This is a genomic window from Nonomuraea sp. NPDC003709 (genome assembly GCF_040610775.1).
GTDB classification, from domain to species: Bacteria; Actinomycetota; Actinomycetes; order Streptosporangiales; family Streptosporangiaceae; genus Nonomuraea; species Nonomuraea angiospora_A.
This window is the reverse complement of record NZ_JBEXMW010000037.1, coordinates 1-57671: the sequence shown is the minus strand read 5'-3', so window position 1 is coordinate 57671 and position 57671 is coordinate 1. Positions and strand designations below refer to the sequence as shown.

The window sequence follows — 57671 nt, the reverse complement described above, 5'->3', positions numbered from 1 at the left end:
GCAGCTCGCAGGGGTACGTACGGGTCCGCTCGCCCCGCCTGGCCGAGGTGGCCGAGCTGGTCAAGGTCGGCGAGCTGCACCCCGACCACCTGCGCGTGACCGCGATGAACACGCTCGAGATCGGCACCCTCACCGCGCGGGCCGGGATCCCGCTGGAGGAGCTGACGTTCGTGCAGCCCTCGCTCGAAGCGGCCTACATGGAGCTCACCAAGGACAGCCTGGAGTTCTCGTCATGATCGACATCCTCAGGTCCGAATGGACCAAGATCCGCTCGGTCCGCTCGACGGTGTGGACGCTGGCCGTCACCGCGCTGCTGATGCTGGGCATGGGCGCGCTCATCAGCATCGCCGCGAAGAACTCGGCCGACGGGCCGATCGACGCACCGCAGGCGATCATGATGGGGCTGGTCGGCACCATGTTCGCCTCGCTGTCCATGGCCACGCTGGGCGTGCTGGTCATCTCCAGCGAATACCGCACGGGTGGCATCCGCACGTCGCTGATGGCCGTGCCCAAGCGCATGAGCCTGCTGACCGGCAAGATCGTGGTGTTCACGGCGGTGTCGCTGGTCGTCAGCACGGTCGCCTCGGCGGCCTCGCTCCTCGTCAGCCTGATGGTCATCCAGCCGCCGTCGCTGGAGACGGGTGACGTGGTCCAGGCCGTGCTCGGGGGCGGTCTCTACCTGACCGCCTGCGGGCTGTTCGGGCTGGGGCTGGGCACGCTCATCCGGCACACGCCGGGCGCGATCGTCTCGGCCATCGCGCTGATGCTGGTCCTGCCGCAGGTGACGACCATGCTGCCCGGGCAGTGGGGCAAGACCGTGTCCGACTACTTCACCACCAACGCGGGCTCGCAGATCGTGATGCCCCGGGGCGGCAGCTCGCTCGGCCCGTGGGACGGGTTCGGCGTCTACGTCGTCTGGGTCGTGATCGCCATGATCGCGGGGGCCGTCCTGATGCAGAAGCGGGACGCCTGAGATCACTCGGCGCGGAGGGCGATGACAGGGTCCAGCCGGCCCGCCCTCCGCGCCGGCGCCACGCCGAAGAACACCCCGACCGCCGCCGACACCCCGAACGCCAGCGCGATCGACCACCACGTGATCGACGCCGGCACCTCGGTGAACGCCGCGATGGCCAGCGAGCCGCCCACCCCGAGCACGATCCCGGCGAGCCCGCCGATCGTGGTCAGCAGCACCGCCTCGATGAGGAACTGGGCCAGGATGTCGCGCTGCCTGGCTCCCAGCGCCTTGCGCAGACCGATCTCCCGGGTGCGCTCGCGGACGCTGACCAGCATGATGTTCGACACACCGACGCCGCCGACCAGCAGCGAGATGCCCGCGATGGCGGCCAGCACGCCGGTGAGCATGCCGAGCACGCTGCCGATCGTGCCGAGCAGCGCGGTCTGCGTGACCGCCGAGAACTGCTCGCCCGGATACCGCGCCCGCAGCGCCGCGGTCACCTTCTCCGACAGCGGATCGATCTCGTCCGGCCCGGACGCGCCGACCGCCAGCCCGTTGATCCGCTCGATCCCGAGCAGCCGCTGCGCCGTCGTCACCGGGATGTGGATCTCCTGGTCGCGGGAGAGCCCGAACGTCTGCCCGATCTCGGCGTACACGCCCACCACCCGGAACCTGGCCCCGGCCACCGTCACCTGCCGCCCGATCGGGTCCAGGTCGCCGAACAGCCGGTCGGCCACCTCCGAGCCGAGCACCGCCACCCTGCGCCGGGTGTCCACGTCGGTCTCGCTCAGCGGGCGGCCCTTGTCCAGGGGGCGCTCGAAGATGTTGACGAGGTTCTGGTCGGTGCCGATCACCGTGACGAAGGCCTCGGCCCTGCCGACGCGTACGGTCTCGCCCGACTGCAGCGAGACCGTCACCTTCGACGGGTCGCCCACCACGCGCCGCAGGTAGGCGACGTCGGCCAGGCCCAGCTTGCTCTGCGTCGGGGCGGCGCCCAGGCTGATGCGGCCGGGGACGACGAGGATGATGTTCGTGCCGAGGCCCGAGATCTGCTTCTCGATCTCGTCCTTCGCGCCGGTGCCGATGGCCACCAGGATCACCACGGCCAGCACGCCGATGATCACACCCAGCATGGTCAGCGCGCTGCGCAGCCGATTCACCCGCAGAGCCTCCAGCGCCATGGCGAACGCTTCGCTGGACCTCACGTTGTGTCCTTCTCGATCAATCCGTCCCGTACGTGGATCTGCCGCCGGGCGTGGGCGGCGACCTCCGGCTCGTGCGTGACGAGCACCACCGCCACCCCGCCCTCGCCGTTGAGGCGGTCGAGGATGCCCATGACCTCGGCCCCGTTGGCGGTGTCGAGGTTGCCCGTGGGCTCGTCGGCCAGCAGCACCTTGGGCTCCCCGACCAGCGCCCTGGCGATGGCGACGCGCTGCTGCTCGCCGCCCGACATCTGGGACGGCCGGTGCTCCAGCCGGTGCCCGAGTCCGACCGCCTCCAGCGCCGTACGGGCCCGCGCGCGCCGCTCGGCCCGGCCGACCCCCCGGTAGACCAGCGGCAGCGCCACGTTGTCCAGCGCCGACGTCCTGGCCAGCAGGTGGAAGGACTGGAAGACGAAGCCGATGGTCTTGTTCCGGAGCTCGGCCAGCTCGGTGTCGGACAATCCGGAGATCTCCACCCCGTTGACCTTGAGCACGCCCGAGCTGGGACGGTCGAGGCAGCCGAGCAGGTGCATGAGCGTGGACTTGCCGGAGCCGGAAGGCCCGACGATGGCGGCGAACTCGCCCTGGTCGATCCGGAGTGACACGCCGCGCAGCGCCTCCACGGCCACGCCGTCGAGCTGGTAGCGCCGGGTGAGGTCCACCGCCTCGATGGCGGCCGTCATGGGATCCGCTGCCCTTGCCGTACGGAGTCCGCGCCCTTGACCACGATCCGGTCGCCCACGGACAGCCCGCTCAGCACTTCGACCACCGCGTCTCCCTGGGCCCCCAGCTTGACCACGCGGCGCTCCGCGGCGCCGTTCCTGATCGCCCAGACCACGCTCTCGCGCCCGCTGGAGACGATGGCCGAGGCCGGGGCCGAGACGGCGGAGGGCGACTCGCGCACGGTCAGCCGCGCGACGGCGCTCATGCCCGGCTTGGGGGTGGGCGCCTTGGAGCCGTCGTCGAAGGCGCCGGGCCCGAGTGTGAGCCGCACCGGGTAGCTGACGCCGCCCGTGGTGCCCTCCATGGGGGTGACGCCGATGCCGGTCACCACGGCCGTGTACGTGGCGCCGGGCACCGCGTCCAGCTCGACGCCGGCCCGCACACCCTTCTTGACCAGCAGCACGTCGGTCTCGTCGACGTCGGCGTCCAGGGTGAGCTCGGAGACGTCGGTGACGGTGACGATGGAGTCGCCCGCCGAGACGGGGACGCCCGCCACGACCGGGCTGCCGGAGGTGGAGCCGCCCGTCGACGGCAGGGACGGGAGCTGCTGCCCGCCGCCGGGCAACCGGCTGAGCAGCCCTTCGACGCCGCTCCCGGCCCCGCCGCCGCCCGAGGCGCGGCCGAGCGTGACGACGCCGCCGAACGGCGCCTTGATCGTGAGCGACCTGACCGTGCTCTCCGCCGCCTTGACCGCGGCCTTGGCCTGCGACTTCGAGGCCGCCTGCAGCGAGGCCATGGAGCGGGACAGCCCGCCGGTCACGCCGGCCATCAGGCCGCTGATCGAGCGGTTGAGCTGGGCGGTGATCGAGGCCAGGGCCCTGGTCTGCGCCTTGTGCTGGGCCTGGGCGAGGTCGATGGCGTTCAGGAGCTGCCAGCGCGTCTTCGGGTCCTCGACCTTCTTCGCCTCCTTGCGGGCCCTGGCGAAGTGGGCGGCCACCTTGCGGTCGAACGCCCGGGTGTCGAACGACGGCAGCCGGACCTCCGGCGTGCCGAAGCTCGCGGGGGTGGCCGCCTTGGAGGCCTGGCGGGCCTGCCGGAGCTGGCTCTGGGCCTGGGGCGAGCTGATCCTGACCAGGATCTGGCCCTTGCGCACGCGGTCGCCCTCGCGGACGTACAGCTTGGCGACCGTGCCCTGGGCGGGCGAGCGCAGTGTCGCGGAGGCACGCGCGCCGATCGTGGCGGGGGCCTCCACGACCTCCGTGACCGGGCCCCGGCCGACCTCGCCGACCTGGACCGCGGGCGGCGACTCGGAGGAGCAGCCGGTCAGTACGAAAAGGACGAGCAGCGGCGCGATGCCGCGACGTAACGTCACCCGACCCATCGTAGGAGTGAGGCCGGCCGGTCTCTCAGCCGGAGGCGAGCTGGCGCCCCCGGTCGCGGGCGGCCTCGATCGCGGCCAGGAACGCGGCCCGCACGCTGTGCCGCTCCAGCTCCGCGATGGCGGCGATGGTCGTGCCGCCCGGCGAGGTGACGGCCTCGCGCAGGATCACCGGGTGCTCGCCCGAGTCGCGCAGCATCACGGCGGCCCCGACGATCGACTGGGTGACCATGTCGAGCGCGGCGGCCCGCGGCATGCCGAGCAGGATGCCCGCGTCGACCATGGCCTCGACCAGGTAGAAGAAGTAGGCCGGGCCGCTGCCGGACAGGGCCGTGGCGGCGTCCTGCTGGGACTCGGGGATGCGCAGCACCTTGCCGACCGGGCTGAGCAGGCCCTCGGTGCGCTTGAGGTGCTCCTCGCCCGCGTGGGCGCCCGCCGAGATCACGCTCATCGCCTCGTCGAACCTGATCGGCGTGTTGGACATCACCCGGACCACGGGCACGTCCACCCCGAGCCGCTGCTCCACGAACGCCGTCGTGATGCCGGCCGCGGCGGTGATCACGAGCCGGTCGGCGGGCACGTACGGGGCGATCTCGGCCAGCAGCGTGGCCATGTCCTGCGGCTTGACGGCCAGGATGAGGGTGTCGGCGACCTTGGCGGCCTCGGAGTTGGAGACGGTGCGCACGCCGTACGTCTCGCGCAGCGCCTGCGCCCGCTCGGTCCGGCGGCTGGTCGCCATGATGTCGCCGGGCTTGAACCCGGCGCGCAGCAGACCGGACAGCAGGGCCTCGCCCATCTTGCCCGTGCCCAGAATCGCAATCACGCTGGCAGCCTACTAACTGCGGGTGGGTGCCGGGTGCTGTCCCTCGGGGAGAGGGGTCGGGGCTCAGGGGGCAGGTCAGCGGCGCGAGAGCAGCGACCTGAGGAAGAAGGCCAGGTTGCGGGGGCGCTCGGCCAGGCGGCGCATGAGGTAGGCGTACCAGTCGGAGCCGTAGGGGACGTAGACGCGCATCCTGGTGCCCTGCCCAGCGAGGCGGAGCTGCTCGTCGGGGCGCACGCCGTACAGCATCTGGTGCTCGTAGCCGGTGGCGTCGCGGCCCTCCAGGACGGCGAGCGTGGAGGCGATCCGCACGAGCCTGGGGTCGTGGGTGGCGACCATGGGGTAGCCGGTGCCGGCCATCAGGACCCGCAGGCACCGTACGAAGGAGCGGTCGATGTCGGCGGGCCTGGTGTAGGCCCCCGGGGCGGTGTACGCGCCCTTGCACAGGCGCACCCGGGCCCCGCCGAGCTTCTCGCAGCGATCCAGCGAGTCCGGCAGGTACGCCTGCACCACCACGCCCACGTCGGGATGGTCCTTGCGCAGCGCGGCGTGCACGGAGTGCAGGCCGGGGATCGTATCGTGCTCCTCGGCGTCGAGCGTCACCGTGACGTTACGGGCCGCGGCGGCCCGGCAGATCGCGGCGGCGTGGTCGAACGCGAGCCCCTCCGACAGCCGCAGCCCGAGCGCCGTCAGCTTGACCGACACGTCGGCGCCGGCGGGCAGCAGGGCCAGCAGCCGCAGGTATTCGGCGACCCCCTCCTCGGCCTGCGCCTGCTCGGTCACCTCCTCGCCGAGGTAGTCGACGGTGACGAGCAGCCCCTTGCGGGTCAGCTCGCCGATCACCCCGCGCACGTCACCGGCGACGAAGCGCCCGACCACGCCCGCGGTCAGCGGCGACGTCGAGATGAGGCGCTCGGCGCGTTCGCTCTTGGATATGGCAATAAGGGCCTGACGGAGCACGTGAACCACACTAAACCGGGGCATGATGAACCGCGGAACACTCCTGTCCGTCGAATGGGTATGCGTGCAATGACTGCGACTCTCCTGGCCGGTTGTCTGGTGCTCGCGACGAGTTGCGGCGCGGCGGCGCCCGCCGAGCGGGCCTCCACGGCGGTCCCGGCCAAACCGCCCGCCGTGGCCGAGCCGGTCACCACCACCCCGACGACGAGCCCCGAGAAGGGCCCACAGCCGGTCAAGCCGACCGGCAACGCCATCAACGTCCACAAGGTCCGCTGGACCAAGGCCAGGGCGGTGTCCAAGCGGAAGGTCCAGCTCACCTGGTGGTCGGGCGTCGCCCCGTGCACGGTGCTGGACCGCGTCAAGGTCAAGGAGTCGCCCAAGTTCGTCACGGTCACCCTGTACGAGGGCACCGCGCCCAAGGCCAGGAACGTGTCGTGCATCATGATCGCGATCGAGAAGACCACGACGATCACGCTCAAGAAGCCGATCGGCAAGCGCAAGATCGTCGACGGCTCCAAGTAGGGCGCCATGCGGCCCGACGCCCCGGCCCCGTGCCGGGGCGTCTTCATGCTCAGGAACCTTCCGCGGATCCGCCGCCGTTAGAGGGAATGCCGGCGCGCTCACGAGGGTTGAGTCGGGTAGGCTCAAGTCGTTTGACAAAGACGACCGGCATTCGTACCTTGAGTCCACAAGACTCAACTTTGACTACAAGGACGTACTCATGGCACGTGCGGTAGGTATCGACCTTGGGACGACCAACTCCGTCGTCTCGATCCTCGAGGGCGGTGAGCCCACCGTCATCGCCAACGCGCAGGGCTCGCGGACCACGCCGTCCGTGGTCGCCTTCGCGAAGAACGGCGAGGTCCTCGTCGGTGAGGTCGCCAAGCGGCAGGCCGTCACCAATGTGGACCGGACGATCCGATCGGTCAAGCGGGAGATGGGCACCAACTGGTCCCAGGAGATCGACGGCAAGAAGTTCTCGCCCCAGCAGATCAGCGCCTTCGTCCTGCAGAAGCTGAAGCAGGACGCGGAGGCCTACCTCGGCGAGAAGATCACCGACGCGGTGGTCACCGTTCCCGCCTACTTCAACGACGCCCAGCGCCAGGCCACCAAGGAGGCCGGCACGGTGGCGGGCCTCAACGTGCTCCGCATCATCAACGAGCCGACCGCGGCGGCCCTCGCCTACGGGCTCGACAAGGAGCAGGACCAGACCATCCTGGTCTTCGACCTCGGTGGCGGCACCTTCGACGTGTCGCTGCTCGACGTCGGCCAGGAGGACGGCCACGGCTTCGTCGAGGTCAAGGCCACCTCCGGTGACAACCACCTCGGTGGTGACGACTGGGACCAGCGCGTCGTCGACGAGCTCGTCAAGCGCTTCCAGAACGCGCACGGCGTCGACCTGTCCAAGGACAAGATGGCGCTCCAGCGCCTGCGCGAGGCGGCCGAGAAGGCCAAGATCGAGCTGTCCAGCCAGTCCGAGACCAACATCAACCTGCCCTACATCACGGCCTCGTCCGAGGGCCCGCTGCACCTCGACGAGAAGCTGACGCGCTCCGAGTTCCAGCGGCTGACGGCCGACCTGCTCGAGCGGACCAAGGGCCCGTTCCACCAGGTCATCAAGGACGCCGGCATCAAGGTCTCCGACATCGCCCACGTGGTGCTCGTCGGCGGCTCGACCCGTATGCCCGCCGTGACCGAGCTGGTCAGGGAGCTGACCGGCGGCAAGGAGCCCAACAAGGGCGTCAACCCGGACGAGGTCGTCGCCATCGGCGCCGCCCTGCAGGCCGGCGTGCTCAAGGGTGAGGTCAAGGACGTCCTGCTGCTCGACGTGACCCCGCTGTCGCTGGGCATCGAGACCAAGGGCGGCATCTTCACCAAGATCATCGAGCGCAACACGACGATCCCGACCAAGCGCTCCGAGGTCTTCACCACGGCCGAGGACAACCAGCCGTCGGTGCAGATCCAGGTCTTCCAGGGTGAGCGCGAGATCGCCTCGTACAACAAGAAGCTGGCGACCTTCGAGCTGACCGGCATCGCGCCGGCGCCGCGTGGCATCCCGCAGATCGAGGTCACCTTCGACATCGACGCCAACGGCATCGTCAACGTCTCCGCCAAGGACCTGGGCACGGGCAAGGAGCAGTCGATGACGATCACCGGCGGCTCCGCGCTGCCGAAGGACGACATCGAGCGGATGATGCGCGAGGCCGAGTCGTACGCCGAGGAGGACAAGAAGCGCCGCGAGGAGGCCGAGGTCCGCAACAACGCGGACGGGCTCGCCTACCAGACGGAGAAGTTCCTCCGCGAGAACGACGACAAGGTCCCCGGCGACATCAAGACCGAGGTCAATGACGCCCTGTCCGAGCTGAAGAAGGCTCTGGAGGGCACCGACACCGACGTCATCCGCACCTCCGCCGAGAAGCTCGCCACGGTCAGCCAGAAGATGGGTTCGGCGATCTACGCCGCGAGCCAGGGCCAGCAGGCCGGTGGCGAGGGCGCCCCGCAGGACGCCGCCGCCGGTGACGGCCAGAAGGCCGACGAGGACGTGGTCGAGGCCGAGATCGTCGACGACGAGCCGAAGAAGGACAAGTGATGCCGCCGCGCGACAACGGGCATGACGAGCCGGTGATCCGCGACAACCGCAAGATCGACCCGGACACGGGGCAGGTCAGGGACACCACCGTCGCCGACCAGGCGGCCCAGCCGCCGGCGGCGGAGGCCTTCGCCAACGGCGAGCTGGAGGCCCAGCTCGCCGAGCGGACCGCGGACCTGCAGCGACTCCAGGCCGAATACGTGAACTACCGCAGGCGGGTCGAGCGCGACCGGGCCGCGGTCAGGGAACAGGCTGTCGCGGGCGCGCTGGTGGAGCTCCTGCCCGTGCTCGACGACATCGGCCGGGCCCGCGACCACGGCGAGCTCACCGGGGGCTTCGCGAAGGTGGCCGAGTCGCTGGAGGCGGCCGTCACCAAGCTGGGCCTCAGCGCCTTCGGGCAGAAGGGCGAGCCGTTCGACCCGACCGTCCACGAAGCGCTGATGCACAGCTACTCATCCGAGGTCACCGAGCCGACCGCGATCGAGGTGCTGCAGCCTGGATACCGCATGGGTGACAGGGTGCTGCGCCCGGCGCGGGTGGCCGTCGCGGAGCCCGGGGACGCCACTCCCGCGTCCAATGACGACGACGAAAACTGACAACGAGGACGAAGGGCCGTAGATGAGCACCAAGGACTTCCTGGAGAAGGACTACTACGCCGTCCTTGGTGTGCCCAAGACCGCCACCGCCGAAGAGATCAAGAAGGCCTACCGGAAGCTGGCCAGGCAGTACCACCCGGACACCAACCAGGGCGACGTGACCAAGGAGACCAAGTTCAAGGAGGTCTCCGAGGCTTACGACGTCCTGTCCGACACCAAGCGCCGCAAGGAATATGACGAGGCGCGCACGCTGTTCGGGTCCGGGGTGGGCGGCCAGCGGCCCGGTGGTGGCGGTTTCCCGTTCGACTTCGGTGACCTGTTCGGCGGCACCGGACAGAACACCGGCAGCGGTGCGGGCGAGCGGCTCGGCGACCTGTTCGGCGGGCTGTTCAACCGTGGCGGCGGCACCACCCGCACGACCACCACGTCCAGGCCGAGGCGTGGCCAGGACATCGAGTCCGAGGTCACGCTGACGTTCACCGAGGCGGTCGAGGGCACCACGGTGTCGCTCAGGCTGACCAGCTCGGCCGCCTGCGCCGCGTGCACCGGCACCGGCGCCAAGGCGGGCACGACCCCCAGGGTCTGTCCCACCTGCGAGGGCACGGGCGCGGCCAGCCGAAACCTGGGCAACTTCGCCTTCTCCGAGCCCTGCCGCGACTGCAAGGGCCGCGGGCTGATCGTGGACGACCCCTGCCCCGTGTGCGAGGGCAGCGGCCGGGCCAAGAGCACCCGCACCATCCAGGCCCGCATCCCCGCCGGCGTGGCCGACGGCCAGCGGGTCAAGCTCAAGGCCAAGGGGGCGCCGGGCGAGAACGGCGGGCCCGCCGGCGACCTCTACATCCTCACGCATGTCAAGCCGCACGCCGTCTTCGGCCGGTCGGGTGAAAACCTGACGATCACCGTGCCGGTCACGTTCACGGAGGCGGCGCTCGGCGCGGAGATCAAGGTGCCGATCCTCAAGGGCATGCCGGTCACGCTGCGCATTCCCACGGGCACGCCCAACGGGCGCACGTTCCGTGTGCGCGGCAGGGGCGTGACCCGCAAAGACGGCACCAAGGGAGACCTGCTCGCCATGGTCGAGGTGGTGGTGCCGAAGACGCTCGACGACAAGTCACGTGAGCTCCTCAACGAGTTCAACACCGCGACCGCGGGTGAAGACCCGCGCGCTGAGCTGATTCAGCGAGCCAGAAGCGAGTAGCCGATGGACGCCAACTATTTCGACCTGTCAGATGACACACCTGTATACGTGATCTCGGTGGCCGCGCAGCTGTCGGGGCTCCACCCGCAGACGCTGCGCCAGTACGACCGGCTGGGCCTGGTCAGTCCTGGCCGCACGGCGGGGCGCGGCCGCCTCTATTCGACCCGCGACATCATCCAGCTGCGCGAGGTGCAGCGGCTCTCCCAGGAGGAGGGCATCAACCTCGCGGGCATCAAGCGGATCCTCGAACTCGAGAACGAAGCTCTGCGGCTGCGTGAGGAGGTTCACCGCCTGCGTGCCGAGATGCGCATGGTCAGAGCGTTGATCCGATATGAGCTGCCACCGGGGGCATAGAAAGAATGGACTACAAGCTCACCCAGAAGAGCCAGGAAGCGCTCTCGGGTGCCATGCGGCGTGCCGCCGCGGAGGGCAACCCTGAGATCTCCCCGGCCCACCTGCTGACCACCCTGCTCTCCCAGACGGGCGGCACCGCCGCACCCCTGCTCGAAGCCGTCGGCGCCGACTGGCGCACGCTGCGGGCGCGGGCCGAGGAGCAGCTCGCGGCGCTGCCCAAGGCGCAGGGCGCGACGGTGGGGGCGCCGTCGAGCTCCCGCCAGCTCCTCACAGTGCTCAACACCGCCGCCCAGCACGCCAACCGGCTCGAAGACCTCTACGTCTCCACCGAGCACCTCCTGGTCGGCCTGGCCGCCGACGGCGGCCAGATGGCCGAGCTGCTCAAGTCGCAGGGCGCGACGCCGCAGGCGCTGCTCGACGCGTTCGAGAAGGTACGCGGGCACGCCCGCGTCACCAGCGAGACCCCTGAGGACACCTACCAGGCGCTGGAGAAGTACGGCGTCGACCTGACCGAGCGCGCCCGCGCCGGCAAGCTCGACCCCGTCATCGGCCGCGACTCCGAGATCCGCCGCGTCGTCCAGGTGCTCAGCCGGCGCACCAAGAACAACCCGGTGCTCATCGGCGAGCCCGGCGTCGGCAAGACCGCGGTCGTCGAGGGCCTGGCCCAGCGCATCGTGGCCGGCGACGTGCCCGAGTCCCTGCGCAACAAGCGGCTGATCTCGCTCGACCTGGGCGCGATGGTCGCCGGCGCGAAATACCGCGGCGAGTTCGAGGAGCGGCTCAAGGCCGTGCTCTCCGAGATCAAGGAGAGCGACGGGCAGATCGTGACGTTCATCGACGAGCTGCACACCGTCGTGGGCGCCGGGGCCGCCGAGGGCGCGATGGACGCGGGCAACATGCTCAAGCCGATGCTGGCCCGCGGCGAGCTGCGCATGATCGGCGCGACCACGCTCGACGAATACCGCGAGCGCATCGAGAAGGACCCGGCGCTGGAGCGCCGCTTCCAGCAGGTCTACGTGGGCGAGCCCTCGGTCGAGGACACGATCGCGATCCTGCGCGGGCTGAAGAGCCGCTACGAGGCCCATCACCAGGTGCAGATCGCCGACAGCGCGCTGGTGGCCGCCGCCGCGCTGTCCGACCGCTACATCACCAACCGCTTCCTCCCCGACAAGGCCATCGACCTGGTCGACGAGGCCGCCTCGCGGCTGCGCATGGAGATCGACTCCCGTCCCGTGGAGATCGACCAGCTCCAGCGCAACGTCGACCGGATGAAGATGGAGGAGCTGGCCCTGTCCAAGGAGACCGACGAGGCCTCCGTCCAGCGGCTCGAACGCCTCCGCAAGGAGCTGGCCGACCGCCAGGAGGAGCTCAACGCCCTCGTCGGCCGCTGGGAGCACGAGAAGGCCGGGCTCAACAAGGTCGGCGAGCTGAAGAAGCAGCTCGACGAGGCGCGCGGCGCCGCCGAGCGGGCGCAGCGCGACGGCGACTTCGAGGCCGCCTCCAGGCTCATGTACGCCGAGGTGCCCCGGCTGGAGCAGGCGCTGAAGGCCGCCTCCGACGCGGCGCCGCCGGACAACGCCATGGTCAAGGAGGAGGTCGGGGCCGACGACATCGCCGAGGTGATCTCGTCGTGGACCGGCATCCCCGCGGGGCGGCTCCTGGAGGCCGAGACGGCCAAGCTGCTGCGCATGGAAGATGAGCTGGGCAGGCGGCTGATCGGCCAGCAGAAGGCCGTACAGGCCGTCTCCGACGCCGTCCGCCGCAGCCGGGCGGGCATCGCCGACATCGACCGGCCGACGGGCTCGTTCCTGTTCCTCGGGCCCACGGGGGTGGGCAAGACCGAGCTGGCCAAGGCGCTGGCGGAGTTCCTGTTCGACGACGAGCGGGCGATGACCCGGATCGACATGAGCGAATACTCCGAGAAGCACAGCGTGGCCAGGCTCGTCGGCGCGCCTCCCGGCTACATCGGTTACGAGGAGGGCGGCCAGCTCACCGAGGCCGTCCGGCGGCGCCCGTACACGGTCGTGCTGCTGGACGAGGTCGAGAAGGCCCATCCCGAGGTCTTCGACATCCTCCTCCAGGTGCTCGACGACGGGCGGCTGACCGACGGGCAGGGCCGCACGGTCGACTTCCGCAACACGATCCTGATCCTCACCTCCAACATCGGGTCGCAGTTCCTCATCGACCCCAAGCTGGAGAACGGAGCCAAGCGCGAGGCCGTCATGGGCGCGGTGCGCAACGCGTTCAAGCCGGAGTTCCTCAACCGGCTCGACGACGTGATCCTCTTCGACGCGCTGGGCACGGAGGAGCTGGCGCAGATCGTCGACCTGCAGGTCGAGCGGCTGGCGCGGCGCCTGGCCGACCGCCGGCTGGCGCTGGAGGTCACGCCCGCCGCCCGCGAGTGGCTGGCGCTGACGGGCTACGACCCGCTGTACGGCGCCCGTCCGCTGCGCCGCCTGGTCCAGTCCGCCATCGGCGACAAGCTGGCCAAGGCCGTGCTGTCGGGCGAGGTCGTGGACGGCGACAAGGTCAAGGTCGACCTCGGGGACGACGAACTCCTGATCCAGCGCGCCTGACGGCGTTCTCCCGGAGCCCGGGGACCCTGGCGGGGGTCTCCGGGCTCCGGCGTGTCGTCCTTCTCCGCGCGTGGTTTCGGCACGTGGTGGCCCTGGTCGGCGTGTCATGTCCGGGTCATCCGGCCACGTCTTTGGTAAGGTCCGGTCCACTCTTCGGACAAGCCGCACGCCCGCGGCCGAAGGTGTGACTACGTTCAGCGTTCGTCGGATCACCGAAAACGATCAGGGACGTGACGTGTCATCTCAGAAGATCCGGAGCATCATCGCGGTGGCCACTCTGACCGCGGGCATCACCTGGCTGGCCGCGACCCCCTCGACGGCCGACATGTGCAAGGGCGGGGAGCCCGCCCTGCTGTCGCCCAAGTCGATCGCCACGTACTGTGCGGAGCGCACCCAGGTGCGCCTGGAGGAAGCCGGCGCCCGCGGCGGCAAGCTGGTCACCACCGAGAGCAACAAGCTCGCCATGGCGGCCGGGGAGATGGCCAGGCAGCTCGGCCTGACGGGGCTGGCCACCGGGCGCGAGGCGCTCGGCATCGCCGACCTGGGCGGGCTGGCCGCGAACTGGGGCATGCCCTCGCTGTTCTCGGCCTCGCCCGCGCTGCTCCCCGTGGTGCCGGGTTCGACCCCGATGAAGGATCTGGCGACCGTGGCCGAGGTGCCCGCGCTGCCCGCCCTCCCCGTGCTGCCGCAGACGCCGCTGGTGGCCAAGCTGCCCGCCGAGACGCCGCTCGGGAACGCCGCTCCGTACCAGAACCGCATCGCGGGCTCCGCCGTCGAGTCGCCGCTGGACCTGAAGGAGCCGGTCGCGGAGGTCGGGTCCCAGGTGGTCGACATCCTGCTGCCCAAGGCGGTGCAGAGCGTCGAGGACACCTCGATGCTGCCGGGCGGCCAGCCCGCGGTGGACGGGTTCACGGGGCTGGCGCGGGAGCTGGGGCTGCGCTGAACCACCCACAGCTGAACCACCCCACAGCTGATCCACCCGCAGGCGTCACAGCAGGGCCGCCCCGAAGCGGCCCACACCACCGACCCGCCCGAAGGCGCCCCAGAGCGCTCTGAGCCGCCCTGGGAGCCGAGGCGGGCCGGGTGGTGGGGTGGTCAGCGGGCGAGGGCGTCCAGCTCGTCCTCAGGGAGCCCGAGGTCGACCCGGATGCGGTAGCGGGTGCGCAGGAGCGCTCCCTGCTCCGGATCGTTCTCGTCGCATCCCAGGACCGCCTGGGTGGCCCATTCGAGCCCTCCCTGGAGGTCCCCGTAGGCGACCAGCGTCTCGGCGATCGTATGAGCGGTCGCCGTGGAGACGCCGCCCTCCGCGCGTATGGTCTCGATGACCTCCCTAGCCTCATCGGGCCGGTCGAGCTCGAAGAGCGTGTCGGCGATGCCGGCGCGCGGGTCGAAGCCCGCCTCGCCGCCGTCCTCGACCGCGCGCTGGAAACACTCCATAGCGCGCGCCGGCTGGCCTGCCGCCCGCCATTCTTCGGCAGCGAGGACCAGGATGGACGCCCTGGAGACGTCGCCCGACGAATAGCCGAGCGCAACGTCGTACAGCCGACTGGCCAGGGAACTGTGGTCGTCGGCCAATAGGGCCTGCTCAAGCAGACGATCAAGGTGCTCACGGGTCACATACGCCACACCGCGAGACTACCGAGCCAGTCGGCGCTTTGCCCGGTCAATGCGCATCGCCGGTCAGTCACAAATTCGGTAACGCCGCGTCCAATAGTGCTGACCCTGAGCGTGTCCGCCCAGGTGACAGGGCATATACGGGTCGCTTTGCTGCTACGCGAGCAAGGGGGCTGTGATGGGCGTGTCCAAGCAGATGACCTTCACACTGGCCTGTGTCGTCGTGTTGGCGGCCCTCGTCCCCGGTGTGGCGGGTTATTTGTCGGCCCGATTGGAGGCCATCGAATCCGCGGAGCGCAACTTGCATGCCCTGGAGGCAAGGCTGCATGTCCGCGAGGCAAGGGAAGCCCGTCCCGCCTCGATGTCGCCACCATGCCTGCGGACGCCGGCCACCCCGCGGTTCCAGCAGGTGCCCGCGATCGCCCTCGGCGAGCACGGGAGGCGGGTGCCTGCCTGGCTGGCAGGCCTGATCAAGGAAGTGGCGGACTTCAGGCCGGACTAGCGGACCGGCCAGGACCGCAACTGGCGCGACAGGAAGCCCCGGATCAGCTGTTTGGCCGCGTCGATGATCTCCGGTGAGCCCTTGGGGTCACGGCGGAAGGCCAGCTTGAGCACGGCGTCGCCGGCCTCGACCGCCACCAGCACGGCCAGGTCGAGCTCCGGGCTGTCGGCCAGCCCGAACTCCTTGAGCAGCAACCCCCGCAACCGCCCCGCGATCACGGTGTTGTTGTCGGAGTCGGAGTCGAGCAGGTTGAGGTCGACGGCGTCGCCGAAGTGGAGGCTCTTGAAGCCGGGGACCGTCCGGTGCATGTCGACGTACTCGTCGATGATCGCGTCGATGGCCTCCCACCAGCCGCGATATTCCTCCGTGAGGAACCTGCGGTCGACCCTGCGCACGAACTCCTCGACGTTGCGCCGGGTGAGCTCCTGCGTGACGGCCCGTTTGTCGGGGAAGAACTGGTAGATCGACCCGATCGCGACCCCTGCCCGCTCGGCGATGCGAGTGGTGGACAGGGCCTCGTATCCGGTCTCGTCGAGTAGCTCCGCGCACGCGTCGAGCATCCGCTCCACGCGGCGTGCGCTGCGGCGCTGGGCCGGCTGGCGCCTGAGTGCTCTGGGCTGGGCGCAATCATCATCGAGTTGCGGCGAGGACACGCAGTCATCTTCTCCCGGATGGGCGATCGTTACCTGCCAATTCCTGGATTTCTTATGGTTCCGCTCCGACGCGCGAGCGCGCGCATCGTTCCAGGCGAAATCCGGGAAAGGGCATACCCGATTTTCCCCTCCAGGTTGACCGGCACAACGGCCTGATTCCGGTGTACGGCGCGCAGAATGTGGGCGGCCACCCGCTCGGCGGGATAACCGCGCCGCGCCAGGCCCCGTACGGCATCTTCGCGCAGGTCGGCGCCCACGTACGTGGCGTTGCGCGCGATCGGCGTCGAGACGAACCCCGGGCAGACGGCGCTCACCCCGATCCCGTGCCCGGCCAGCTCGGCCCTGAGACAGTCGCTGAGCATCTTCACGGCCGCCTTGGAGGTCGAGTACGCGGGCAGCAGCCGGGACGGCGCGAACGCGGCCAGAGAGGCGACATTGACGATGTGGCCGCCTTCGCCGCGTTCGACCATGGCGGCGCCGAAGAGCCGGCATCCGTGGATGACGCCCCACAGATTGACGTCGACGGTCCTGCGCCAGTCGTCCACCGTATGATCAAGAAAAGACCCGGCGACGGCGATCCCGGCATTGTTCACCACAATGTCCGGCACCCCATATTGAGCGATGATATTTCGCGAAAAATCTTCCATTTGGTCGATATTCGATACATCGACCTGCACAGCGTGCCCCGTACCCCCGAGGTCCTCGGCGATGGCGTCGGCGGCCCGCGCCGCCGCGTCGGCGTCGATGTCCGCGCAAACCACCTCGGCGCCGTGGGCCGCGAACGCCCGCGCCGTCGCCAGCCCGATCCCGGACCCCGCCCCGGTGACCACCACCAGCCGCCCGTCGAAGGCCCGCCGCGACCCCCGCACGGCGTGGGCGCCGTCGGCGAACTCGGCGATCAGCCGGGCCACCGCCTCGGGACGGCTCCGGTGCGCCCAGTGCCCGGCCGCCACCTTCCGGTGCCGGAGCCTGGGCACCCACTGCCCGATCGAGGCCAGCAGCGCCGGGGTCACGAAGGCGTCCCGCGTGGCCTCGATGATCTGCACGGGCACGTCGCCGACGCCCGGATCGCCGCCCGCGCCCAGGTTCCGCCGGTACATCCAGAGCCCGTTGCGCCCGTCCTCGGCCAGCGTCGGCGCCGGATGTCCGGGCCGCGGCGCGATGCCCTCGCGCCGCAGCGTACGGGAGATGACCCCCGGCATGACCGAGCCCCACGCCAGCTCCGGCACCACCGGGACCTGAAATGCCCCGATATACCAGGACTTGATGCGCTGCGCCGCGACGTCCCGCCGCTTCCCGTGCCGCAGGAAATGAGCGGCCTGCCGCAGCCCGGGCCCGCCCAGGCTCGTGAAGGACGCGATCCGTTCCCGGAGCGTGGCCCGCCCGAGGGCCTCCCAGCCCTGGAGCGACCCCCAGTCATGCCCCACGAGATGCACCTTGGACGCGCCCCCAGCGTCGATCACGGCGTCGATCACGGCGTCGAGGTCGGCGATCAGGTGGTCGAAGTCATAGTCCCGGCTGTCCCGTGGCGCCGTGGACTCCCCCGCCCCGCGCACGTCGTACCGGACGACGTGGTAGCGGTCGCGCAGGAGCGCGGCCACCTCGTCCCAGACGTGGTGCGTGTCGGGGTAGCCGTGGAGCAGCAGCACCGTCGGGTTCGCCGGGTCGCCTTCCTCGAAGACCGCCAGCCGCACGTCACCGGACTCGACCCATCGCATCGCGACCTCCTATTGGACGAATCGTCCAGTAGCATAGATCGTTCATGGACGCGCGGCCAGCCCGGCGCAGGAGCGCAACGCCTTCCAGTCCGCGACCGCCTGGGTCCGGGCGGGCCCCGTCATCGGGACGGGCACACCCCCTTGGATGGTGGCCGGGGTCCAGCTGTCCTTGAGCACCTTCCGCCCGTTGATGGTCAGCGTCAGGACGCCGGTCCGGCCCGTGGTGCCGGGGGTGGAGTTGTAGAAGACGAAGTTGCCCATGCCGTAGTTGACGTACGCGTTGTCCAGGTACCCGGATCCGAGCAGGATGTGCGCGTGCCCGCCGACCACCACGTCGGCGCCCGCCTCGACCAGTTTGGGGGCCAGCGAGAGCTGCGCCGGGTTCGGGCACTTCTGCATCTCGGTGCCCCAGTGCAGGTGGACGATCACGGTGTCGGAGTTCTTCCGCGCCTGCCGCACCGCCCGCAACAGGCCGGCCTCGTCCTTGGCCGAGGCCAGCCCGCCCTTGTCGGCGGTGGCCGTCCACGACTGGATGAACTCCGCGTCCAGCACCTGCGTGGCCCCGATGATGGCCACCCGGTTGCCGTTCACGGTCTTGCGGAACGGCCTGTACGCCTGCGCCGCGTCCTTCCCGATCCCCACCACGGGGAACTTGCTGGTCCTGATCGCCGCCAGCGTGTCCGCCAGGCCGGTCTCCATGTAGTCCATGCCGTGGTTGTTGGCCATGGACACGACGTCGACCCCGGCGGCCTTCAACGCGGTGAAGGCGGTCGGCGGCGCCCGGAAGGTGAACTGCTTGCCCGGCGCCGGCGTCCCGCCCGTGGTGATCGCCGTCTCCAGGTTCACCATGGATAAGTCGGACTTGCGCAGCACGCTCGCGATCGGCCCGAGCGCCGTGCCGGGGCCGGCCAGCCGTCCCCGCAGCATCCCCTCGAAGTGCACGTCCCCGCCGAAGGAGATCGTGTACGGCCGCCGCTTCGGCTTGGGCTTCGCCGTCGGCGACTCGGCCACCTGCTGGTCCACCTGCTTGCTCTGCGGCTCTTTCTCGGGGGCCGATGAGCAGGCCACCAAGGACGCGGCGACGGCGAACAACGGGAGGGCACGGGGGAATCTCATCTGCCGCCACTTCCGCTCGAATCCGGTCGTTTAGGGATTGAGCATGCCATGCAGGGCGGATTACCGCGCAGGCTCCCCCTTCTCCAGCAACCTGCGCATCGCCTCCCGGGTCGCGTCGTCCATCGGCGTGTAGACGACCAGCCGGATCTCGGCCACGGCCGTGAGGCTGGTCGTGCTGAAGCGCAGCTCCCCCAGCTCCACGTGCTTGAACCGCTTCACCCTCGGCCCCGGCTCGGCCACGTCCTGCCTGGCCCACAACCGCGCGAACTCGGCGCTCTCCGAGCTGAGCCGGCGGACGAAGTCCTGCCAGCACGGGTCGTCCACGTGGCGGCTGTAGGCGCCCCTGAACACCGCCACGGCCCGCGCGAGCTCCTGGTCGCGGTTGAGCAGCAGGGTCGTGGGGGCGGGGGTGAGGCAGGTGTACCAGAGCGAGTTCCGCTCACCCTCCGGCGCGCTGACCAGCTCGGGGAACACGGCGGCGTAGGCGGCGTTCCAGGCCAGGGCGTCGCACCGGCTGTTGGTCACGGCGGCGGGCATGTCGCCGAGCCGGTCGAGGATCTGCCGCATCTCGGGCGTCACCTGGCCCGAGTCGGTGTCGGCCGGGCTCAGCGCCTGGCCCGCCAGCCGGTAGAGGTGCTGGCGCTCGGCGGCGTCGAGCCTGAGCGTACGGGCGATCGCGTCCAGCACCTGGGCGCTGGCGTTGATCGGGCGGCCCTGCTCCAGCCACGTGTACCAGGTCACGCCGACGCCCGCGAGCTGGGCGACCTCCTCGCGCCGCAGGCCGGGCGTCCGCCTGCGCGGTCCCGGCGCGAGGTCGACCATCTCGGGGGTGATCCGCTCGCGACGCGTACGCAGGAACGCCGACAGGTCGATGCGCTTTGCCTCTGCCACGCTCATGTCTCCACTATGGGGCGAACCACCAAATCCTATCCAGTTACCGCCAGTACCAGTATAAGTGGGCTCTCGTTACTGGTACTGGATCCCCGGCAGACTGCTACACATGACGCAAACTGCCGCTATTTCCCCCTCTGTGGACACCAAACCACAGGAGAGGAACCGGGCCAGCGGCCTGCTCCTTGCGATCATCCTCGTGGGGCAGTTCCTGGCCATCCTGAACGTCAACATCGTCAACGTGGCCACCCCGACCATCGAGTCCGACCTGCACTCCTCAGGCGCCGGGCTGCAGATGATCGTCGCCGGATACACCATTGTCTATGCCGTCCTGTTGATCACCGGAGCCAGGGTCGGCGACCTGTTCGGCTACCGCAACGCGTTCCTGGGCGGGCTGGCGCTGTTCACGGTGACCACGCTCGGCGCGGGCCTGGCGCCCTCGACGGGCTGGCTGGTGGCCGCCCGCCTGCTGCAGGGCGCCGGGGCGGCGATGATGATGCCGCAGGTCCTGACGTTGATCCAGCGCAACTACCACGGCGCGGCCAGAGGCCGGGCGATGGGCCTGTGGTCGCTGGTGATCAGCGGTGGCATCGTGATCGGCCAGGCTTTCGGCGGGATCCTGCTGGGCCTGGGCGCGGGCTGGCGAGTGGTGTTCCTGGTGCTGGTGCCGATCGGCGCGCTGCTGATGGTGGCCGGGATGAAGGTGCTGCCCGCCGACGAGGGCGGAGGCCGGACGGGCCTCGACCCGTGGGGCCTGGTGTCCCTGTCCGCGGCCGTGCTCCTGCTCGTCGTGCCGCTGGTCCTCGGCCGCGAGCTCGGGTGGCCGGCGTGGGGCTGGATCTCGATGGCGCTGAGCGTGGTGACGTTCTTCGCGTTCGTCCGCATCGAGCGCTGGGTGACGGCCCGCGGCGGGCGTCCCCTGGTGGACGCGCGGGTGCTGCGCGCGCCCGGCATGCGGCCGGGGCTGGCGATCCTGCTGTTCGGCCCGGCGACCTGGGGCGCGTTCCTGTTCACCTCGGCCCTGCACCTGCAGGGCGAGCTGCACCTGACGCCGCTGTCCTCCGGCATGATGCTGGTGCCGTGCGCGCTGGCCTTCGGCCTCGTCGGGCTCCTCTGGCCGCGCCTGCCGCTCCGCCTGCAGCGCCCGCTGGTGCCCTTCGGCTACGTGGTGGCCGCCCCCGCCTACCTCGGGCTGGGGCTCGCCGCCGGCGGCGGCCTCCCGTACGCGCTCATGAGCGCCCTCGTCGGCGCCGGGCTCGGCGTGCAGGTCGCGGTGACGAACATGGCGACCGAGCAGGTGGACGACGCCTACGCAGCGGACGCGAGCGGCGCGCTGCTCACCGTGATGCAGCTCGGGCAGGTCATCGGCGTCTCCACGGTCGGAACGCTGTTCATCACGCTGAGCCAGGGCCACGGCACGGTGTCCGCCTCGCTGGTCTCCTCCATCGCCATGGCGGGCCTCGCCGTGGTCGCGGGGCTGAGCTCGCTCTTCCTCGTACGGCGCCGCGTACCGGCCGCATAATCCGGGCCCGGGAATTTCCCCCGCAAAGCAAGACGGCCCGCGCCCCCCTTTACCGGGGGCGCGGGCCGTCTTATGCACTCCGGGAAAAGACTTCCCGGAAAGAAACCTCAATCTGCGAAATATCCCTGAGCCGTCCTGCCGCGCGAGAAAAAATGCTGCGGCGGTTACGGTTTTTCAGGCACCTGGTACGAGCGTGGCCAAGTCGAACTCGCCCTCACGCACTCCCGCGGTGAAGGCGGCCCACTCCTCAGGAGTGAAGACGAGAACGGGCCCGTCCTGCTCCTTGCTGTCCCTGAGCGCAACGTTGCCGTCAGCCAGGGGGGCGACCTCGACGCAGGCCGATGCGCCGTTGCAGAATCTGCTCTTCCGCCAGGCGGCCGCCGTAGTGTGGATGTACATTCTCTCCCCAAATGCGTAAAGGGGCTCCGTTGCCCCTTCCTGAGGTCTCGCCGTTAACGTCTCCACAGCATGGCCTTCCGCTGGATAAGAACGCGTGATTCGTCCTCATCCAGGGCCTCCGACTTGATATGGTCGAAAGCCGCTTCGTACCCGGCCACCCGTTCGAGATCATCGACGAAGTGAGCAGTATACAGCTGCTCTAGGTACACAACATCATCAAATGCCGCAAACTTAAGATGAATAAACGCACCGGTGTTAACCGGATGAAGTGAGTCCAGGGTCAGGACGTGAATGCTGACGTGCGGCAGCAGGGAGACCTCCAGGAGATGCTCCATCTGCTCGCGCATGACCGAGGGCTCGCCAAAGCGACGCGTCAGCGCCGACTCGTCGAGAACCACCGTCAGCTCGCAGGGATCCGCCCGGTGCAACACCCGCTTCTGCCTGTCGAGGCGGGCTTCGACCCGGCTCCTGACACCGCTGTGCGTGATGCGCGCGATGCCACGGGTCGCCAGGATGACCTCCCTGGCATAGTCCTCGGTCTGCAAGGTGCCAGGCACGATCTGGGGTTCCCAGTTGCGCTGGAATTTCGCCTCAGCCTCTAACCCGAGGAATCTTGTGTACTCCTCGGGTAGAGCGTCCTCGTAATCTTCCCACCAGCCGCGCTGCTCCGCATCCCGCAACAGGCCGAAGAGCTCGTCAAGTTTCTCCTCGTCCACGCGGTAAAGCTGCGCCATGACCTTGATGTCGTCGGCGCTGGGCATGGTCTTGGCGGCCTCGATGCGGCTGACCTTGCTCGCGGACCAGCCGAGCTCGCTGGCCGCCCTGGCCCCGGTGAGCTTCTTCCGCTCCCGGAGGAGGCGCAGCTCCTGACCGAGCCGGAGCCTGCGTACAGTCGGACTGCCCTGCTGCGATGGCACCGCCACTCTCCTTGTTCGGGAATGAAGGTGTAGCCGGTAGGGATCGTTTGGGGCCCGGCTTTTGGGGCCGTTCGCCCAATCTTACACTGCAAGTTGCATGTGGAGTGCCGCTCGTCCTTGTCAGAAGGCTTTCATGGGGAGAGCGTAGGGGCAAGACGAACTACGGCCAGGGGTGGGCCTGGGGTGGAACATCTCCCGTTGCACGCCGTGCATGACACTTCTGGTGCAAGTTGCACGGCAAGAGGTGAAGAAATGTAAATCTTCCCTTGCTTAAAGTATTGCAGCATCGCTCACCTCGGGGGACGATCGGTTCCAGGAGGGTTCTCGAGTGGTGAGGAGGCCGGACATGACGACACGGCCGTACACATCGGGCTCTCCGACTTCGATCGCGCGGCCCCGCCCGGGCCGCCTCGCCGGCAACGTCGCCGCCCCGGATACGAAACTCCGCCCCAGGGAGGCCGCTTGCCGGAAGGACGTCGGAATCGCCTGAAGAACTCAGCGAGAGTCCGCTCATTCGAGCCTGGAAAAAACCGGGCCGCGACTGACCACCAGCGCGCCGCATTCGGGCTGCCACCCTGCGGCGAGACCGGTCATCAGCCGTCGGTCCGGCGAAGAAGCCACCTCTGAAAATGCCGCGAAAGGGGTCTTCTCATGTACTCACAAGGTACCAAGGGACTCGCCCGAATCAAGTGCCGGATCCGAGAGCTTATGGCTTGGGCCGATCGCGAGATCTGCATGGAGCCCGACGAGTTCGCCTACCACGTCGGATGGACCGTGAGCAGGACCGGGTTCGGCTCCCGTCGCTACCGCGACCCACGGTTCGACCAGCTCAGCGTGCCACAGCGTGTGACGGAGGAGGTGTCCTGACGTGCCGAGGAACCCGCGCAACCAGATCTACCCCGCCAACGAGGACCTTCCCGCCGCCGGGCGCGGCGGGCCGCTGGTCAGGCTGTGGCGGGTCCGTACCGAGCTGATGCTGCTCGCCGCGCTGGCGCTGCTGACGCTCACCCTGCTGGGGGCCACCCAGGAGGGCCGGTGGTGGCCGTTCGTCCTGCTGACGAGCGCCGTCTCGGTGCCGGCCGCCACCAGGAGCGGGCGCAACTGGGTGAGCGCGCACTTCTGGTGCGTGGTCTCCAGGCACCGCCTGCACCGGGTCTGCCTGGAGACCACGATGCACACCAGGGCCGGGCGGATCCCGCTGGTGCTCTGGATCACGCCGACGACCACGGGTGAGAAGGCCCTGATCATGACCAGGGCCGGCATCTCCGCCGAGGAGTTCGAGGCGTACAGCGAGGAGATCGCCGCCGCCTGCTGGGCCAGGAGCGCGAACGTCTACCGGCACCGGCGCCGGGCGCAGTTCGTGATCGTGGAGATCGTCAGGCGCGACGAGGTCCCGGGAGCGACCTCTCCCGGACTCGACCGGCTGTACGGCAGACGGGCCTGGATCTCGCTGAGACCCGACCTCGAGGAGCCGCCTGATCTGCGCGCACCGGCCGCGCTGGCCAAGGCGGGCTGAGGACCTGGGGGAATCCGGGACATTTCCCCGGGTGGGAAGCCCCGGAGACCGCGGGGGCTCCGGGGCTTCCCCATGTGCGCGGTACGGGCCAAGATGAGTTCAGCTGGCGAACTCAGGAGTCGTGATGACGTCGACCGTCCACCGGACCTGTCCCCTCTGCGAGGCCGTCTGCGGCCTGACGCTCACCCTCGACGAGGGCGGGCACGTGACCAGCGTCCGCGGCGACAAGGACGATCCGTTCAGCAAGGGGTTCATCTGCCCGAAGGGGGCCAGCCTCGGCCGGCTCGACGAGGACCCCGACCGGCTGCGCAGGCCGCTGATCAGGGAGGGCGACCTGTGGCGCGAGGTCGGCTGGGAGGAGGCGTTCGCCGCCGTCAAGGCGGGGCTCGACCGGGTCGCCGACCGCCGGTCCGCCGCGATCTACCTCGGCAACCCAAACGCCCACAGCATGGCGGGCGCCCTGTACGGCGCGCCCCTGATCAAGGCGCTCGGCACCCGCAACGTCTACTCCGCCAGCACCGCCGACCAGATGCCCAAGCACGTCGCGAGCGGGCTCATGTTCGGGCACCCGCTGGCCATCCCGGTCCCCGACCTGGACAGGACCGACTACCTGCTGATGCTGGGAGCCAACCCGCTGGAGTCCAACGGCTCGCTGTGCACCGCGCCCGACTTCCCCGGGCGGCTGAAGGCCCTGCGCGGCCGCGGCGGCCGGCTCGTGGTGGTCGACCCGCGCCGTACGCGCACCGCCGCGCTGGCCGACGAGCACGTCTTCGTCCGCCCCGGGACGGACGCCTACCTGCTGTTCGGCATCGTCCACACGCTGTTCGCCGAGGATCTCGTCAAGCCGTCACACCAGGTCAACGGGCTGGGCGAGGTGCGCGAGGCGGCCAAGCACTTCCCGCCGGAGGCGGTCTCCGGGCGCACCGGGGTGCCCGCCGAGGTGATCGTGCGGCTGGCCAGGGAGCTGGCGGGAGCCCGTACGGCCGCCGTCTACGCCAGGATCGGCACCTGCACGGCCGAGTTCGGCACGCTGGCCCAGTGGCTCGTGGACGTCCTCAACGTGCTCACCGGCAACCTCGACCGGCCGGGCGGCGCCATGTTCCCCAAGCCCGCGACCGAGTTCGGCGCGCGACGCAGGCCGTACACGGTGGGCCGGTGGAAGAGCCGCGTCAGGGGGCTGCCGGAGAGCAACGGCGAGCTGCCGGTGGCCACGCTCGCCGACGAGATCGAGACGCCCGGCGAGGGGCAGGTCACGTTCCTGATCACGGTGGCGGGCAACCCCGTGCTGTCGGCGCCCCACGGGGCCAGGCTCGACGCGGCCTTCGGGCGGCTCGACTTCATGGTGAGCGTGGACCCCTACCTCAACGAGACCACCAGGCACGCGAACGTCATCCTCCCGCCACCGCGGATGCTGCAGTCGGGCCACTACGACTTCGCGCTGCTCGGGTTCGCGGTCCGCAACTACGCCCGCTACTCGCCGCCGCTGCTGCCGCTGGACGGGCAGCCCTCCGAGGCCCAGATCCTGGCCAGGCTGGCCATGATCGCCTCGGGCCTGGAGGGGGATCTGGACGAGTTCGTGATCGGCGAGATGCTGCGCAAGGCCACCGAGACGCCCGGCTCCGGGGTCGAGGGACGGGACGTGGCCGGGCTGCGCGCCGAGCTGGAGGGCGAGACCGGTGGCGAGCGCCGGCTGGACCTCATGCTCAAGCTCGGCCCCTACGGCGAGTGGGCCGGCAAGGGCGACCTGTCGCTGCGCAAGCTGCTCGACAACCCGCACGGCCTGGACCTCGGCCCGCTGGAGCCCCGGCTCGGCGAGGTGCTGAAGACCGCCTCGGGCCTGATCGAGCTGGCGCCGCCGCAGATCGTCGAGGACGTGGAACGGCTGCGCGGCAAGCTGGACGAGGACCCGCCGGAAATTGTGCTGATCGGGCGGCGCCACCTGCGCTCCAACAACAGCTGGCTGCACAACGTGGGCCCGCTGGTCGGCGGCAGCAACACCTGCACGCTGCAGATCAACCCGGCCGACGTGACCAGGCTCGGGCTCGACGGCGAGGCGGTGGTCCGCTCCGCGAAGGGGCAGCTCACGGTGCCGCTCGAACCCACCGACACGATCATGCCGGGGGTGGTCAGCCTGCCGCACGGCTGGGGCCACGCGGGCAGCTCACAGAGCGTGGCGGCCGAGCACGCGGGGGTCAGCGTCAACACGCTCACCGACGAATCCACCGTCGATGTACTGAGTGGTAACGCAGTGTTCAACGGAGTTCCGGTCACGATTTCACCAACCGGGGTGATCATCGCACAATAGGGTGTCGCGCGTGACTATCGCGCCAGAAGAGGACCGCCTGAACGCCCAGATCGCCTTCGCCATCGAGATCGACAAGTTGAAGCGGATCATCCGCCGCAACCATTTGATGGACGGCTCGCGGCGGGAGAACACCGCCGAGCACTCCTGGTACGTGGGCACGTTGGCGATGATCCTCGGCGAGCATGCCCCACCCGGGACCGACCTCCAACGGGTGGTGGCCATGTTGCTCGTACACGACCTGGTTGAGATCGACGCCGGCGACACGTTCATCTATGACCCCGTGGAGGTGGCCGCGCAGGCCGGCGCCGAGCGCGCCGCCGCCGACCGCATCTTCGGACTGCTGCCCGCCGACCAGGGGCAGTGGATGCGGGAGCTGTGGGACGAGTTCGAGGCCAGGAAGACGCCGGAGGCCAGGTTCGCCAAGGCGCTCGACCGTTTCTCCCCGATCCTGGCCAACCACCTCACCGAGGGCGGCACGTGGCCGTTGTTCAAGGTCAAGGCCGCGCAGGTCAGGGAGAAGGTAAGGATCATCGAGGAAGGTTCGCCGTCCCTCGGCGCGTACGCGCTGGAGCTGGTCGAACTCTCCGTGGCCAGGGGACACCTGTCCGAGTGATCCCCACATGGGCGGGGTAGGGGACTTGTCGTGAAAGAGGAAGTGCGAGCGAAACGTCGGCCGTTGCGGGGTTTGGCCGGGCCGGTTGCTCTCGCCGACCGGCTGGAGAAGTCCAAGACCCTGGACACGCCGATCAGAGTGCTGGCCAAGACCGTACGCCAGCGCATCCGTCCCGGCCGGCTACGTGACCTGCTGCACGGCGTCCCCACGGGCAAACCGCTGCACCCGCCGCTGGCCACGGTCAGCCTGGGCTGCTGGCTGTCCGCGGCGGTGCTGGACCTGACCGACGGCGATCCGCGGGCCTCGCGTGTGCTGCTGGCCACGGGCATCGCCAACGCGCTGCCCACGGCGGCGGCCGGGCTGACCGACTGGTCCTCTCTCCACCGCGAGCAGCAGCGCGTGGGCTTCGTCCACATGCTGTCGAACGTGGCCGCGCTGGGCCTGTTCTCCGGCTCCCTGCTGGCCCGGGTACGCGGGCGCGAGCAGCTGGGCCGCACCCTGACCCTGGCCGGGCTCGGCCTGGCCGGGCTCGGCGGCTATCTCGGCGGCCACATGGCCTACCGGCAGGCGGCCGGGGCCAACCACGCCCCGCAGGTCTCCCACCTGGTGCCGCTGGGCTGGCACGACCTGTGCCTGCTCAAGGACCTGCCGGAGGGCCGGCCCGTCGCGCGGCGGCTCGGCTACATCCAGCTCTTCGTGCTGCGCCAGGGCGAGGCCGTCACCGTGCTCGCCGACCGCTGCCCGCACCTGGCCGGCCCGCTGCACCAGGGCAGGCTGGTCATGGAGAACGGGGAGGCGTGCGTGGTCTGTCCGTGGCACGGCAGCACGTTCAGGCTGGCCGACGGCTCGGTGCGGCACGGTCCGGCGACCGCCCCCGCGCCCATGTTCGAGACGCGGATCCGGCGTGACGGCACGCTCCAGGTGCGGCCGGGGTTGACCTGAAGTTCGCTTGAGGTTTTACCGTCGGCCCCATGAGCACGATTCTGGTGACCGGCGCGACCGGCAATGTCGGCAGGCATGTGGTGTCCCAGCTCGCGGGAGCGGGGCTGGAGGTGCGGGCCCTCGTCAGGGACCCCGCGCGGGCGAGGCTGCCCGAGCACGTGGAGGTGGTGCGCGGCGACCTGTCCGCGCCCGGGACGCTGGAGCCCGCGCTGAAAGGCGTGGAGAGCGTGTTCCTGCTGTGGCCCCATTTCACCGCGGACGGCGCCGCCGAGGTGGTCACGGCCATCGCCGGGCAGGCGCGGCGCGTGGTCTACCTGTCGGCCAACGTGGCGGACGAGCCGGTGACGCACTACCACGAGGTCGAGCGGCTGATCCGGCACTCGGGGCTCGGGTGGACGTTCCTGCGGCCCGGCGGCTTCGCGGCCAACACGCTGGGCTGGGCCGGGCAGATCAGGCAGGGTGTGGTGCGCTGGCCGTACGGGCAGGCTTCGAGGCCCCTGATCCACGAGCGGGACATCGCGGCCGTGGCCACGCACGTGCTCACCTCGGCGGGCCACAACGGCGCCACGTACGTGCTGACCGGCCCCGAGCGGCTCACCCAGGCCGAGCAGGCGCGCGTGATCGGCGCGGCGACCGGGCGCGAGGTGCGCTGGGAGGAGCAGCCGCCGGAGGAGGCCCGTGAGCAGCTCATGGCCGCCTGGGGGAACGCGGCCTTCGTCGAGAGCGCGCTGAAGGCGTGGGGCAGCTTCGTGACGGCTCCCGAGCAGGCCACCGACACCGTGGAGCGGCTGCTCGGGAGGCCCGCTCTGACGTTCGGTCAGTGGGCGGAGGACCACGTGGCGGACTTCAGCTGACCTCGTCCACGGGGTGCTCCACGAGGGCCAGGATGCGGCTGGACATGAACCTGGCGGTGCGCACCGGCGTGCCGGTGCGGGTGACCTCGCTCACCTCGACGAGGCCCCGCCTCGTGGTCACGTCGACCCGCCGCCCGGCGCGAGTGGCCCTGATCTCGTACGTACGGGGTGTGCCTCCGGCATCGATGACGATCTCTACCCAGTCGCCCTTCATGTACGGATTCATACCCGCAAACGCGGCAGTCTATCCGTACACCAGTACGAAAATCGCCGCAATACCGACGCAGACGATGATCCCCCGGAGCACGGGCGCCGGGATGCGCCGCCCCACCCTGGCGCCCAGGAAGCCGCCCGCCACCGCGCCCATGGCCACCCCCGCCACGGCGAGCCAGTTCACGTGCGCGACCACGATGAACAGCGCGGCGGCCACGGCGTTGACGATCAGCGCGAGGACGTTCTTGGCCGCGTTCACCCGCTGGAGGTCGTCGTCGAGGAAGCTGCCGAGCAGCCCGATCAGCAGCACACCCTGGGCGGCGCCGAAGTACCCGCCGTAGATCCCGGCGGCCAGCACGCCGAACCACAGCTCCAGCCCTCCGTGCGGGTGCGCGTGCCGGCGCCGGTCGGCCAGCCACCGGTTGAGCCTGGGCTGCACCAGGACCAGCACGCAGGCCAGCGCGATCAGCGCGATGACGACGACCTGGAACACCGACGGATCCAGGAACAGCAGCAGGATCCCGCCGGCCAGCGCTCCGAGGGCCGAGGCCAGGCCCAGGCGCAGGAGGCGTTCGCGCTGGCCCCGGAGCTCGGGGCGGTAGCCGTACGCGGCCGTGAACGAGCCCGGCACGAGCCCGATGGTGTTGGAGACGTTGGCGGTGACGGGATCGACGCCGATCGCCAGCAGAGTGGGGAACGTGATCAGGGAGCCGGACCCGACGACCGCGTTGATCGCACCGGCCACCATCCCGGCCACGCAGACCGCGGCCAGTTCCCACCCCGTCACAAGCCCTCCTTACGTGTCCGGGCTCTTAGGGGGTGTGAAGAGGCCGCCCAGATTCTCCAGAACTTTGCCCATTTCTGATGGGACGATCCAGATCTTATTGGCGTCGCCCTTGGCGATCTCAGGCAGGGTCTGCAGGTACTGGTAGGCGAGCAGGTGCTGGTCGGGCTGCCCCTCGTGGATGGCCTTGAACACCATGCCGATCGCGTCCGCCTGGCCCTTGGCCCGCATGGCCTGGGCCTCGGCCTCCGCCTGCGCGCGCAGCACGGCCGCCTCCGCCTCGCCGCGCGCCCGCAGCACGGCCGCCTGCTTCTCGCCCTCCGCCTGGAGGATCGCCGCCTGGCGCTGGCCCTCGGCGGTCAGCACGGCGGCGCGCTTGTCGCGGTCGGCGCGCATCTGCTTCTCCATCGAGTCCTGGATGGAGGAGGGCGGGTCGATGGCCTTGAGCTCGACCCTGTTGACCCGGATGCCCCACTTGCCCGTCGCCTCGTCGAGCACGCCGCGCAGCGCGGTGTTGATGTCCTCGCGCGAGGTCAGCGTGCGTTCCAGGTCCATGCCGCCGACCACGTTGCGCAGCGTCGTGACCGTGAGCTGCTCGACGCCGATCAGGAAGTTCGCGATCTCGTACGTGGCCGCCTTCGGATTGGTGACCTGGAAGTAGATGACGGTGTCGATGGACACGACCAGGTTGTCGGAGGTGATCACCGGCTGCGGCGGGAAGGAGACCACCTGCTCCCGCAGGTCGATCATGTCCTTGATGCGGTCGATGAACGGCACCACGAGGTTGAGCCCCGGGGTCAGCGTCCGGTGGTAGCGCCCGAGGCGTTCGATGATGGCGGCCGTGGCCTGGGGGATGATGCGGACCGTTCGGGCCACCCCGAAGCCCACCGCGGCGACCACGACAAGGGCGACGATGAGCTGCTCGACGGACATGGCGACGCTCCGAAGTCGAGGGGACCGACTCCGTTGATCCTATTTCCTTTCAGCTTTCGGCGGCTTTTATGTGGATAAATAGGGGGATCAGTGGGCGCGCGCGTACCAGCGGCCCTCGGCGCTGCGCTCCAGTGAGAGCGGCACCCCGAACGTCTGCGACAGGTTTTCGGGCGTCATCACGTGCTCCAGCGGCCCCTGCGCCACCACCGAGCCGTGCCTCAGCAGCAGCCCGTGCGTGAACCCGATCGGCACCTCTTCCACGTGGTGCGTCACCAGCATGAGCGTCGGCGAACGGTAGTCGCCCGCCAGCACCGACAGCCGGCGCACCAGGTCCTCGCGCCCGCCCAGGTCGAGCCCGGCCGCGGGCTCGTCGAGCAGCAGCATCTCGGGGTCGGGCATGAGGGCGCGCGCGATCTGCACCCGCTTGCGCTCCCCCTCCGACAGCGTGCCGAACCGCCGCCTGATCAGATGGGCCGCGCCCATCATGTCGATCAGCTCGACCGCCCTGGTCACGTCGTTGGAGTCGTACTCCTCCGTCCAGCGGCCCATGATCCCGTACGAGGCGGTCAGCACGAGGTCGATGACCTTCTCCTCCGGCGGGATGCGCTCGGCCAGCGCGGAGCTCGCCAGCCCGATCCGCGGGCGCAGATCGAAGACGTCCGCCTGTCCCAGCCGCTCCCCGAGCACCTCGACCAGGCCCTCGCTCGGGTAGAGCAACGTGGCCGCGACCTGCAGCAACGTGGTCTTGCCCGCGCCGTTGGGGCCGACGACGACCCAACGCTCGTCGGCGTTGACCGTCCAGTCGATGCCGCGCAGCAGGGCCGCTCCGTCCCGCCTGACGGCGACGTCCTGGAGCCGCAGCACCTGACCACCCATCCCCGATACCTCCTTAGGAGTCACGCTCGGGACAAACCTATTGCAGGGCGAGCGCATATCGTGGATCGGTGCGCCCTGAATCGCCTGTCTGTCCCTCCCTGGTCGCCTGGGCCAACGCGTGGCTCGCCGGTCACGTCGGTCTCGACGAGGCGGCTGACCACGTGGAAGCCGCCGGCGGTCCCACCGTGGCCGACGACGTCCCGTTGCGTAAATACCTCGCAAACCTGCGCTCCGACGGCCTGCGCGAGTTCCGCCTCGCGCTGCCCGCGCCCGGCGATCCGCTGGGGCTGTCGGGACCCGCGCCGTTCAACTCGGCCGCGGTGGACGCCGGCGAGGCCGCCATCGCGGTGCTCGACGGCCGCAACCTCGGCCTGGTACCGGTACCCGACCTGCGCGGGTCGTCGTATGTCGGGGTACGCCTGGAGATCCACGACTCCGGGCCCGTACGCCATGATCTGCCGTCGCTGTCGGAGGCCGAACGCGAGCTGTCGGAGGCCATGCGCTCGGCCACCGACACCCTGTCCGCCGTCGAAGGCCCCCTGCAGTCCCGCCCCTCGGCCGTCGGGCACCGGGGCGGCGAGCTGGCGCCCGGCTACCCCGCACGGGCCCACCGCGTCTCCACCCTCGCCACGCGGCTGGCCGCCGTGGTGCGGCTGGCCGACGAGCGCGGGCTCACGTCGGGGCAGGTCGCCGCCCGCGCCACTGCCCTGCGCGACCTGGACCGGGCGGTCCGCCGTGCGCTCGTGGCCGCCCATCACGCGATCTTCGAACCGATCAGGAGCACGTAGCCGGCCCACTAGGAGCCGCTCGCGAGCTTCCACAGCCTGACCACCTTGTCCTTGCCCGCGGACATGATGACCGCGTCCCCGTCGAGTGGGACGATGCCCACGGCGTACACGCCCTTCTTGTGGGCCTTGACCGGTTTGCCGAGCGTCTTGCGGGTCTCGGGGTCCCAGAGCCTGATCGTGCCGTCGGTGCCGCCGGACAGCAGCACCGTGCGGCCGTCGAGGGTGCCGAAAGAGAGCGAGTAAACGATCTTCTTGTGGCCGGAGAGGGTGGCGACGGTCTTGCGGCTCTTCGGATCCCAGAGCCTGATTTTTCCGTCTTTACCGCCAGATGCTACGACCACCTTCCCGCTCACCTTGCCGACCGCGACCGAGTACACGCCCCTGGAATGGCCCTTGTACGCCTTCCCGTACGCCTTGCGCCGGGCCATGTCCCACATGCGCACCGTCTCGTCCTCGCTGGCCGAGATGGCGACGGCCCGGTCGCCTATGTGGGTGGCGCTGAGCCAGTTGACCGGCTTGCGGTGGGCTCTGATGATCTTGCCGGTGGACTTGCGCTTCTTCAGGTCCCAGAACCTCAGATAGCCGTCGGCGTCGCCGGTGACCGCGACGTACTTGCCCTTCACCTTGGTGACGGCGACCGCGTAGACGGCGTCGCCGTGCCAGCCGAGCACCTTGCCCTTGTGGGTCTTGAGGTTCCACAGGCGCACGCTGCCGTCGTACCCGCCGGAGACGGCCATGGGGGTCTTGCCGACCATCACGCAGGCTACGGCGTACACCTCCTCGCTGTGGCCCTTCATCGTGGCCAGCGACTTGTGCCCGGCCAGGTCCCACAGCCGCACCCGGCCGTCCTGCCCGCCGGTGACCAGCCACGCCTTGCCGCCCGCGGAGATCGCGGAGATCGTCTGGACGCCCTTGGTGTGGCCCTTGAACGACTTCCCGTCCTGCTTGCCGAGAACGGGGACGACCTTCTGCGTGGGGGTGACCGTCGGGGTTGGGGTGACCTGGGTCGGTGTCGGCGTCGGGGTCTCGGTCTGCGTCTGGGCCTGCGTCCGAGCCGGGCCCGCGCTCACGGAGGTGGTCGCCTGGGCCGCGTTCCCGCCGGTCGGCGCGCCGGTGCCGAACATCTTCGGCCCGAAGTACAGCACGCTCCCGGCCAGGGCCAGCGCCACGACGAGCGCGCCGGAGACCATGGCGGCCCGCCTGCGCCTGGCGTTGGTCTCGTCGGGCCGCTCCTCTGCCGGCGCATGCTTGAAGAACGCGTCGTTGTCCCCCCGCCCGCCGCCCTCCCCCGCCAACGGCTGCCGGGACAGGGGCCCCTGCCTCTGCCCTTGCCTCTGCCCTTGCTCCTGGCGCCCTTGGCCCTGACCCTGGCCCGGCACCGACGGCGCACGCCCGGGCGGCCCCTCACCACCCGCAACCGCCTCCGACCCCGGCGCCACCGGGCCGGGCGCCGGTGGACGGGGCGCGGCCGGGTGGGGCGTGGCGTTCATCGGATAGGGCGGCGGCACCTGTGACGGACCCGACGGAGGCTGCTGCCGAGGCACATAGGGCACACCCTGCGGCCCGCCACCGTGCTGCGGTGCGCCACCGCGCTGCGGCCCACCTCCGTAGCCGGACGTCGCACCCTGCCCCGGCACGCCACCCTGCCCGGGTACGCCACCTTGCCCAGGCGCGCCACCCCGCCTCGGCCCGCCGCCCTGTTGCGGCGGCACGTACGGCGCCGCAGGTGGCCCGGCCGCTGGGCCCTGGGACGGCGGATATGCCTCCCCCGACGGGTTCGCCCACCCGTACCCGCCAGAAGGGGCGGACGACGGAGGGCCACTGGGATTCGCCCACCCGCTGCCGCCCGGCGGAGCCTCGGGCGCGGGCCCGTGGGGGCTCGCCCAGCCGGCGGCGGGCGGGGGCGGATCCGGCGGAGTCTGCTCGGCCGCTAGTTGCGAGCCCGTGTTGAGCGCGTCCTCGGGCCGCGGCGACTCACCCTCGTTCGCCAGCAGCGCGAACAGCACGTCGGCCGCCACGGGCCGCTCGTCGGCCCGTTTGCGCAGGCACGACCGCACGACCGGCCGCAGGGTCTCGGGCAGCGCCGAGAGGTCGGGCTCCTCGTGCATCACCCGGTAGACGACCGCGGGCAGGCTGTCCTGGCCGAACGCGGGCCGTCCCGTGGCCGCGAACACCATGGTCAGGGCCCAGCTGAACATGTCGCTGGCCGACCCCACCCGCTCGGCCGAGATCTGCTCCGGCGACATGTACGCGGGCGTCCCCACGACCCCGCTGCTGATCGTCATGGCCGAGTCCAGCGCCCGCGCGATGCCGAAGTCGATCACCCGCGGCCCGTCGTGGCCGAGCAGCACGTTGCTGGGCTTGAAGTCGCGGTGCACGATCCCGGCGCGGTGGATGGCGGCCAGCGCGGTGACCGTTCCGACGGCCAGGCGGTAGAGCGCGCCGCCCGTACGAGGCCCGTCCCGCTGCACCACCGTCTGCAGGGAGACTCCGTCCACCAGCTCGCTGACGATGTACGGGTGCTCGCCGTCCATGTGGGCCCCCAGCACCTGCGCGGTGCAGAACTGGGCCACCCGCCGCGCGGCCGCCACCTCGCGCAGGAAGCGTTCGGAGTCCAGTCCGGGCTTGTCCAGCCGGGTGCTCAACAGCTTGATCGCCACGCGCCGCCCGTCGGGCGACTCACCCTCGAAAACGATCCCCTGCGCCCCCTTGCCCAGGCGGCCGAGCAGCCGGTATTCGCCCAGTGTTCGCGGATCGGTCGGCTGTAAGGGGTGCGTTTCCGGCACCTGGCCCTCCCCGTTGTGCTAGACCCCCGTTCACAAGTGGGATAGGCGCGGGCAAAAACCCACAAACCACCCCAGGTCACGAAAGATCATCGCTCTTTGCGAAAAATTTGCCCTACGCAATAATCGTGGAGATGATCGGGGATTTCCAGCACCGTACGGGGAGCCGTCATATGCGCAGAAGCTTCAGCCTGTTCTTAGCCGGCGGTCTGGCCGCCGCGCCGCTGGCCGTACCCGCCCCGGCGAGTGCGGCCGCCGCTGCCTCCCCCACCACCGCGGCGGTCGCCCGGTTGAAGCCGTACTCCAGCTTCAAGATCTCCGTCACGCCCAGCGGCCGCACCAAGCGCGGCGGCAAGATCACGTATTACGTCCGCGCCAAGAACCTGGGCCCCTACTACGCCGACTACTACTGGATCGGCGGCCAGGTGCCCAAGGGCGTCGTGCCCACCCTGCGCTGGGGCGCCGCGAAGGGCACCAAGTGCACCTGGGAAGGCCGCTGGTTCTGGTGCTGGGGCCCGCTGCGGCTGGAGAAGGGCAAGACCGACTGGCTCAACTTCCAGGTGACGCTGAAGAAGGGCACCAAGGGCACGGCCACGGCGCGGCTCGGCGTGATGTCGTTCGACGTCGACCAGGGCATGGAGAACATCGACGAGGAAGAGCTCAAGCGCCTCGGCATCAAGGGCTACTACTGGCTCAAGAAGGTCAACACCAAGATCGTCTCCCCGCCGCGCCGGCCGGGCCGTAGCTGGTCGCCGCCCCCGCCGGTCAAGACGTACAACCCGCCCGCCAGCCACGAAGAGAGCAACAAGAAGAAGGACACCTGACCTTCACCCCAGGCCGCCTCCGCGGAGCGGAGGCCATAAGCGCGCTACCCCAGGCCGTGCCGTACGGCGTACAGCGCGGCCTGGGTGCGGTCCTGGACGCCCAGCTTCATCAGCACGTTGGAGACGTGGGTCTTGACCGTCTTCTCCGCAACGGCCAGGCTCCTCGCGATCTCCCGGTTGGACCGGCCGGCCGCGATGAGCGCGAGCACCTCGCGTTCGCGGTCGGTCAGCGGCACCGGCGGGCCGTCCGGCGCCGACAGCATCGCCTCGGCGGCCTCGGGCGCCAGTAACACCTGCCCTCCGTGCACGGATCGCACGGCCTGCACCAGCGCGGTCGGATCGACGTCCTTGTAGAGGAACCCCGACGCCCCCGCCCGCATGGCCGGGCCGACGTCGGACCGGTCGCTCACCGACGTCAGCACGACCACCCTGGTCGCCGACCCGGCCAGCCGTTCGAGCGTGCCGAGCCCGTCGAGCACCGGCATCTTCAGGTCCAGCAGCAGCACGTCGGGCGCCAGCTCCCCGACCAGCTCGACGGCCTGCGCCCCGTCACCCGCCTCACCGACGACCGTGATGTCGTCCTGCAGGTCGAGGAACGTACGCAGCCCCTGCCGCACCACCGGATGATCGTCGGCGATCAGCACCCGGATCAAACGCCCACCTCCACACGTACCGTGGTCCCCCTGCCGTGGGCCGACTCGACGGTCATGGCCCCGCCCACGGACTCCGCCCTGTCTCGCATCGACACCAGGCCCAGGCCGCGCGACTCCGCCTGTTCGAAGCCGTTGCCGTCGTCGCGCACGATCAACACCAGCCTGCCGTCCGCGTACGCCAGGCGCACGGAGACGCTCGCGGCCTCCGCGTGCCTGAGCGCGTTGTGCAGCGCCTCCTGGGCCACTCTGAGCACCGCCACCTCGACCTCCGGGTCGACCGGCGGCAGCTCCAGGCACTCGAACGTGACCAGGGACGGGTGGAGCCGGTCCAGCAGGCGCACGTGCTTGCGCAGCGTCTCGGCCAGGCCGTGCCGGTCGAGCTCGGCCGGCCGCAGCTCGACGATCACCGCCCGCAGCTCGGACAGGGCCTCCCCGGCCAGGCGCTGGACGCGTTCGAGCTCGGCGGCGGCCTGCTCGGGCGCCCGGTCGAGCATGGCGGAGGCGGCCTGCGCGGTGAGCCTGAGCGAGAACAGCTTCTGCGTCACGGCGTCGTGCAGCTCGCGGGCCACCCGGTTGCGCTCCTCCAGCATGGCCAGCTCGCGCCCGCGCTCGTAGAGCCTGGCGTTGGTCAGCGCGATGGCCGCGTGCGCGGCGAACAGCGTCAGCAGCTCCTGGTCGGCCTGCGTGAAGCCGCCCGGCGTGCGCTTGTTGGCCAGGAAGATGATGCCGAGCACCTGGTCGCCGTCGCGGATCGGGACGCCGAGGAAGTCCTTCATCACCGGGTGGGCCTTCGGCCACCACTCGAACCTCGGGTCCTTGCGCAGGTCGGGCAGCCTGACGGGGCTCCCCTCGCGGAGCATCGCGCCGAGCATGCCATGCTGTCTGGGCAGCGGCCCGATCGCGTCCCACTGCTTGTCGGTGATGCCCTCGGCGACGAACTCGCCGAACGACCCCTCCTCGTCGGGCACGCCGAGCGCGGCGTAGCGGGCGTCGAGCAGCCGTTGCGCCGAGCGTACGATGACCTGCAGCACCTCGCGGACCGACAGATGGCGGGTGACCGCGAGCACCGCGGAGCTCACCGCCTGCAGGATCTCGTCTCGGTCGGAGGTCACGGCACCCAGCTTATGGTCCTAGGACGATGTGCCCAGTCGGCGGCGGGACTTCGGCCCGATGTGCGCAGCCCGCGGCGTTCCTAACGTCGGCACCATGACGAACACCGCACTCATCACCGGCGCTTCCCGCGGTCTCGGACTCGCCCTGGCGAGGTCTCTGGCGGGCGCCGGCTGGAACCTCGTGCTCACCGCCCGCGGCGCGGACGACCTGGAGCGGGCCGCGGCCGAACTGGGCGCCGTCGCGATCCCCGGCGACGTGACGGAGCCCGCGCACGTCGAGCGGCTGGCCCGGGCGGCGCCCGAGCTGGACCTGCTGGTCAACAACGCCAGCGACCTCGGCGTGACGCCGCTGCCGCCGCTGGCGGGCTACCCGCTGGAGGCGTTCAGGGTGCTGCTGGAGACCAACGTCACCGCCCCGCTGGCGCTGATCCAGGCCACGCTGCCCGCCCTGCGCGCGGCGGGCGGAGCCGTCGTGAACATCACCTCGGACGCCGCCACGGGCGCGTACGAGGGGTGGGGCGGCTACGGCGCCACCAAGGCGGCCCTGGAGCAGCTCTCCAACGTGTTGTCGGCCGAGGAGCCCGCGGTCCGGGTCTGGTGGGCCGACCCCGGCGAGATGAACACCCGCATGCTCGCCGACGCCGTGGGCGCCGACGAGGCCGCCGGCGCCACCGACCCCGCCAAGGTGGCCGCCGCGCTGCACGACCTGGTGCGGTCCCGTCCGGCCAGCGGCAAAGTGAGCCTGCAATGACCGTCGCGCTCGACTTCGCGCTGCCGCCGGGCCTGTCGGCGAGCGAGCCGCCCGAGGCGCGGGGGATGTCCAGGGACGCGGTACGCCTGATGGTCTCGCGCGGCGACCTCGCCCCCTCGCACCACCACTTCGTCGACCTGCCGGGGCTGCTCGACCCCGGTGACCTGATCGTCGTGAACAACTCGGCGACCCTCCCCGCGGCCGTCCGGCTCGACCGCCTGGCCGTGCACTTCTCCACCGCCAGGGAGGACGGCACCTGGCTGGTCGAGCTGCGCCGCCGTACCGCCACCGCCTCCGAGCCCTACGGCGGTGGTGAGCCCGGCGAGTGGCTGCCGCTGCCGGGACGGGCCACGCTGCGGCTGATCGAACGCGAGACGCCGCGTCTGTGGCGGGCGTCGCTGGACCAGGAGGTGGAGCCGTACCTGGGGGCGCACGGGGCGCCGATCCGCTACTCGTACGTGAGCGGGGACTGGCCGATCGAGGCGTACCAGACCGTGTTCGCGACCGTGCCGGGGAGCGCGGAGATGCCGAGCGCGGCGCGGCCGTTCACCGCGGAGCTGGTGACGGCGCTCGTGGCGCGCGGGATCGGGATCGCGCCGATCACCCTGCACACGGGGGTGGCCTCGCCGGAGAAGGACGAGCCGCCCTACGCCGAGCGGTACGAGGTGACGGAGGCCACGGCGCGGCTGGTCAACCTGGCGCGCGAGAGCGGCAACCGGGTGGTGGCCGCGGGCACCACCGTCGTACGGGCGCTGGAGACGGCCGTGGGGGCGGACGGGCTGGTCAGCGCGGCCGCCGGGTGGACCAGGCGCATCGTCACGCCCCAGAGCGGCGTACGGGCCGTCACGGGGCTGATCACCGGGCTGCACGAGCCGCGCTCCAGCCACCTGCTGATGCTGACCGCGATCGCGGGCGAGACGGCGCTCGCGCGGGCCTACGGGGAGGCGCTACAGAACGCATATCTGTGGCACGAGTTCGGTGACACGCACTTGATTCTGAAGAAATAGTCTTTACATAGATTTTGCCAACATGATAGGAACAGCGGGCATTTACGGGGGCTTCAAGTGTGTGCGCCTCCCCGTGACCACTTCCTCACCGGAGACGTTTAATGCGTAACCTGACCAAGGCCGCGTCGCTGGCATTGCTGGCGGCTGCCCTGCTTGTCCCGGCTGTTCCGGCTTCCGCTTCCACCACGACGGCGGCCGACGAGCCGTTCTCGGTCTTCGACGTCAAAGTGAAGGCTGCCAAGACGGCCAAGGCCGGCGGCAAGCTCAACTTCGGCATCATCGCCACCAACAAGGGGCCCTACCAGGCCGACGCCTACTTTGTCGGCGGCGAGTTCCCCAAGGGGGTCGACCTCAGGCGGATCATGTACCGCACGAGCGTCAAGGGCACCGAGTGCGGGCTCGAGGGCCGCGCGTTCTTCTGCTTCCTGCCCAAGATCCTGGAGAAGGGTGACTCCATCTCCCTGATCTTCGAGACCAAGCTCAAGAAGACGGCGACCGGCACGCAGACCGCCAAGCTCGGCGTGATCTCCTACGACGTCCAGACGGGCATGGAGAACATGAGCAAGGAAGAGCTCGACCGGCTCGGCATCCCCGAGCACGGCTACGTGAAGACCGTCAAGACCAAGATCGTCCGCTAGTCCGACGCTCTTCGCGTCCCTTGGAACGTTACGGCCGATGAAATGTTGTCCGTACGTCCACGGGACATTCACCTAGGTGTCACCTGCTAGAACAGTCACGGTCGCGCCCGCGCCCGAATGCCCGCCCTGCTTCGCGAGCATCGGGCCGGGCGCAGTACCGTGACTGGATGTGGACCAGCGCAGCCTCCTGATCACCCTGACCGGCCCCGACCGGCCCGGCGTCACCTCGCGGCTTTTCTCCGTTCTGTCTGCCTTTCCAGTGACTGTGGCGGACATCGAACAGGTCGTCATTCGCGGCCGGCTCACGCTCGGCGTGCTCGTCACGTACGCCGGCGGCCCCCCGACAGGCACCGGCACGACCCTCGGCGCCATGTGGACCGCGGTCGAGCAGGTGGCCGAGGACCTCGGCATGGAGGTGGAGCTCTCCACCGGCTCCCAGACCAAGGAGCAGCGCCGCCGTGGCCGCCTGTCGGTCAGCGTGCTGGGCGCCACGCTCCAGCCAGCCGCCATCGCGGGCATCGCCGGGCGCATCGCCGCCGCCGGCGCGAACATCGACCGCATCGAACGCCTCGCCCAATGGCCCGTCACCTGCATCGAACTGTCCGTCTCCGGCGCCGACCCCAGCTCGTTGCGGGTCGAGCTGGCGGCCGAGGCGGCCGTCCTGGCGGTGGACGTGGCCGTGCAGCGCACCGGCCTGTCGCGGCGCGCCAAGCGGCTGATCGTCATGGACGTCGACTCGACCCTCATCCAGGGCGAGGTCATCGAGCTGCTCGCGGCCCACGCCGGATGCCTGGACGAGGTCGCCAAGGTCACCGAGCAGGCCATGCGCGGCGAGCTCGACTTCGCCGAGTCGCTGCGGCGCCGGGTGGCGCTGCTGGAGGGGCTGCCGGCCGAGGTGTTCGAGGAGGTGCGCAAGGAGGTCGTGCTCACGCCCGGCGCCCGCACCCTGGTTCGCACGCTCAAGCGGCTCGACTACCGCTTCGCCATCGTCAGCGGCGGATTCACGCAGATCACCGACGGGCTCGTGGAGGAGCTCGGGATCGACTACTCGGCGGCGAACGTCCTCGAGGTCATCGACGGCCGGCTGACCGGTCGCGTCGTGGGCGAGATCGTGGACCGGCCGGGTAAGGCGCGGGCGCTGGAGCGGTTCGCGAAGGAGGCCGGCCTGCCGATCTCGCAGACGGTGGCCATCGGGGACGGGGCCAACGACCTCGACATGATCGCCGTGGCCGGGCTGGGGGTGGCGTTCAACGCCAAGCCGGTGGTACGGCAGGCGGCCGACACGGCGGTCAACACTCCCTACCTCGACTCGATCCTCTACCTGCTGGGGATCTCCAGGGACGAGGTGGAGGCGGCGGACGCAGAGGACGGCGCCACCCTTACCGCAGGCTGACCCTCACCCGACCATGCCCATCCTGGGGCCCCAGGATGGGCCCTCCAGCCCTCCAGCCGGCTCCAGCGCCCCTGGGTGGGCCCTCGGCGCTCCTGTGGGCCCTCAGCGCTCCTGTGGGCCTTCCGCGCTCCTTGGGGTCCTCCGTGCTCCTTGGGGTCCTTCAGCCCTCCTGCTCCTTAGGGTCCCAGAGCGTCACCAGGCGCCCCTCACCCATCCAGAGCTCATCCCAGTCGGGCTCCACCTCGATCACCGCGAACGCGCCCGGCCGGAACACGTACTCCCCTCCGGCCAGCCCCACGGCCAGCTCGTGCACGCCCGGGTTGTGCCCGCACAGCACCACGGTGCTCGCCTCGGGATCGACCCGGCGGACCAGCTCCAGCAGCTCATCGGGATACGCCTCGTAGATGTCCCGCTCGTAGCTGATCTCCACCTCGGGAAAGGCGATCTCGGCGGTGCGCCTGGTCCTGAGCGCCGGCGAGCACAGCACGACGTCCGGATTGAGCCCGGCCGCCCGTATCTCGTCGCCAGCCCGCTTGGCGTCCCGCTCGCCCCGCCCGGTCAGCGGCCGCTCCCGATCGGCCAGCCCGGGAACGTGGGCGGCCTTCGCATGCCGCAGCACAATCAAGGTCCGCACCAGATCACCCCGTCCTCGAAGCCCAGACGGCCAGCCCGACGATCACGGCCAGGATGACGAGCATCCCCAGCAGAATGAGGCCCAGGGTCTTCCCACCGCTGGGCTGCTTGTCACCTTTCACGCGCCCAGTTTCCCACCGAGCCACCCCGCCCCCACGCCCGCCTTCACCCCCACCACCCCACACCCTGCCGCCGGGTCCGCAACCCGCAGGCCCATACACCCGCACCCGCCGCACGCCGCGCAGCACGTACCGCGCGATACCTGCACGCCCGCCGCCAAGACGCCCGCTTTCCACGCGCCGCAGACCGCACCTACCCCGGCCCCGAATCGCCCGACGAGCCCGCTCATCCCGTTCGTCCGCGCAGGTCCCACATCGACGTCCGCGCCCCCCACCTCACCCCCTCGCCGCACCTCATCCCACCTGACGAGACACCCTCGACCGCGTCGCCCGGCGCAGGAACCGACGACCGGCGGCCCCGAACGTCCGAAGGCCCGGAGGAGCCCGGAAAGACGAGACGCCCGCCCCTACGCAGTAGGGCGGGCGTCTCTCCAGGGTATTGCGGCGTGTTACGAGGCCACGGGCTGGTGCTCGCGGTTGTCGTTGTTGGCCGGTTCGGTGCTCACGGAGCGCCGCTTGGACACCACGATGGCCACGACCACCACGGCCACCGCCACCACCGTGACGCCGATCCGCAGGGCCGGGTTGCCCGCATACAGCACCACCGCGGGCGCGACCAGCAGCGCCACCAGGTTCATCACCTTGATCAGCGGGTTGATGGCAGGCCCGGCCGTGTCCTTGAACGGGTCACCGACCGTGTCGCCGATGACGGTGGCGGCGTGCGCCTCCGAGCCCTTGCCACCGTGGTGACCGTCCTCCACCAGCTTCTTGGCGTTGTCCCACGCGCCACCGGAGTTCGACAGGAAGACGGCCATCAGCGTGCCGCACGCGATGGCCCCCGCGAGGAAGGCGCCCAGCGACGCGTACCCGAGGGCGAACCCGACCGCGATCGGCGTCATGACCGCCAGCAGACCGGGCGTGGCCAGCTCGCGGAGCGAGTCACGGGTGCAGATGTCCACGACCCGGCCGTACTCCGGCGTCTCCGTGCCGTCCATGATGCCCGGCTTGTTGCGGAACTGGTCGCGTACCTCGAAGACCACGCGCATCGCGGCCCGTCCGACCGCCATGATCGCGAGCCCCGAGAAGAGGAACACGACCGCGGCCCCGATGATCAGGCCGACCAGGACGTTCGGCTGGTCGATGCTGAGGCTGAAGGTGGCGAACTCGCCGAGCGCGGACTTGACCGCCCCGCTCGCCTTGGCCAGCTCGCCCTCCACCGCGGTGCGGAAGGCGCCGAACAGCGCGGTCGCCGCCAGCACGGCCGTGGCGATCGCGATGCCCTTGGTGATGGCCTTGGTGGTGTTTCCGACCGCGTCCAGGCTGGTGAGCACGCGGGCGCCCTCGCCCTCGACATCGCCCGACATCTCGGCGATGCCCTGGGCGTTGTCGGAGACCGGCCCGAACGTGTCCATGGAGACGATGACGCCGACCGTGGTCAGCAGACCGGTGCCCGCCAGTGCCACCGCGAACAGCGCGATCGTCACGTTCCCGAACCCGAGCAGGAACGCGCCGTAGACCGCGCCGCCGATGACCAGGGCGGAGTAGACGGCCGACTCCAGGCCGACGCTGATGCCGGCCAGGATGACGGTGGCCGGGCCGGTGGCCGAGCTCTCGCCGATCTCGCGTACGGGACGGCGGTTGGTCTCGGTGAAGTAGCCGGTCAGCAGCTGGATGGCGCTGGCCAGCACCAGGCCGATGAGCACCGCGCCGATGGCGATGAGCCGCGGGTTGGCGTCGGACTGCTCGGTGGCGCCGGTCAGGCCGCTGAAGCTGTCGGGCAGATACAGGAACGCGGCCACGGTGACGAGCACCGCGGAGATCGCGGCCGAGATGAAAAAGCTGCGGTTGATCGCCGACATGCCGTTGCGGTCGCGGTCGCGCATTCCGGTGACGAAGATGCCGATGATCGCCGTGATCACGCCGACCATGGGGACGATCAGGGGGAAGACCAGCCCCTGCTCGCCGAAGGCCACCTTGCCCAGGATGAGGCTGGCGACCAGCATGACCGCGTACGACTCGAACAGGTCGGCCGCCATGCCCGCGCAGTCACCGACGTTGTCGCCCACGTTGTCGGCGATGGTCGCGGCGTTGCGCGGGTCGTCCTCCGGGATGCCCTGCTCGACCTTGCCGACCAGGTCGGCGCCGACGTCGGCGGCCTTGGTGAAGATGCCGCCGCCGACTCGCATGAACATCGCGAGCAGCGCCGCCCCGAACCCGAATCCCTCGAGCACGCCAGGGGCGTTGCCCTGGTAGATGAACACGACCACGGCCGCGCCGAACAGGCCGAGGCCCACGGTGAACATCCCGGCCACGCCGCCGGTGCGGAACGCGATGCGCATGGCGCGCTTCTCGCCCGAATCGTTGGCCGCGGCGGCGACACGGACATTTCCGCGCACGGCCAGCCACATGCCCATGAACCCGGTCAGCGCGGAGAAAACCGCACCAACCACGAAGAAGATCGAACGTCCGACGACTACGTCCGTTTCCCCCGGTAGCAGGAGCAACAGGATAGGTATTGCGACGACGAAGATCGCCAATGTGCGAAACTGGCGCGCCAGATAGGCGGCGGCGCCTTCTTGTACGGCACGCGCGATGTTCTGCATGCGCTCCGTGCCTTGGCCGGCGGACAGCACTTCGCGCACCAGGCCGCCTGCGACGGCTAGTGCGATCAGTGCGACCGCGGCGACCACGATCACGATGGTGAGATTGTTTCCACTCAGGGCCAGATTGGACGCTGGCTCCGCTGCCAGCATGTGCCTGCTCATCGTTCTCCTCGGCAAGACCGGTCGTCCTGCCCGGGCGGTGCTGCAGTTTTCCTCGGCGGGTGTTGCGGCACCATCCGGGTTGTGGGTGCCGCTTCCGGTTGAATCCGCGTTCCGCCGGATCACCTTGGCCGGTGCCGGGAGTCTACGCAGGCACTGAACGGATATGAAGGCTCTCGAGGTGGCTATTTGTGCGCGCGTCCAGTAATCCCCTGACAGCGGGCCGGTTTGCGGCCTGACAGGCGAAATTTCCCCGGGTTTAAGGTCATGAAAACCTCCGGATAGTGCCGGACCGAAACTTGGGCCGCCTGGACCGATGCTGGAGGGACCTGAGAGGCGGAGGCCGACCACCGAAACGACCGCCCACCATGGTCACCGTCACCTGCCACCGCCACCCGACCACGGCACCACCGCCCAGGACACGGCACGCGGGCCCCCTACCCGCGACCACCCCACCGGGCCCCCGCGGACACGGCCACATCAAGGGCCCGCCCGCGCCGCGAACCGCACCTCATCCGACGACCGGAATCGCCCACCGCCCCCGTCGCCTGGACCCGCCACGCGACGACCGGAACCGCCGTCCGCCTTGTGCGCTCATTCACCCACATGGCCACCCACAGCGCGGCCGCATTCCCTCCAGAGGCTCATTCACCCCGCATGACCGCCCCACGCCACGGGCGTGTTCACGCCATACGACCGCCCCACGCCACGGGCGTGTTCACGCCATACGACCGCCCCACGCCATGGGCGTGTTCACGCCATACGACCGCCCCACGCCATGGGCGTGTTCACGCCATACGACCGCCCCACGCCATGGGCGTGTCAGCCCCCACGAGCCGGTCCACGCCGCCGGGGCCTTCGTTCCGCGTGGCCGTCGCGCTATGGCCGGCCTCGCCACATCCCGCAGGGCCGCTCGCCTCGCGAACCCCCCTTGCCACGCGACCGCCCCACCACGAACCCGCCACTCTACGAACCCGCCCACTCCGCGAACCCGCCTGCCCGCCCACCGAGCCCACCCATAGGACCGTCCTCCCCGCGAACCGTTCGCCCCGCGCGACAGCCGGCCCACGAACTCCGTCCGCCCGTCGGGGCCACCCGTAGCGACGACTCCGCCCCACGAACCCACTCACCCCACGCGAGCCCACCCACAAACCCGGTTTGCCCGTCGGGGCCACCAGTGGGGCCGACTCCGCTCCACGAATCCCGCTCGCCCCGTAGGGCCGGCGGAAGGCGGAAGCCACGGTGCCCGTGCGCCGTGACGGTGGCCGGTCACGTGCGGGTCAGCGGGCGTCTCCCTGGAGGCGCTCAGCCACGTGCGGCGGGTGGCGCCGCCCGTGCTCCGCCGTACAAGATGGGGTTTTTGAGCACAGAACAGCCGCACGCCGGGCGCCACAAAGGGACGCCCGGCGGAACGAGGCGGGACGGCGGAGCCCGCTCAGACCTTGGCGGTCGCGGGCCAGCTCATGCGGATGTTCGTGCCCTTCGGGCTGGGGAAGATCTCGACGTCGTCGGCCAAGCCCTCGATGACCGCGAGGCCGAAGCCTGACATGAACGAGTCAGAGAGCATGCCCAGATCGAGGGGTTGCTCCTGCTTGATCTCATCGCTGGGGGCCTGGTCGCTGACCGTGACTTCGAAACGCCCGGAGTCGTCACGCAGCTCGATGCGGATGGGCTCGCCCGGACAGTGGACGCGGTGCGCCTCGACTGCCCGGGAGCAGGCCTCACCCACAGCGAGCCTGACCTCGTCCAACAGGGACTCCTCCACGCCGGTGCGGCGAGCGATCGCCGTCGCCACCAGCCGCGCGGTCCGCACATGGGCGGGAAGAGCGCTGAACGTCAGCTCGACGGTAGCCATGCTACTTGTCTTTGCCGTGAGCTTCCTTGGCCTCGTCGACCGAAGCGTAGATCCCGAAGACCTTGGTCAGACCGGTAATCCGGAAGATCTTCAGGATGCGCTCCTGCGTGCAGACAAGCTCGAGCGAGCCGTCGTGCGCGCGAACCCGCTTGAGCCCCCCGACCAGGACGCCAAGGCCCGTGGAGTCGAGGAAGTCCACCTTCTCCATGTTGACGAGCAGGTGGAAGTTGCCCTTGTTCACCAGGTCGATGAGGAGCTCACGCAATCTCGGCGCCGTGTAGACATCGATCTCACCCTCGACCTCCACGATGGTGAGTCGGTCTTCGGTGCGGTGATCCAACTTCAGATCCACAGATCCTCCAGCGCCTCGCCTGCGAAACTACTCTCTTGGGACTGGCAATCTGGAGCGTGGCCCCAGATCGTCCGACCCTGACGCGCGGCATTCAACCATGCGTCTGGCTTGTGTCTATACGAAATCACGATTCCCGGCGACTTTGCCCATCGATGCAAGACTGGAAACAGTGACTTCCTCCGCATCCTCCCCACAACAGGCGGGTCCACTCCTCCGCCACCTGCTCGGTGTTCCCGCACGTCATGAGCGTGTCACCCATGTGGAGCATGTTCCAGCACGTCGGGCGGGTCAAGCGGGATGGCCCAAATGGACGCCAGAAGTACTTGTTACGCGCTTGGCGAACCGCGGGGTGACAGGACTCTGGCCTCACCAGTACGAGGCCGCCGACCTGGCATTTCGTGGCCGAAACGTGATCATCTCAACGGGTACGGCGTCCGGGAAGTCGCTGGCGTACCTCACTCCCGCCGTCGCCTCCTGCCTCGACGGCGGCACGATCCTCTACCTGACCCCGACCAAGGCCCTGGCCGCCGACCAACTGCGCGGCCTGCGCGAGCTGCGCATCACCCAGCTCCGCGCGGCCTGCTTCGACGGCGACACGCCGTTCGAGGAACGTACGTGGGTGCGCCAGCACGCCAACTACGTCCTGACGAATCCGGACATGCTGCACCGCAGCATCCTCCCCCGCCACGCTCAGTGGTCCTCGTTCTTCCGCCGGTTGCGCATGGTCGTCATCGACGAGTGCCACGGCTACCGCGGCGTCTTCGGCTCCCACGTCGCGCAGATCCTGCGCCGCCTGCGCCGCGTCTGCGCCCGTTACGGCTCGCGCCCCACGTTCCTGCTCGCATCGGCGACCGCCAGCGAGCCGGGCGCGTTCGGGATGAGGCTGACGGGGCTTGAGATGGACGAGGTGACCGTGGACGCCTCGCCCAAGGGTTCCACCACCATCGCGCTGTGGGAGCCGCCCCTGACCGAGCTACGGGGCGAGGGAGGGGCTCCTGTACGGCGGACGGCCACGGCGGAGGCGGCGGATCTGCTGGCGGACCTCGTCCTGGCCGACGTCCGCACGCTCGCCTTCGTACGTTCCCGCCGCGGCGCCGAAACGGTCGCCCTGACGGCCCGCGCCAAGCTCGCCGACGTGGCCTTCTCCCTCTCCACCCGCCACCCCCGCCCCTCCACCCCCCGCCGGCCGAACCCAACCCCGCCGGAATCGGACCCCACCCTCAACCACCAGCCGGGCACAGCGGAGCCCGCCGACACCACCCAGCCGGGCCTGCTGGAAACGGACCTCACCACCCACCACCGACCACCCGCCCGCGCCACCCCGCCGGAAGCGGATCCCGCTCTCAGCCACCAGCCGGGCGCAGCGGAGCCGGCGGGCCCCGCCACGCCGGAACCATCCCGGACCACCAGCGGGCTCTCCGCGACAACCCCGGCGGTCAGCACGTCAAAGCATGAGGGCCCGGCAGCCGAGCCGGCCTCGGAGAGCTCCCTCAGGTGGGCACTCCCAGACGCCCCCGCCCAGCCGGACTGGACCGACCTCCCCAACAAGATCGCCGCCTACCGAGCCGGATACCTCGCCGAAGACCGCAGGATCCTGGAGAAGGCCCTCCGCTCGGGCACGATCATGGGCCTGGCCACCACCAACGCCCTCGAACTCGGCGTGGACGTCTCAGGCCTGGACGCCGTGCTGATCGCGGGCTGGCCCGGCACCCGCGCCTCCCTCTGGCAGCAGGCAGGCCGGGCGGGCCGCGACGGCCAGGACGCGCTCGCCGTGCTGATCGCCAGGGACGACCCCTTGGACACCTACCTCGTCCACCACCCCCAGGCCCTGTTCGGCCAGCCTGTTGAGGCGATCGTCCTCGACCCCGACAACCCGTACGTCCTGGGCCCCCACCTCTGCGCCGCGGCCGCCGAGATCCCGCTGACCGACGACGACCTGCCCACCTTCGGCATCACCACCTCAACGGTCCTCGATGACCTGGTCTCCCAGGGGCTGCTCAGGAGGCGCCCCGCGGGCTGGTTCTGGACCAGGCGGGAGCGTGCCACCGACCTCGCCGACATCCGAGGCGGCGGAGGTGCACCCATCCAGGTCGTGGAGTCGTCCACCGGCCGCCTCCTGGGCAGCGTGGACGAACCGTCCGCGCACACGACGGTGCACACGGGCGCGGTCTACCTCCATCAGGGCGAGACCTTCCTGGTGGAGCTTCTGGACCTGGAGGCCGGGGTCGCCCTGGTGTCCAGCGCGACTCCGGATTTCACGACGTTCGCTCGCGACATCACCGACATCTCCATCCTCGCCACCCAGCGCTCCCATCCCCTGGGCCCCGGCACGCTCCACTTCGGCGAGGTGGAGGTGACCCGGCAAGTGGTCTCGTACCTCAAGAGACGCCTCCAATCTGGCGAGATGCTCGGCGACGAACCCCTGGACCTGCCACCCCGCACCCTCCGCACCCGCGCCGTCTGGTGGACGCTCCCCGCCTCGGCGGTCGCGCCGCTCGCCGAAGCGGGCATCGACCTCGGTGGCGCCGCCCACGCCGCCGAACACGCCTCCATCGGCCTGCTCCCCCTGTTCGCCACCTGCGACCGCTGGGACATCGGCGGCGTCTCCACCGAACTGCACGCCGACACGGGGCTGCTCACCGTCTTCGTGTACGACGGCCACGAGGGCGGGGCGGGTTTCGCCGAACGCGGCTACGCCCGTGCGGCCGAGTGGCTGACCGCCACGCGCGAAGCCATAACCTCATGCGAATGCGAACGCGGCTGCCCCTCCTGCATTCAATCCCCGAAATGCGGCAACGGCAACGAACCCCTCGACAAACGAGGCGCCGTCCGCCTCCTCAACACACTGCTGTCGCCTCAGTAAAACGCCAAGACATCCACGCAAGAACTGCCACCGATCGCGCGCCACCTGGCGCGCACTTTTCCGCGCGAGCGAGCGCCTGCCGCCCGTAAACATCGGGTCCGCCGGACCCGTCAGCCCGAGCACCCGGAACCCTCCGAAGCTGCCGTCCCGAGCACCCGGAACCCTCCGAAGCTGCCGTCCCGAGGACCCCGAACCCATCTCCACCTGCGCTATCGCACGCCAACCCAGACCTCGGGCCCGGTCGATCGATAAGCCGAATCAAATAGCCGATTCAGCTTTCGCCGTCTCTATGCCGAGGACCCACAAAAGCGCGTGCCTCGCCTTCACCCTTGCCATCATCTTCGCCGGACCAGAAATCGGCCGCACCCGGCTGCGGACGTTCCCAAAATCCGCTGTCCTCCATTGACCGAGGAGACGGCGGCAGATAATCATCCCAGCGATCCTCCATCCGCGCGGCGGGCCGAACGGGGGATACGTCGGGCTCGGGGACATCCGTGACCGCGGAACTGGGCAAGGTGATGCGAACTGGCCCCTGGCGGGTTTCCGGAACGTCTCGCACCTCCTCCACCGCCCCGAACGCGGCGGAAGCCTCCTCACGCTTCCGGTCGAGCGCGGGCGGCGCCGACGACCGTTCCGGAGTTACCCCTTCGGAACTCTCATCTGACACCAGCCGCTGATCCCGGGACTGATCGGGAACCCGAGTCTTGGCGACGGCCAGGATCACGGCGGGCCGCCGTCGGGGCGGGGCCGTGGTGACCGAAACGCTTTCGTTCGCGTGAGCGGCCTGAACCCCGCCGACCGGCGACGTGCTCACACCCGTGGTCGCTGCGGCCGTACCAGGCGTGGAGCTCTCACCCGTGGCGAGCGCCCGCCGCCGTGCCCAGGCCCCCGCATGAGCGCCGAACAGCAGCAGGAGGACACCCGCTGCGACGTAGAGGCCGTACTGGCCGAGGTTCCCGATCGGTGACTCGCTCGACTGCGCCTTCACATCGGGCTGGACGGGAGCGGTGTCCGCGCCACTTTTCGCGTCGGATGGGCGCAGACCGCCCCTTTCGTCGGCCGTGGGGATCGGCAGGTTCCCGTTCGGGTCGGCGTCGGGTATTTCCGGAAGCTTGGCTGTCGTCCGCTTGTGCGTCGTCGGCTTCGTCGTCGGCAGGGTCTGTCTCTTGGCGGGCAGCGTGGGGAGCGGGTCGACGTTCTTGGTCGTCTTCGGGGTCCGGGTGCCGGCGGTCTTCTTCTTCGTCGGCGTGGGCGTCGGCGCGGCGGGGAAGGCGACGTACGCGGCGGCCGAATTGCCCGAGCCGATCGACCCGCCGTCGCCGTCACCCCTGAACGCCTTGACCGTGAACCCCACCTTCTGGCCCTTCGCCTTGGCCGGCACGGCGAGCACCGCCTGGCACGTGGACCCGGCGCACGCGCTGTCGGCGGGCAACCTTCCCACGATGCCGGACTGGCTGTTGGAGACCTCGTACGACTGCAGGTCAGGCTCCGAACCCTTGCTCCAGGTCAGCCGAACCTTGGCGCTGCCCTGCCGGGTCGCGTTCACGTTGCCCGGCGCCTCGGGCGGCCGCCGGAGCTTGAACGTGCTGCTCGCGTACCGGCTCCCCGTGAGCTCTCCCTTGAGGGTCACGGTGAAGGTCCCGTTCGGGGCGTTGCCGGCGTCGAACGTGCCGGAGATCGTCTGGCTCGCTCCCCCTCCAGCGACCTTCTGGCTGGGTGTGGAGGGCCCCTCGACGTAGAGGCCCATGGTCAGCTGCATCACGCCTGTTTGCGCGGAAACGGTCACAGACGAGCTCGAAAGCACCTGGCCGTCAGCGGGCGAGGTGATCTGCCCGGACGTGTCGGCCCGCCAGGTCACCGCAGCGGCCTGAGCGGTCCCGCCAAGCGCGATGGAGCCGGCCACGATCATCCCTGTGGCCACCACTCTGCCGACTACCGTCACGACGCTTCCCTCCATCGAGAGCCTCGCGCCGCCTGACCACCCCTGGGGCGTTCACGCGACGACCGGAAGTGCAGTCCGCCCGGCCGATACGGTCACCGACCGTCCCCGTCCCCGCACCCTAGCGACTTCGCTCCGGCGCTCACAGGCGCCTTGTCACATACGGCATGGACTGAGGGTAAGCGGAACCTTACGGTACATACACAACTCTTGGACACCACGTCTAAGAACTCGTGACTGGATCGCGACCTAGCCCCGCAATCCCCAACCGCCGCACCTGTTTTCAGTCGATCAGTCGATTCATTCGCGCGTTTCACATCAACCGAAATGTCGCCATTCACCACATTTACGCCCCAGCGACCATGCCACCCATTCGCCAGCGGAGCACACCCGGTCGCCCGCGCCCACGAACGCGAAGAGGACGGTGCAACGGGGCAACTCGCCTGAAGCGGACCTCAAGCACAGACCGACCCCCAGACACAGACCGACCTCAGACACAGACCGACCTCAGACACAGACCGACCTCAGACACAGACCGACCTCAGACACAGACCGACCTCAGACACAGACCGACCTCAAGCACAGACCGAGAGCGATCTCGGCCCTCGCACCTGCTCCTCAGCCAACAACCGACCTCACCTTCGCGCCCGACTCCCCACTCACCCACCTCCCTCCTTCGCCATCAGCTTCCACGCCAGCCAGCCCGCCCCACCCTCCGTCACTAGATCCTCGGCAACGAGGCCTCCGACAGGGTCACCGATCTACACTTCGGGGCCGTGGCTGAATCCAAGCGCGGTGGGTCCTTCTACGACGCACCCCAAGTCGTCGGGCGGTACCTCGATCATCGGCATAGTGGCGTGTCGAGCCCCAACCATGTGATGGAGGAACCGGCTTTCCTGGCGGAACTGGGCGAGGTCGCAGGGCTTCGGGTGTTGGACCTCGGGTGCGGGGATGCGGCCATCGGACAAGTCCTGTCGGATGCCGGCTGTCGTAGCTACCTGGGATTGGACGGCTCCGCGGCGATGGTCGAGGCCGCCAACGCGGCGTTAGGCGGAACAGCCGGCCGCGTCGAACTGGTTGATATCGAGGACTTCTCCGCTCCGCCCTCTTCGTTCGATCTGGTTGTTTCGCGGCTGGCTTTTCACTATGTCGAGGATATCGAGCCGGTGCTGGCCGCCCTCCATGGATGCCTCTCACCCGGCGGACGCATCATTTTCACGGTCGTTCATCCGGTTCTGACCTCGCACGACTCCGGCGTTCGGGAGAAGCGAACGTCCTGGGTTGTGGATGACTACTTTCTCCAAGGGCCGCGGGAAAGGGAATGGATGGGCAGCACCGTCACGTGGTTCCACCGCACTGTAGAAGATTATGTTGTCGCGCTCACGAAGGCAGGATTTTCGCTGACCTCGCTGCGCGAGTGTGCACCTCACGAGGATCGCTTCGCCGGGGATGCTGATGAGTTGGCCCGTCGGCGTCGCGTTCCGTTGTTTCTCCTGCTCTCCGGCATGCGCGCTTGATCACTAGGCGTGTACGCCACCGACGACGATCAAGGAGCCATTTCCGCTGGACCCGCCCGAGATCTGGCCGTGAGCGTACGGGGGCCTAATACCGGTAGTGAGATCGACAGCGAAGCCCAAACATTGGCGATTTCGTCAGTGATTTTGCATTGGGTCAGCTTCACGCCGTTCTGGCTGGCCAGGGTAGCGGCTCGGGCGCAGGCGGTTTCTGGATTGATTATCGCTAGTTTGGCCGCGGCAAGGGCGCTCAGGTCGGCAGCACTGTTTACGCGATGGCGTGCCACACGTACCGAGCCCAGCGTAGCGAACGCCATGGCCACCGCCATCAGAAGACCCATGAGAGCAACACCCCAGAGTGTGGCTGAGCCCTTTTCTTTAGTATTGATGCGGACCTCCTCGCCTGCCGGGCTCGTTTGCCTGTGGTTATGGGGAATATCCGGGCTCGGTGTCGGCGACAGCCGTGGCGGATATTTGTACTGCGGGCAATGATTGGGCCCAGGATGGTCGTACTTCCACAGTGATCTGAACCTTTGTGGTTTCCGTGTCGCGGGTTACGGCTACCTGCGCACCCGGGCGGGTGGCCGTACGGGCTCGGATGATGACCTGGTCGAGGGGCTCGCCCCTGGCCGCGGCTCGCGCTGCCGCGCGGGCCACGTCCACGCACTCAAGTTGGGCACTGACGGCTTGGACGGCCCACAGCGCGGCTGCGAGGACGACCATGAGCGCGGGCAGCATCGCGGCGGTCTCGGCCGTGACCGAACCCCGCGATGCCGACCGCTTCCTGCCCAGGGAGGTCCGCGCTTGGCGGACGGTCATCCGGTGGTGGTATTGAGTGCTCGATCGATAAGGGATTTCAGCATTTCCTGGACCTCTGGACTGCTCACCACCTTGAACAAAAGTGCGGCGAATGCGCAGGCCGCAATCGTGCCTACTGCGTATTCGGCTGTGGACATGCCGCGCTCACGGTTGACCGTCGCGTAATGGAGCCATCGGTAGGCTCGCGTCGGAACGGGGCGGGTGGCGAGCCCGGCCGCGGCCGGCTCGGATGATCCGTTTTGCCTGCTCGCGCTGCTCTTGAGCGGGGTCGAGGTTTCCCTCAGAGACTTGGTCGAGGTCTCCCCTGACAGCCAGGCGGTCTGAGCAGTGGCTTCTGCGGCGGTGTTGAGGACTGACGGGGCGCTTCGGGTGATGTGGATGCGGCTGAGTGAGAACTTGCCGACCGTTTTGTTGCTCGATGTGGTGTGACTGCGTTCTGGGGTGGCTTTGATGGCGGCTGGCATGGTGGCGGGACTGTGCATCGTGCCTCCAGGTAGTGCTCGGAGCCGGGGTCTTGTCCGGCGGGAGTCCTTAGGTTGGCCGAAGCAGGGTCGCAGGAGAGGAACCGAACGGCATTCTGTGGAGGACGTTGAGTTTTCCACAAGCAGGGGGTTGACCTGGGCCTTTGCGGTTACGCAGTCACGTACTGGACTAGTTGGCCCGCGAGTGGCCCGTTGTTCACGTTTTCGCAGGTCGGATCACTATCGGTGATCGTTTGCCCTGATAGGGCCGCCTCGATGCAGCGGCCAGCCGTGCGGCAAGCGCCAGGCGTGCACCCGCGCGTTCTCGCTCGAAGCGATGACCAGATCCATCAGCCCTCGCCCTCGGACTCACCCGCCGCCGAAGCGACCGAGTTGCGCGCGGCCCCGAGCGGGTTACGCCCCCGCATACCCGCCATCGACTCACCCGCCGCCGAAGCGACCGAGTTGCGCGCGGCCCCGAGCGGGTTATGCCCCCGCGTACCTGCCATCGACTCACCGGCCGCCGAAGCGACAGGGGCGGCCGCCGCCCCGTTGATCGGGACCACGGCGGTCGCGCTCCAGCAGCGCATCCCACCGTCCTTGGCCATGCCGTAGGCCAGGCCCCCCACCCGCCGGCATGCCCGGCACCAGGTGATGCTGCGCCCCCTCCAGGTTGAACTTGACCATGATGGAGTCGTTGCCGTCCATCGCCAGCAGCTTCACCACCATGGCCGGCTGACCGTCCTCGGTCACCTTGACCTTCTTGGTGGCGAAGTCCTTAGCCGCAGCGGGCGCGGACGTGACCGTGAACCCGAGACCGCTCGTGTCGATCGAGAATCACATCCGTACCTCCCAGCATCTGGGGTGTCCCGGTGACACTCACGATGCCAGACCATAATCAAACACATGTTCGATTTATTCATTGCCATACCCGCACGGCATACCAGCGACCCCAGCACCCTGGGGGCGTGCTACGGCCGCCCCTCCTCCCGGACCGGAGCCGCTCATCACCGTTCCAGCATGGCCCGCGCCACCGAGCCGCAAAGGTTCGGCCACGAACCCCTCTGAGGGGAAATCCGGGGAAGGTGTCGAGGACTCATTGGGTTTACGGTTGCGAGAAGGGGTGCCTATGTAGGTATCCATCCGGCATCGGGCGCTCTCCCCAGCCGCGATTCGCATGGGGGATCACTATGGCTATCCGCAACTATCTCGCCGGCGCGTCTATCGGCCTGATGCAACCCGGGCCAGGAGACGACTGGACGCACAGGCAGTCACGCCGCCGCTCCCGACGACGCGGCTACCGCCGCTGAGCGAACCAAAGCGAACCAACAAGTCAGGGCGCCCACAGGGCGCTCTGACAGCTTGAGCACCCCGAGCGCTGCGTGATGACCTTCCCTATTACATCAAGCCCGCCCGGCCGAGCCGGGCAGGCACTCCCGCGGGGATGATCTTGATGGGGCGATAGCCCGCCACCCACCCCTCACTCTCCCGCGTAGCCACTCTCATTACTGGACTGTGAACACACCACACCGCAGCACTTGCCACCCAACACGCCCGCGTGCTTTGGGGCTCCTGCAAGATTGCTGTCATGCAGTACACGCGATTGCGTTAGAGCAGGTCAGGAGGGCATACCTCGATGCTTGGTATGCGGGCGATCTGCTGTGACCGGCCGGACGTACGGTGGAAACATGGCCAGGACCCGCCGGTTCCGGCAGTGCGGGCGGCCGTTACACGTCACGACCAGAGCTGACACACGCTCCTGCGGCCCCTCCATGATCAGATGTCGCGCCACTCAACCGCAGCACGGTTGGCGTGGCCGATCGTGACGCTCTCCCACAGGCGGCGCGGCCCGCTCGCGCTACCGTGGAACGCCCGACCGCCCGCTCATCAACACCGAGCAGCAGCGGATCCAGCCTCGGGGCCCTGAGAAGGAACTGAACTCACCAGCACAACAACTAATCGTCACGTGAATAGGTATCTGAAGGGTCCAAAGAAACCAGTTGGAGGGTCTCATTGCCGACGTAGTACGAGCCACCATCCTGCATGAGCCTGAACATCTCGGCGAAGAGCATAGGGGGAGCATCCGGCCATATGAGCGCCCCTGACGCCAAGACGGCTACGGTGCCGCCCGCCTGGGGCACCGCGTCGATGTAGTGGACCTTGTGCTCAAGCTCCTCGCCAAGGTAAACGTACTCGTCCAGGTACTCTACGATGGCCGCTGGGCCTACTTTGACGTCATTGCCAAAGGTCAGAACCGAGCTCCCGGTATAGGCTCCCGAGACCCGGGCGATTTGCCTTGGCCGTTGAGTAATAGGACTCGATGAACTGTTTGGCAACGGATCCATAGTCTTCGCCCACGGTCTTCCTTTCAATTACGTCTCAGTACGGATCCCTCATGCTTGGAGGGCTGGAGAGTTCTGGCAGCACAGCCTCGGCTGGACGTCACTCCGCCCCTACCGATGGTAACGATCATCCTCACCCCAACCCCCAGCCGCTCACGCCGTAGCGGGTACACGCCGCCACCCCGGTTCCCGCCCGGATGGCCACGGCCACGGGACGCGCCGGCCGGACCGCCATCGGGACTGCGCGCGGCGCTGACGAGCCGTGCTCGCCCTCGCCGTCCGGCAGGCAGGCAGGCAGGCAGGCTGAACCTAAAGGGTGTTGCAGAAAGTAGTTGAGCGGGCATCTTCTGTGTATGAGTGGGGTGTTACGGGCTGATCCTTTGTGGGTGGAGACGTTCACTGG

At 69.5% G+C, this 57671-nt stretch carries 52 protein-coding genes and 1 pseudogene (1 of these 53 running past the window's edge); 25 read left to right on the top strand and 28 right to left on the bottom strand.

Translation table 11 applies throughout. From position 1 onward, the window contains the following. Positions 1-236, top strand: partial view of an ABC transporter ATP-binding protein gene (locus ABZX61_RS58895; RefSeq protein ID WP_355210219.1) — the 3' end only. Its footprint begins 655 nt before the window's first position; only the last 236 of its 891 coding nucleotides appear in the window; its start codon lies off the left edge, out of view; it ends in the stop codon at positions 234-236. After that, the gene (locus ABZX61_RS58890; RefSeq protein WP_355210216.1) at positions 233-973 is read left to right on the top strand and encodes an ABC transporter permease subunit; all 741 of its coding nucleotides are present in this window, start codon (positions 233-235) and stop codon (positions 971-973) included. The genes ABZX61_RS58895 and ABZX61_RS58890 overlap by 4 nt, the downstream gene beginning before the upstream one ends. A 2-nt stretch (positions 974-975) precedes the next feature. On the opposite strand, the gene ABZX61_RS58885 is transcribed toward ABZX61_RS58890, so the two are convergent. From ABZX61_RS58885 to ABZX61_RS58865, 5 genes are all read right to left on the bottom strand, one after another. Then, on the bottom strand, positions 976-2160 hold the full coding sequence (locus ABZX61_RS58885; RefSeq protein ID WP_350739745.1) for an ABC transporter permease: 1185 nt from the start codon (positions 2158-2160) through the stop codon (positions 976-978). Beyond that, positions 2157-2840, bottom strand: a complete 684-nt coding sequence (locus ABZX61_RS58880; protein ID WP_355210213.1) for an ABC transporter ATP-binding protein — start codon at positions 2838-2840, stop codon at positions 2157-2159. The genes ABZX61_RS58885 and ABZX61_RS58880 overlap by 4 nt, the downstream gene beginning before the upstream one ends. Beyond that, on the bottom strand, positions 2837-4192 hold the full coding sequence (locus ABZX61_RS58875; protein ID WP_355210210.1) for an efflux RND transporter periplasmic adaptor subunit: 1356 nt from the start codon (positions 4190-4192) through the stop codon (positions 2837-2839). The genes ABZX61_RS58880 and ABZX61_RS58875 overlap by 4 nt, the downstream gene beginning before the upstream one ends. 34 nt (positions 4193-4226) lie before the next feature. After that, complete coding sequence (gene proC, locus ABZX61_RS58870) at positions 4227-5021, bottom strand: pyrroline-5-carboxylate reductase (protein ID WP_350739738.1); 795 nt, start codon at positions 5019-5021, stop codon at positions 4227-4229. 75 nt (positions 5022-5096) lie between these two features. Continuing rightward, on the bottom strand, positions 5097-5978 hold the full coding sequence (locus ABZX61_RS58865) for a proline dehydrogenase family protein (RefSeq protein ID WP_355210207.1): 882 nt from the start codon (positions 5976-5978) through the stop codon (positions 5097-5099). A gap of 69 nt (positions 5979-6047) precedes the next feature. Between ABZX61_RS58865 and ABZX61_RS58860 the strand changes: the two genes are divergently transcribed. The 7 genes and pseudogenes from ABZX61_RS58860 to ABZX61_RS58830 all read left to right on the top strand — a co-directional run bounded on the left by ABZX61_RS58860 (position 6048) and on the right by ABZX61_RS58830 (position 14235). Then, complete coding sequence (locus ABZX61_RS58860) at positions 6048-6500, top strand: hypothetical protein (RefSeq protein WP_355210204.1); 453 nt, start codon at positions 6048-6050, stop codon at positions 6498-6500. 199 nt (positions 6501-6699) lie between these two features. Next, positions 6700-8568, top strand: coding sequence for a molecular chaperone DnaK (gene dnaK, locus ABZX61_RS58855; protein WP_350739729.1), 1869 nt, complete (start codon positions 6700-6702; stop codon positions 8566-8568). Continuing rightward, a complete protein-coding gene (grpE, locus tag ABZX61_RS58850; RefSeq protein ID WP_355210200.1) occupies positions 8568-9164 on the top strand; it encodes a nucleotide exchange factor GrpE in 597 nt (198 codons plus the stop codon). Before dnaK ends, grpE begins: the two co-directional genes overlap by 1 nt. A gap of 22 nt (positions 9165-9186) precedes the next feature. After that, the gene (gene dnaJ / locus ABZX61_RS58845) at positions 9187-10362 is read left to right on the top strand and encodes a molecular chaperone DnaJ (RefSeq protein WP_350739723.1); all 1176 of its coding nucleotides are present in this window, start codon (positions 9187-9189) and stop codon (positions 10360-10362) included. Positions 10363-10365: 3 nt separating this feature from the next. After that, positions 10366-10647: pseudogene (locus ABZX61_RS58840) on the top strand (helix-turn-helix transcriptional regulator); the annotation flags it as partial. Between the two features lie 74 nt (positions 10648-10721). Continuing rightward, on the top strand, positions 10722-13292 hold the full coding sequence (clpB, locus tag ABZX61_RS58835) for an ATP-dependent chaperone ClpB (protein ID WP_355210196.1): 2571 nt from the start codon (positions 10722-10724) through the stop codon (positions 13290-13292). A 235-nt stretch (positions 13293-13527) separates the two neighbouring features. Beyond that, positions 13528-14235 carry a hypothetical protein gene (locus ABZX61_RS58830; RefSeq protein ID WP_355210193.1) on the top strand — a complete coding sequence of 236 codons (708 nt, stop codon included), beginning with the start codon at positions 13528-13530 and terminating at the stop codon, positions 14233-14235. A 152-nt stretch (positions 14236-14387) separates the two neighbouring features. Here the strand turns inward: ABZX61_RS58830 and ABZX61_RS58825 are convergent, their stop codons facing one another. After that, positions 14388-14918 (bottom strand): tetratricopeptide repeat protein, encoded by a 531-nt coding sequence (locus tag ABZX61_RS58825; protein ID WP_350739714.1) that lies wholly within the window; start codon positions 14916-14918, stop codon positions 14388-14390. 166 nt (positions 14919-15084) lie between these two features. On the opposite strand from ABZX61_RS58825, the gene ABZX61_RS58820 reads away from it, so the two are divergent. Continuing rightward, positions 15085-15408: a hypothetical protein gene (locus ABZX61_RS58820; protein ID WP_355210190.1), complete on the top strand. Its 324-nt coding sequence runs from the start codon at positions 15085-15087 to the stop codon at positions 15406-15408. On the opposite strand, the gene ABZX61_RS58815 is transcribed toward ABZX61_RS58820, so the two are convergent. From ABZX61_RS58815 to ABZX61_RS58800, 4 genes are read right to left on the bottom strand one after another with little or no spacing between them, the layout of a single operon-like run. Continuing rightward, positions 15405-16061, bottom strand: coding sequence for a TetR family transcriptional regulator (locus tag ABZX61_RS58815; protein WP_355210187.1), 657 nt, complete (start codon positions 16059-16061; stop codon positions 15405-15407). The two genes, ABZX61_RS58820 and ABZX61_RS58815, sit on opposite strands and share 4 nt — an antisense overlap. Positions 16062-16090: 29 nt before the next feature. Beyond that, positions 16091-17779, bottom strand: coding sequence for an SDR family oxidoreductase (locus tag ABZX61_RS58810; protein WP_355210184.1), 1689 nt, complete (start codon positions 17777-17779; stop codon positions 16091-16093). 42 nt (positions 17780-17821) lie between these two features. After that, positions 17822-18895 carry a CapA family protein gene (locus tag ABZX61_RS58805; RefSeq protein ID WP_355210181.1) on the bottom strand — a complete coding sequence of 358 codons (1074 nt, stop codon included), beginning with the start codon at positions 18893-18895 and terminating at the stop codon, positions 17822-17824. 60 nt (positions 18896-18955) lie between these two features. Further along, a complete protein-coding gene (locus tag ABZX61_RS58800) occupies positions 18956-19792 on the bottom strand; it encodes a helix-turn-helix transcriptional regulator (RefSeq protein WP_355210178.1) in 837 nt (278 codons plus the stop codon). 103 nt (positions 19793-19895) lie between these two features. Between ABZX61_RS58800 and ABZX61_RS58795 the strand changes: the two genes are divergently transcribed. After that, positions 19896-21308 carry an MFS transporter gene (locus ABZX61_RS58795; protein ID WP_355210175.1) on the top strand — a complete coding sequence of 471 codons (1413 nt, stop codon included), beginning with the start codon at positions 19896-19898 and terminating at the stop codon, positions 21306-21308. A 174-nt stretch (positions 21309-21482) separates the two neighbouring features. Here the strand turns inward: ABZX61_RS58795 and ABZX61_RS58790 are convergent, their stop codons facing one another. Together ABZX61_RS58790 and ABZX61_RS58785 are read right to left on the bottom strand one after the other, a co-directional pair. After that, entirely contained in the window at positions 21483-21707 is a 225-nt protein-coding gene (locus tag ABZX61_RS58790; RefSeq protein ID WP_350739697.1) for a DUF397 domain-containing protein, read from the bottom strand. A 53-nt stretch (positions 21708-21760) separates the two neighbouring features. Further along, the gene (locus ABZX61_RS58785) at positions 21761-22624 is read right to left on the bottom strand and encodes a helix-turn-helix transcriptional regulator (RefSeq protein WP_355210171.1); all 864 of its coding nucleotides are present in this window, start codon (positions 22622-22624) and stop codon (positions 21761-21763) included. Between the two features lie 708 nt (positions 22625-23332). Here ABZX61_RS58785 and ABZX61_RS58780 point away from each other — a divergent pair. The 6 genes from ABZX61_RS58780 to ABZX61_RS58755 all read left to right on the top strand — a co-directional run bounded on the left by ABZX61_RS58780 (position 23333) and on the right by ABZX61_RS58755 (position 28854). Next, positions 23333-23491 (top strand): hypothetical protein, encoded by a 159-nt coding sequence (locus ABZX61_RS58780; protein WP_350739691.1) that lies wholly within the window; start codon positions 23333-23335, stop codon positions 23489-23491. Between the two features lies 1 nt (position 23492). Further along, on the top strand, positions 23493-24140 hold the full coding sequence (locus ABZX61_RS58775; RefSeq protein ID WP_355210168.1) for a hypothetical protein: 648 nt from the start codon (positions 23493-23495) through the stop codon (positions 24138-24140). 124 nt (positions 24141-24264) lie between these two features. Then, on the top strand, positions 24265-26445 hold the full coding sequence (locus ABZX61_RS58770; protein ID WP_355210165.1) for a molybdopterin-dependent oxidoreductase: 2181 nt from the start codon (positions 24265-24267) through the stop codon (positions 26443-26445). Position 26446: 1 nt separating this feature from the next. Beyond that, positions 26447-27058, top strand: coding sequence for an HD domain-containing protein (locus tag ABZX61_RS58765; protein ID WP_350739682.1), 612 nt, complete (start codon positions 26447-26449; stop codon positions 27056-27058). A gap of 63 nt (positions 27059-27121) precedes the next feature. After that, the gene (locus ABZX61_RS58760) at positions 27122-28000 is read left to right on the top strand and encodes a Rieske 2Fe-2S domain-containing protein (RefSeq protein WP_350739679.1); all 879 of its coding nucleotides are present in this window, start codon (positions 27122-27124) and stop codon (positions 27998-28000) included. Positions 28001-28029: 29 nt separating this feature from the next. After that, on the top strand, positions 28030-28854 hold the full coding sequence (locus ABZX61_RS58755) for an NAD(P)H-binding protein (protein WP_355210161.1): 825 nt from the start codon (positions 28030-28032) through the stop codon (positions 28852-28854). On the opposite strand, the gene ABZX61_RS58750 is transcribed toward ABZX61_RS58755, so the two are convergent. From ABZX61_RS58750 to ABZX61_RS58735, 4 genes are all read right to left on the bottom strand, one after another. Continuing rightward, on the bottom strand, positions 28847-29068 hold the full coding sequence (locus ABZX61_RS58750) for a hypothetical protein (protein ID WP_350739673.1): 222 nt from the start codon (positions 29066-29068) through the stop codon (positions 28847-28849). The genes ABZX61_RS58755 and ABZX61_RS58750 overlap by 8 nt on opposite strands. 30 nt (positions 29069-29098) lie before the next feature. Next, on the bottom strand, positions 29099-29854 hold the full coding sequence (locus ABZX61_RS58745; RefSeq protein WP_350739670.1) for a sulfite exporter TauE/SafE family protein: 756 nt from the start codon (positions 29852-29854) through the stop codon (positions 29099-29101). 9 nt (positions 29855-29863) lie between these two features. After that, on the bottom strand, positions 29864-30784 hold the full coding sequence (locus tag ABZX61_RS58740) for an SPFH domain-containing protein (RefSeq protein WP_350739667.1): 921 nt from the start codon (positions 30782-30784) through the stop codon (positions 29864-29866). 87 nt (positions 30785-30871) lie between these two features. Further along, positions 30872-31660, bottom strand: coding sequence for an ABC transporter ATP-binding protein (locus tag ABZX61_RS58735; RefSeq protein ID WP_350739664.1), 789 nt, complete (start codon positions 31658-31660; stop codon positions 30872-30874). A 68-nt stretch (positions 31661-31728) separates the two neighbouring features. On the opposite strand from ABZX61_RS58735, the gene ABZX61_RS58730 reads away from it, so the two are divergent. Continuing rightward, positions 31729-32448, top strand: a complete 720-nt coding sequence (locus ABZX61_RS58730; protein WP_355210156.1) for a hypothetical protein — start codon at positions 31729-31731, stop codon at positions 32446-32448. Between the two features lie 8 nt (positions 32449-32456). Here ABZX61_RS58730 and ABZX61_RS58725 read toward each other — a convergent pair whose 3' ends face one another. After that, entirely contained in the window at positions 32457-35234 is a 2778-nt protein-coding gene (locus ABZX61_RS58725) for a serine/threonine-protein kinase (protein WP_355210153.1), read from the bottom strand. A 170-nt stretch (positions 35235-35404) separates the two neighbouring features. On the opposite strand from ABZX61_RS58725, the gene ABZX61_RS58720 reads away from it, so the two are divergent. Then, positions 35405-36055, top strand: a complete 651-nt coding sequence (locus ABZX61_RS58720; RefSeq protein WP_355210151.1) for a hypothetical protein — start codon at positions 35405-35407, stop codon at positions 36053-36055. Between the two features lie 44 nt (positions 36056-36099). Here the strand turns inward: ABZX61_RS58720 and ABZX61_RS58715 are convergent, their stop codons facing one another. Together ABZX61_RS58715 and ABZX61_RS58710 are read right to left on the bottom strand one after the other, a co-directional pair. Next, the gene (locus ABZX61_RS58715) at positions 36100-36708 is read right to left on the bottom strand and encodes a response regulator transcription factor (RefSeq protein ID WP_355210148.1); all 609 of its coding nucleotides are present in this window, start codon (positions 36706-36708) and stop codon (positions 36100-36102) included. Next, positions 36705-37820: a GAF domain-containing sensor histidine kinase gene (locus ABZX61_RS58710; protein ID WP_355210145.1), complete on the bottom strand. Its 1116-nt coding sequence runs from the start codon at positions 37818-37820 to the stop codon at positions 36705-36707. The genes ABZX61_RS58715 and ABZX61_RS58710 overlap by 4 nt, the downstream gene beginning before the upstream one ends. Before the next feature lie 94 nt (positions 37821-37914). Between ABZX61_RS58710 and ABZX61_RS58705 the strand changes: the two genes are divergently transcribed. The 4 genes from ABZX61_RS58705 (at position 37915) to serB (ending at position 41609) form a co-directional block, all read left to right on the top strand. Next, positions 37915-38571, top strand: coding sequence for an SDR family oxidoreductase (locus ABZX61_RS58705; RefSeq protein ID WP_355210142.1), 657 nt, complete (start codon positions 37915-37917; stop codon positions 38569-38571). Next, positions 38568-39578, top strand: coding sequence for an S-adenosylmethionine:tRNA ribosyltransferase-isomerase (locus ABZX61_RS58700; RefSeq protein WP_355210139.1), 1011 nt, complete (start codon positions 38568-38570; stop codon positions 39576-39578). Before ABZX61_RS58705 ends, ABZX61_RS58700 begins: the two co-directional genes overlap by 4 nt. 101 nt (positions 39579-39679) lie before the next feature. Beyond that, a complete protein-coding gene (locus ABZX61_RS58695; RefSeq protein ID WP_355210136.1) occupies positions 39680-40216 on the top strand; it encodes a hypothetical protein in 537 nt (178 codons plus the stop codon). Between the two features lie 169 nt (positions 40217-40385). Beyond that, positions 40386-41609, top strand: a complete 1224-nt coding sequence (gene serB / locus ABZX61_RS58690; protein WP_350739638.1) for a phosphoserine phosphatase SerB — start codon at positions 40386-40388, stop codon at positions 41607-41609. Between the two features lie 160 nt (positions 41610-41769). Here the strand turns inward: serB and ABZX61_RS58685 are convergent, their stop codons facing one another. The 4 genes from ABZX61_RS58685 to ABZX61_RS58670 all read right to left on the bottom strand — a co-directional run bounded on the left by ABZX61_RS58685 (position 41770) and on the right by ABZX61_RS58670 (position 47330). Then, complete coding sequence (locus ABZX61_RS58685) at positions 41770-42243, bottom strand: histidine phosphatase family protein (protein ID WP_355210133.1); 474 nt, start codon at positions 42241-42243, stop codon at positions 41770-41772. A gap of 567 nt (positions 42244-42810) precedes the next feature. After that, positions 42811-45126: a sodium-translocating pyrophosphatase gene (locus ABZX61_RS58680; RefSeq protein ID WP_355210130.1), complete on the bottom strand. Its 2316-nt coding sequence runs from the start codon at positions 45124-45126 to the stop codon at positions 42811-42813. Positions 45127-46558: 1432 nt separating this feature from the next. After that, on the bottom strand, positions 46559-46978 hold the full coding sequence (locus ABZX61_RS58675; RefSeq protein ID WP_350739630.1) for an ATP-binding protein: 420 nt from the start codon (positions 46976-46978) through the stop codon (positions 46559-46561). Between the two features lies 1 nt (position 46979). Further along, a complete protein-coding gene (locus ABZX61_RS58670) occupies positions 46980-47330 on the bottom strand; it encodes an STAS domain-containing protein (RefSeq protein WP_043629845.1) in 351 nt (116 codons plus the stop codon). Between the two features lie 409 nt (positions 47331-47739). On the opposite strand from ABZX61_RS58670, the gene ABZX61_RS58665 reads away from it, so the two are divergent. Beyond that, positions 47740-50193 (top strand): DEAD/DEAH box helicase, encoded by a 2454-nt coding sequence (locus ABZX61_RS58665; RefSeq protein ID WP_355210126.1) that lies wholly within the window; start codon positions 47740-47742, stop codon positions 50191-50193. A gap of 271 nt (positions 50194-50464) precedes the next feature. Here ABZX61_RS58665 and ABZX61_RS58660 read toward each other — a convergent pair whose 3' ends face one another. Further along, entirely contained in the window at positions 50465-52102 is a 1638-nt protein-coding gene (locus ABZX61_RS58660) for a hypothetical protein (protein WP_355210123.1), read from the bottom strand. Positions 52103-52908: 806 nt separating this feature from the next. Between ABZX61_RS58660 and ABZX61_RS58655 the strand changes: the two genes are divergently transcribed. Continuing rightward, complete coding sequence (locus tag ABZX61_RS58655; protein ID WP_355210120.1) at positions 52909-53649, top strand: class I SAM-dependent methyltransferase; 741 nt, start codon at positions 52909-52911, stop codon at positions 53647-53649. 29 nt (positions 53650-53678) lie between these two features. Here ABZX61_RS58655 and ABZX61_RS58650 read toward each other — a convergent pair whose 3' ends face one another. The 4 genes from ABZX61_RS58650 to ABZX61_RS58635 all read right to left on the bottom strand — a co-directional run bounded on the left by ABZX61_RS58650 (position 53679) and on the right by ABZX61_RS58635 (position 55679). Next, positions 53679-54035 carry an Rv3654c family TadE-like protein gene (locus ABZX61_RS58650; protein ID WP_355210285.1) on the bottom strand — a complete coding sequence of 119 codons (357 nt, stop codon included), beginning with the start codon at positions 54033-54035 and terminating at the stop codon, positions 53679-53681. 37 nt (positions 54036-54072) lie between these two features. Further along, positions 54073-54465 (bottom strand): TadE family type IV pilus minor pilin, encoded by a 393-nt coding sequence (locus ABZX61_RS58645; RefSeq protein WP_355210117.1) that lies wholly within the window; start codon positions 54463-54465, stop codon positions 54073-54075. Then, complete coding sequence (locus ABZX61_RS58640; RefSeq protein ID WP_355210114.1) at positions 54462-54947, bottom strand: DUF4244 domain-containing protein; 486 nt, start codon at positions 54945-54947, stop codon at positions 54462-54464. The genes ABZX61_RS58645 and ABZX61_RS58640 overlap by 4 nt, the downstream gene beginning before the upstream one ends. A 492-nt stretch (positions 54948-55439) precedes the next feature. Next, entirely contained in the window at positions 55440-55679 is a 240-nt protein-coding gene (locus ABZX61_RS58635; protein WP_355210111.1) for a hypothetical protein, read from the bottom strand. Between the last annotated feature and the right edge of the window lie 1992 nt (positions 55680-57671).

Bases quoted from the DNA above. Each gene is read 5' to 3' on its own strand.
- ABZX61_RS58890 (WP_355210216.1), top strand. From the start codon at position 233: ATGATCGACATCCTCAGGTCCGAATGGACCAAGATCCGCTCGGTCCGC.
- ABZX61_RS58880 (WP_355210213.1), bottom strand. From the start codon at position 2,840: ATGACGGCCGCCATCGAGGCGGTGGACCTCACCCGGCGCTACCAGCTC.
- ABZX61_RS58860 (WP_355210204.1), top strand. From the start codon at position 6,048: ATGACTGCGACTCTCCTGGCCGGTTGTCTGGTGCTCGCGACGAGTTGC.
- dnaK (WP_350739729.1), top strand. From the start codon at position 6,700: ATGGCACGTGCGGTAGGTATCGACCTTGGGACGACCAACTCCGTCGTC.
- grpE (WP_355210200.1), top strand. From the start codon at position 8,568: ATGCCGCCGCGCGACAACGGGCATGACGAGCCGGTGATCCGCGACAAC.
- dnaJ (WP_350739723.1), top strand. From the start codon at position 9,187: ATGAGCACCAAGGACTTCCTGGAGAAGGACTACTACGCCGTCCTTGGT.
- clpB (WP_355210196.1), top strand. From the start codon at position 10,722: ATGGACTACAAGCTCACCCAGAAGAGCCAGGAAGCGCTCTCGGGTGCC.
- ABZX61_RS58820 (WP_355210190.1), top strand. From the start codon at position 15,085: ATGGGCGTGTCCAAGCAGATGACCTTCACACTGGCCTGTGTCGTCGTG.
- ABZX61_RS58810 (WP_355210184.1), bottom strand. From the start codon at position 17,779: ATGCGATGGGTCGAGTCCGGTGACGTGCGGCTGGCGGTCTTCGAGGAA.
- ABZX61_RS58805 (WP_355210181.1), bottom strand. From the start codon at position 18,895: ATGAGATTCCCCCGTGCCCTCCCGTTGTTCGCCGTCGCCGCGTCCTTG.
- ABZX61_RS58800 (WP_355210178.1), bottom strand. From the start codon at position 19,792: ATGAGCGTGGCAGAGGCAAAGCGCATCGACCTGTCGGCGTTCCTGCGT.
- ABZX61_RS58795 (WP_355210175.1), top strand. From the start codon at position 19,896: ATGACGCAAACTGCCGCTATTTCCCCCTCTGTGGACACCAAACCACAG.
- ABZX61_RS58790 (WP_350739697.1), bottom strand. From the start codon at position 21,707: ATGTACATCCACACTACGGCGGCCGCCTGGCGGAAGAGCAGATTCTGC.
- ABZX61_RS58780 (WP_350739691.1), top strand. From the start codon at position 23,333: ATGGCTTGGGCCGATCGCGAGATCTGCATGGAGCCCGACGAGTTCGCC.
- ABZX61_RS58770 (WP_355210165.1), top strand. From the start codon at position 24,265: ATGACGTCGACCGTCCACCGGACCTGTCCCCTCTGCGAGGCCGTCTGC.
- ABZX61_RS58755 (WP_355210161.1), top strand. From the start codon at position 28,030: ATGAGCACGATTCTGGTGACCGGCGCGACCGGCAATGTCGGCAGGCAT.
- ABZX61_RS58750 (WP_350739673.1), bottom strand. From the start codon at position 29,068: ATGAAGGGCGACTGGGTAGAGATCGTCATCGATGCCGGAGGCACACCC.
- ABZX61_RS58740 (WP_350739667.1), bottom strand. From the start codon at position 30,784: ATGTCCGTCGAGCAGCTCATCGTCGCCCTTGTCGTGGTCGCCGCGGTG.
- ABZX61_RS58735 (WP_350739664.1), bottom strand. From the start codon at position 31,660: ATGGGTGGTCAGGTGCTGCGGCTCCAGGACGTCGCCGTCAGGCGGGAC.
- ABZX61_RS58720 (WP_355210151.1), top strand. From the start codon at position 35,405: ATGCGCAGAAGCTTCAGCCTGTTCTTAGCCGGCGGTCTGGCCGCCGCG.
- ABZX61_RS58705 (WP_355210142.1), top strand. From the start codon at position 37,915: ATGACGAACACCGCACTCATCACCGGCGCTTCCCGCGGTCTCGGACTC.
- ABZX61_RS58700 (WP_355210139.1), top strand. From the start codon at position 38,568: ATGACCGTCGCGCTCGACTTCGCGCTGCCGCCGGGCCTGTCGGCGAGC.
- ABZX61_RS58695 (WP_355210136.1), top strand. From the start codon at position 39,680: ATGCGTAACCTGACCAAGGCCGCGTCGCTGGCATTGCTGGCGGCTGCC.
- ABZX61_RS58680 (WP_355210130.1), bottom strand. From the start codon at position 45,126: ATGAGCAGGCACATGCTGGCAGCGGAGCCAGCGTCCAATCTGGCCCTG.
- ABZX61_RS58675 (WP_350739630.1), bottom strand. From the start codon at position 46,978: ATGGCTACCGTCGAGCTGACGTTCAGCGCTCTTCCCGCCCATGTGCGG.
- ABZX61_RS58660 (WP_355210123.1), bottom strand. From the start codon at position 52,102: ATGATCGTGGCCGGCTCCATCGCGCTTGGCGGGACCGCTCAGGCCGCT.
- ABZX61_RS58645 (WP_355210117.1), bottom strand. From the start codon at position 54,465: ATGACCGTCCGCCAAGCGCGGACCTCCCTGGGCAGGAAGCGGTCGGCA.
- ABZX61_RS58640 (WP_355210114.1), bottom strand. From the start codon at position 54,947: ATGCACAGTCCCGCCACCATGCCAGCCGCCATCAAAGCCACCCCAGAA.